This is a genomic window from Janibacter sp. CoH_79_TC_3, from assembly GCF_058197955.1.
The window spans coordinates 115,343-173,013 of record NZ_JBXWIV010000005.1 but is presented as its reverse complement, the minus strand read 5'-3'; the positions used below and the strand labels follow the sequence as shown (position 1 = coordinate 173,013).

Sequence of the window (57,671 nt, the reverse complement as noted above, 5' to 3'; positions counted from 1 at the left end):
TTATTAGCGCTAATATTTTGACTGGCAGAGGTTACCATTTCTTCATGACTATCTAAATCAGGTAGACCTAAATGACTGGCATCAATAGTCGACGTTTCCGCTAAGGTTATCGCGCGCTCAAGGACGTTACGTAACTCGCGAACATTACCGGCAAAGTCATGATGTTGCAGGCGCGCGCAAGCAGCCTCAGTCAGTAAAGGTGGCGAATCCAATTGCCATTCATCGGCGATGAGTGTCAAAAAGTGCTTGGCTAATACAGGAATATCATCACGCCGCGCGTTCAGCGTTGGTAGTTTAAGCTCAATGACATTGATGCGGTAATACAAATCTTGGCGAAAATTACCCGCTTGAACCAGCTGATTTAAATCCTTATGGGTTGCCGACAAGATGCGAATATCGACCGGTAGTTCTTTGGTATCACCGATTGCGCGTACGGTTTTCTCTTGAATAGCGCGCAGTAATTTAACCTGCATCGCCAATGGCAAGTCGGCAACCTCATCTAAGAATAGCGTGCCGCCATTGGCTTGTTGAAACAATCCTTGTTTATCAGCAACAGCACCGGTAAAGCTACCCTTTTTATGACCAAAAAACTCCGACTCCATCAGCTCAGACGGAATCGCTCCGCAGTTGACCGGCACAAAGCTGCCATCTCGGCGCGGGCTCAAATCATGAATCAAGCGCGCAACCACTTCTTTGCCTGTTCCTGATGCCCCTGATAAAAAAACTGGCGCTTGTGAGCGCGCCAATTTTAAAATGGTATTTTTTAGCGGTTGCATGACCGCTGAGTCGCCAATCAAGCGGCTATCGAGCATCTGCTGCTCAGGTGAACGCTCTGGTGTCAATTTGGCTGCATTATCTTGGTGAATAACCTTGAGGGCGCTTTCAACCAATTGACGCAAACGCGGCAGCTCAAGCGGTTTATTAACGAAATCAAAAGCGCCTAGCTTTAACGCCTCAATTGCCAAATCCATACTGCCGTGTGCCGTAATCACCGCAATGGGCGTCGTTGAGCTGGTGCTAATATGCTTAACCAACTCTAACCCTGAACCATCAGGTAATTTTAAATCGGTTAAACAAAAGTCATAGTCGTTTTCTTGCCAATAGGCTTTGGCTTGCGACAAAGTATAGGCCACATCACTTTTGATGCCCATCTTGGTCAGCGTGATTTGCATCAAGCGGCATAAATCTACTTCGTCATCAACGACTAGTGCGGTTGTGGTCATACATCATCTCATTGTCTTCAAGTAATACAAGGTATTAAAAAATAATCTTAACGAGTTTTATAAATTGTCAATATTAGCGCGTATGGCATTTATAGGTATGCGTAATTATTCAGCAAGCGCTTTGTCTCAGTTATCAATCGCTTCATTATGAATGGCGGGGGCAATCAATCGAAAGCAGGTTTTTTTATGTTCCGGAATATAAAGCAGGCGTGCGTGGTTAGCCTCACAAAATGCTTGCGATAAATACAATCCCAAACCTGTGCCAGCTTTATCAGTAGTAAAAAATGGATTAAATAAGTGGCTTAAATCCGCCGTATTAACGCCGGTACCATCATCTAATATGTCGATTATAACATCGTTGTCAGCACAATAAATCTCGATTTCCACAACAGCATGAGGGTGAGCATAGCTACTATGACGTAAGCCGTTGTTAATTAAATTAATAAGAATTTGCTCTAACTGGTGAGTGTCAAATGAGATGGTCGGCTGCGTCTTGATGTGTAAAAAAACATCGTGACCTTGAAAGTAGTTTTCTAAAAATACTGGCATCCAATCAGCAAGGACAATCATTTGCTGGTTGGCGGTCTGCTGACGAGACAGCTTTAAGACATCCTCAATAATGCGATTGACGCGTTTTGTTTGCATGAATATTATTTTATAAAGTTCATGGTTGCCAGCCATCTCCTCAGTTGCGCTTGTATCGTCATGTGTTATTTGGTTTTCTTCAATATCTTCTATTAATAACTGACTGGCTTGGGAGATTGCGGCTAAAGGATTCCTTATTTCATGGGCAATGCTGGCGGTTAGCTGTCCTAATGATGCCAATTTTAATTGCTGGGCACTGGCTTGTTCACGGCGTAAATCTTCTAATATGATAAGCTTGCTGTCATCTTTTAACGGAATGATTTCGACACGCAGCTTGCCAACGACGGAAACATTAGCAACGGCTGGTAACTCATAGATAAAAGTGCGAGACTGCCCAGTTTCTACCGATAAACAGGCATCAAATAGCTGTAGGTGCTGTTCGCGTACCTGCTGCTGAAAGTCAGATAAGGTGTGGTCATCATTTTTGCTTGAGCCATTATTTGCGATATCGCTTGGCGAGCTGTTTAACCTATCGTTTGTGTTAGTAGCCTCTGTCACGGCTTGTAGAGAAGAATTTGAAATGCTAAGCAGTTGATAGGCCGCAAGGTTGGCTAAAACCACCTGCTTAGAATCAATAACGATGACCCCATTGGCCATTTGTGCAATGACTTCTTGATTAATCACGTTAAGGCGTTCGACTTCTTTGGCGTGGCTGGCGGCTACTTTTTCAACCTGTACCAAGCGCTGCGAGATTGTCCAACTTAAACCACCCACTGCCAAAAAACTGGCAGACATGAGTAGGGCATCGCCTAAATTTGTCAAATTCATGCTATTAGCGATAGCATAAAAAAACTGCTGATAGATAACAAAGATAATGGCAAGTAGAGTAATAATAAGCGCTTGCGAGCTATGCAGGAGCATAAAGCTGGCGGCAACCACCACCATATATAGCATGGTCAACTGCAAATCAGGCGCACCAGCAGTATAAAGCAGTAAGCTTAAAATAATGACATCTACCACTAAGCCAAAAGCCAGCTGTCGCCGTAAATGCTTGGTCACCACATAAAATAAACCAAGCAGAATTAAACTTAATAATACATAAAAGCTGAGCGCGGTTTGCTGTAAAAAGCTTGGCAATGATGAGCCATCGCTAGAGCGAACCGTGATATAGACCATCAGCATAGAAAATAGGCTAACGACGAAGCGATAGCTGCTATAGATCAAACCCAACCTACGCAGTTGCGGCAAAGGTAAAGTATCATCGCGCTGTAAATAATCCGTAATGGCCGTTATAACGCTAATAGCAGATTTCTCATGTTGCTTAGATTTTGACGATGGCACAGGCTTTAGAGGTTTCATAGGCTTTAAAGTTTGATAAGCGTTAAGGTTTTTACTGGCTCTAAAGCCTTTATAAGTTGGCCGTAATGAAAGCAGAGGTACTGAATGTGCTGATTGACTTACGGTTGAATGAGACCATGGCGAATCGCCAAATGTGTCAGTTTCACATCACTATCAACATTCACTTTTTCATAAATGCGATAGCGATAGGTATTTATGGTTTTAACACTGACAAATAACTGATCCGCGATTTGCTGCGGACTTTGGCAGTTGACTACCATCATGGCGACTTGTTTTTCGCGGTCACTTAATAAGTCAAAAGGCGATTTAGCATTATCAGATAGGAGTACATCAGCCAATTGCTCGGCGACGTCTTGGCTAAAATAGCGCCCACCTTGATAGATTTTTTTCACCGCGCGCATCATCTCATCAAGCGGCGTACCTTTGGTAATATAACCATTGACGCCGGCTTTGATAAGCATAGAAGGATAAGGCTGCGCCGACATACTGCTGACGGCCAATATTTTGAAGCCCATATCTAGCTGAACCAAGCGTTTGGTGGCTTCGAGCCCGCCAATATTTGGCATATTAACGTCTAGCAATATCACATCAGGACGCAGCTGCTTGGCCAGTTTAATCGCCATATCACCGCTATCTGCTTCGCCGACCACTTCGATATCGGCACTATCTGCCAGCATACGGCTGATACCCATCCGCACCAAATCATGATCATCTACTACTAATACTCGAATCATCGTTATACTCTTTTCTATCGGTCAGAATAAAGGGTGCACTGCTAATCTTAAGTTATTTAGATAATTTTAGTTAGTTCTTATATTAGCCGTTATATTAATTATTATAAATGTATCAGCTAACTATTAGCTAACAAAAGCACTTATATTAAGCATCATATTTTAATATTAACTTTGCAATTAAGCACTTATAAGCTTAAATGTAATGCTATATTGCGCCAATGTTAATAAATATTGCTGTAATATAAAGTAAATGTAGTAAAATTTGAATGTGGCTAAAAAATGACATCTAATTGATTTAGTAGATTAAACTTAAATGCAAACCATGATACACTAAAAATACAAAAACTCTATGTGAGTATCTACAAACACATCCACAAACGCTACGTACGTGGTTGCAGTTAGTTAGTATGTAACTGATTTACTAACTAATGGCAGCGCGACAGCAGGAGGCATAATGAAGCAACTACCATTAACCAAACAGCAATTAATCGCTGCTATGATTTCTTTGAGTTTGGGCAGTGTCGCACAAGCCGCACTTACGATTAATGGTAGTTCTGGTTCAGAGTCTAGTGCTCGTGTGAGCTGGGGCGGTGCCGACAACCTGTCTGAAGCTCGCAGTATTATGTACAAAGCCAATAATAGTAATAGTGGCTCTACGATAAAGAAAGTAGATAGCGGCTTTGGTACCACTAATATCACCAATACCAATAGTTTTGGTAGTAGTAATAATAGCTTTAACAATACTACCAATAATTATAATACTAGCTATCGTGGCAGTTTTGGTAGCAGCAGTATGATTCCAATCAGCACTGATTCGCGCAGTGTCGCGGTTATCGATGCGGAAACGGGCGAATCTATCTACGAAAAAGATGCTGATATTGCTCGTCCAATGGCCAGTATCACCAAAGTCATGACGGCAATGGTAGTGCTAGATGCCGGTCTTGACATGCGTGAAGAGCTTACCCTTGAGCCAGAAGATTTCGTCGGTCCTAAACGCGCCAGCTCAAACCTAAAGTCAGGCGACCGTCTAAACCGTGCTGAGATGCTGTTAATGGCATTGATGAAATCAGAAAACCCAGCCGCCAAAAGTCTATCGCGTAATTATCCAGGCGGTTATAGCGCCTTTATACGTGCCATGAACCGTAAAGCCCAAGATTTGGGTATGAGCACTGCGTTCTTCGGTGATCCAACGGGTCTTGATAAGCGTAACGTTGCTTCGTCAAATGATTTGGTCAAAATGGTTCGTGCTGCTGGTAACTATGACGTGATTCGTCGTTTTTCGACAACCAAAAGCTATGACTTTTACGTTTCTAACGCTTCAAGCGGCAACCGTACTTACAAAGCGAATAATACTAGCAGCCTAGTGCGTGATGGCAGCTACCCAATTGGTATCTCAAAGACAGGCTTTATCAATGAAGCTGGTCGTTGCGTGGTGATGGAAACCCGCGTTAATAATCGTCCTGCGATTATTGTGATTTTAGGCGCGAACAGTTCAGCAACGCGCTGGGGTGATGCTAAGAACATTCTAAACAGCTTGGCGACTCGCCGTACAGTGTAAGCTTACTGCTTTAGTATTTATCAAAAAGGCTGTTATGCAATATAACAGCCTTTTTATTGTGTCAAATTTAGGGTGTGTCTTAGGAAAAATGATATGACTCAAGCATTGGCTGTTATTCGAGCTCCAAAACTATACTTACTCACTAATGACGATGAGTTTGCAGTTTTATATCCTAAATTAGAAGCCGCATTAGCGACAGGATTAATAGCGCTATTACAAATCCGCCGTAAAAAAACCTTACAATCGGCAAATGGCGCAGCAGAGCTCTATAATGAAGCGGCGCAAATAGTGAGCTTGGCAAAAAGCCATCATGTCCCAGTTGTCATCAATGATGACATTGAGCTTGCCGAAAAGCTTGGTGTTGGGGTGCATTTAGGTCAGCAAGATGGTGATATTGATGATGCCAAATGTCATTTAAAACCTGAACAGACTATTGGTCGCACTTGTCATGGCGATGTAGATTTAGTCACAGAAGCCAAAAAAGAGGGTGCAAGTTATGCCGCGATGGGGGCGATTTTTGCCTCAAATACCAAACCCAATGCCAATGTCATCTCACGCCAGCAGCTCATTGAGGGCTGTCAGCAAGGGATTGATATCTGTGTAATTGGCGGGTTGAGCGCAGAGAATATTACTGAATTGTCAGGCTTACCAATTGCTTATGTGGCGGTCGTTGGGGATATTATGGATTTGCCATTGCAGAAAATCGCTATGCGTTGTCAGCAATGGCAGCAGGCGCTTGATACTTGGTATGCGCCTGCTAGATAAAAGGCTATTTTAATAGTAGCGATTGAGGCTTATTCAGCATGGTCCATGCAAAGCGTGGCGTAAGGTAATGCTTTTAAGCGTTGCGCTTCAATTTTCTCGCCGCAGACTTCACATTCACCATAAGTGCCGTTTTCAATACGGCTTAGCGCGTTTTCGACATACATTAAGCTTTGACGCGCTTCGCCCATTAAATTTGTGCGCATATCGTTTTGACGATAAGAGATGGCTTGATCTTCCCAATGCTCATTGAGGTCATCTTGCGGGTTTTGAATATGGTCTTCGATTTTATTGATACGGGTTTCATATTCTTCTTTGAGCTTTAGTAGTTCTTGTTTAGCAGCTTTAAAGTCGATACTCATTGTATTCTCCTAATGGGTTATTTTTATTGTTGGCATTATTTATTATAACTGGCCGCTTGATGGTACAAATTCATTCTTATTATCATAAAAGCTGACTTAATCATAAACCGCCTTATTGCTCAGTACCACCACGAAATGTTACTGATTTTTATTGAAAGCCCGCAAGTTTCTTTAGCAATAATCTTTTAAGCAAAATTTATCGCAGGTTCGTTATGAGCAGTCGCTAGAAAACTGCTAGAATACACCGCCTCAAATTCTTGCTTGGTCACTTTTATAAAACCATGCATAAAAACAACCGATTAGACAATTTGATAAATATTTTTCAGCAATTCGTAAAAAGCCACACGGTAGATTAACCATAGATGATGCATAGGAGCAGGTAATGAATTTTTTGCGTATGAGTGAGCTGAGTTTAACGAATAAAGTGGTATTGATTCGTGAAGACTTAAATGTGCCTATTAAAGACGGTAAAGTCACCAGTGATGCTCGCCTGCAAGCCAGTTTGCCTACCATTAAAATGGCGCTAGAAAAAGGCGCGGCTGTGATTGTTTGCTCACATCTTGGTCGTCCAACTGAAGGCAATCCTGAAGCCATATATTCGCTCGCACCAGTCGCTGACTATCTGAGCGATAAATTGGCCACGCAATTATCAAAGTCAGTAAGCTTAAATACTGACTATCTAACTGAAGGCGTGGCAATCAAAGCAGGCGAAGTCGTCTTACTAGAAAACGTGCGCTTTAATAAAGGCGAAAAGAAAAACGATGCGGATTTGGCGCAGAAATATGCTGATTTATGCGATGTATTCGTGATGGATGCATTTGGCACCGCCCACCGTGCGCAGGCATCAACAGAAGGCGTTACTCAAGCCATGCATCAAGCGGGCAAAGTAGCTTGCGCTGGACCTTTATTGGCGGCTGAGCTTGATGCATTGAGTTTAGCGCTTGAAACCCCAGCACAGCCGATGTTGGCAATCGTTGGCGGCTCGAAAGTATCGACTAAGCTAGAAGTACTGCATAGCTTGGCTGAAGTATGCTCGCAAATTATCGTTGGTGGTGGTATTGCCAACACTTTCTTAGCAGCGCAAGGTCACAGCGTTGGCGCTTCTTTATATGAAGCAGACTTGGTTGAAACGGCTCATGATATTATGAGTAAAACTGAGATTTTATTGCCAGAATATGTTGTTGTCGCTGATAAAAACGATATTGATTTTGCAGACTTCACAGGCTCATTACAGCAAGCCACTTCAACTATCAAGTCTGTGGATGCAATTGGCGACAATGACATGATATTAGACATTGCCCCAAAGAGTGCTAAACAACTGGCTGATGCCATCATCAATGCAAAAACCATCTTATGGAATGGTCCAGTCGGCGTTTTTGAAGTCGATGCTTTTGGTCAAGGTACGCAAATCGTGGCAAATGCGGTTAAAGACAGCCAAGGCTTCTCGATTGCTGGCGGCGGTGATACCTTAGCAGCGATTGATAAATATCAAGTGGCTGACGGGGTCAGCTACATGTCAACGGGTGGCGGGGCGTTCTTAGAATTTGTAGAAGGTAAAGTTTTGCCTGCCGTCGCTGCTCTACAGATTAGTGAGTAACGCCTTAACGATACTTAGTAGATGAGTAACATTAGCCGTACAACCTAGCCCCAATATCTAAGGTAGGCTGTAACGATAATATTGTGGCTACTATTCTTATCTTATTGTTTTAAGTACGATAAGCAGGAATTGTTATTGATTATTATTAAGTAGTAATTATTTGTTTCTATACTGAAAATTGTTATTGCATGTCTAATTTGCACTCTATAAAATAGCGCAAATCATGTATTTGACATGCTTTATTTACGAGAGGTTTATTATGTTAAAACGCCATTTGTTACTTGCTAGCGTACTTGCTGGTACTTTTGCAATCACTGCATGTAGCCAAGAAACACAAGATAAAACGGCAGCTGCTGCTGATTCTGCTGCTGAAGACACTGCGGCCAATACCGAAGAAGCTGCTGCTAAAACTGAAGCTGCTGCTGCTGACGCAGAAGTCGCTGCACAAAACGTTGGTGCTGACATTGCAGATAATGCTGAAACAGCTGGTGCTAATGCTACGACTGCGCTAGAAAATACTGGCGAAGCAGTTGTGGTAGGCGCAAATGAAGCTGTTGCCAATACTGCTGGAGTGGTTGCCGATGGCGCATCTGCTGTTGAAGATAAAGCCAGTGAAAACGCAGTAGAAGCAGAGCAGCAGTACTAATTAATTGCTAAGCAGTTATATTACTTTAATAAATAACTTGCATTAATAGCGCTTTAATTAACAGCTATTTTATAAGCCCTCAAAATACTAAAAAAGCTTTGGTGATGACCAAGGCTTTTTGCGTTTTATAAATTCATCATTTATAGCATTCTTTTTGATTTTTTTTCTGCCCTATCGAATATTATAAAAGCTTTACTTTTTATTTTGCTAGGCAAAAAGTAAAGCAGGATGAATATGCAGTAAGCCTAAACAGTCAAATCAATCAGCTCAAGAAATAGTCGCGCAACCGCTACGAAGCATGGGCAAAATTTGCTATAATCAGCGCGTGATGAATACTAGCAAAAATCCTGCATTTTTATCGATCGTTCTATGACGTCGCAACTATCTTTAATATAGCGTGACAGCGATTATAGGGCAATTGCTACCCTCTATCATTTACAAGCATTTATTTTAAAATCTAATTAGAGAGCGTTTTATGGCCTTAATATCTTTACGTCAACTTTTGGATCATGCCGCTGAGCACAGCTATGGTGTCCCTGCTTTTAACGTCAATAACTTAGAGCAGATGCGTGCCATCATGATGGCAGCCGACGCCTGTGACTCACCTGTCATCGTTCAAGCCAGTGCTGGTGCACGTAGTTATGCAGGATCCGCGTTTTTACGTCATCTGATTATTGCCGCTATCGAAGAGTGGCCGCATATTCCAGTGGTGATGCATCAAGATCATGGTATGTCACCTGCTATCTGCCAGCGCTCAATTCAGCTTGGCTTCTCATCAGTGATGATGGACGGCTCGCTCGGCGAAGACGGTAAAACGCCTATGGACTATGACTATAATGCTAGCGTAACTCGCGAAGTGGTCAAAATGGCACACGCGTGTGGCGTCTCTGTAGAAGGCGAGATTGGTTGTTTGGGTAGTCTTGAGACCGGTATGGCAGGCGAAGAAGACGGTTCTGGCGCAGAGGGTATATTAGACCACGAGCAGCTATTGACCAGTGCTGATGAAGCTGAGCAGTTCGTTAAAGACACCAATGTTGATGCGCTAGCCATTGCTATCGGTACTAGTCATGGTGCTTATAAATTCACGCGTCCACCGACAGGTGATATCTTATCAATTGAGCGCGTAAAAGAGATTCATGCCCGTATTCCGAATACTCATCTGGTCATGCATGGCTCATCATCAGTGCCGCAAGAATGGCTCAAAGTCATCAATGAAAACGGTGGTAACATCGGTGAGACTTATGGTGTGCCCGTTGAGCAAATCGTTGAAGCGATTAAGCATGGCGTACGTAAGGTAAATATCGATACCGATTTACGTTTGGCATCGACGGGCGCAATCCGTAAATTCCTTGCCGAAAACCCCAGCGAATTTGATCCACGTAAATACTTTAAAGCTTCTATGGTAGCGATGTCAGATATCTGTACCAATCGCTTTGAGGCTTTTGGTTCTGCTTGTCAAGCACATAAAATTCGCCCTATTAGCCTTGAAGGTATGGTCGATTTTTATAAATAAGCTTGTTGGCAGGATATGCTTATTTAATAATAGTAGAGCCGCTTATTTCTATCGCAGGTTCTATAAGTAGTTTCTATATTTATGTTTTATATTTAGTTTCTATAAAAGGTGGTGGATGATGATTGGATTGATTAGCGGTCAGGTGCAGTATTTGATGGCACCGACTGCCTGTGTCATGACCACCTCTGGTGTTGGCTACGATATAGAGCTGCCGCTACCGTCATTTTGCCAGTTGCGTCTCAACGAGCAGGCGAGCATTTGGACGCACTTTCATGTGCGCGAAGATGCGCAGCTGCTCTATGGCTTTATCGATCGTAAAGAGCGTGATGTCTTTCGCCAGTTGATTAAGATTAATGGCGTTGGCGCAAAAATGGCGCTGGCTATGCTATCGGCAATGTCAGCGGCTGAGCTAAAAATGCATGTCGAGCAAGAGTCAGAAACTGCATTGACACGTATCCCAGGCATCGGCAAAAAGACAGCACAGCGTTTATTGATTGAGCTTAAAGACAAGCTAAAAAATATCGAGGTTGATAACAGTCATTTAGAATTTGCGCTTCAGCCTGCGCCCGTTTCTGCTGAAGGCAGTATCATCGCTGAGGTAGAAGGGGCGTTGATTAGCTTGGGCTATAAAGAAAGAGAAGCGCAGCAAGCGATTAAAGCGGCGAAAATTGACGGCGAAATATTTACAGATACACAAAGCTTATTAAAGGCGACGCTGCAGCAGTTTCAGAGTTTTAAATAGCGCTATTTTTTATGTATTAACTGAGAGGAAAATAAGCGACATTAGATGTCGCTTATTTTCGTTTTAGCAGGTGCTTAATAAGGTTTTGCATGACTTATGCGTAGCGTTTGGTTATGCTGTTTATTACCTAGTCTTTTGAAAATAATGATTTAAATAAAATGATAAAACCTATGATGCAAGATCGTTTGATTAATCCGTTAGAAGGAGCAGGTGACGCGCCTGATTCCAATATTCGACCAGCACTATTGGCGGAATACATCGGTCAGCCGGTGGTACGTGAGCAGATGGAAGTGTTTATTAGCGCTGCCAGAGGCCGTAACGAGCCTTTGGATCATACACTTATCTTTGGTCCACCGGGCTTAGGTAAGACAACCCTTGCCAATATTATTGCTCGTGAGATGGGTGGCAATCTGCGCTCAACATCAGGGCCAGTACTTGAGCGTCCGGGCGATTTGGCAGCGATGTTGACCAATTTAGAAGAAGGTGATGTGTTATTTATTGATGAAATTCATCGCTTGAGTTCCGTTATTGAAGAAATCCTTTATCCAGCGATGGAAGATTTTCAACTCGATATTATGATTGGTGAAGGACCCTCGGCGCGTTCTATTAAGCTTGATCTGCCACCGTTTACCTTGGTTGCGGCAACCACGCGCGCCGGACTGCTGACTTCGCCATTACGTGATCGTTTTGGTATCGTACAGCGGCTAGAGTTTTATAATATTGCTGACCTGACAACGATTGTTAGCCGTGCCGCACGCTTGATGCGTGTACCGATGAGTGAAGATGGCGCGGTGGAAATTGCTCGCCGTGCGCGTGGTACGCCAAGGATTGCCAATCGTTTATTACGCCGTGTGCGCGATTATGCTGAAGTGAGAGGTGATGGGAGTATCAATGGAGCGATTGCGGGCAGTGCGCTAGATATGTTGGCAGTGGATAGACGTGGTCTGGATCACTTGGACAGACGTTATATTGAGATATTGCATGAGCGTTTTGATGGTGGTCCTGCAGGTGTTGAAGCAGTAGCGGCAGCGATGGCTGAAGATAGAGGTACGCTTGAGGACGTGATTGAGCCGTACTTGATTCAACAAGGTTATGTGCTGCGTACTGCACGTGGTCGTGTATTGACCCAGATGGCGATTGATCAGATGTTATAGTGTTAAAAAATAACATAGCAAACATAAAAAATGCGTCTACGTTTAATTCAAAAGTTAAAGGTAGGCGCATTTTTATTGCTATAAAGCTTTCTATTGCTGAACATTGTTAATGTTTAGATACAGTCTCAGGCCATATTTTCCCTGGATTTAAAATATTTTTTGGATCAAGTGCTGATTTAATCGCTTGCATCATCACCAAAGCATTACCGTGCTCTTGCTGCATATATTTTTGCTTGCCTTGTCCAATACCATGTTCACCCGTACAAGTACCATCCATCTCAATAGCACGCATGGCAAGGCGGCTGATGATACCGTCAGCTGTGGTGACTTCTTCAGGATTGTTGGTATCGACCAATAATAAAACATGAAAATTACCATCGCCTACGTGACCGACGATAGGTCCAATCATACCAGAAGCTTCGATGTCTTTTGCTGTCTCACTGACGCATTCTGCTAAGCGTGAAATGGGCACGCAGGCATCAGTGGATAAAGCACTGGCTTCAGGTCTGAGAGCGGAGCTGGCATGATAAGCGTTATGCCGTGCTTGCCACAGACGTTTGCGCTCGGCTTCATTGGTGTCCCAAGCAAAGTCGCGACCGCCAAACTCTTCGATGATATCAGTAAAGATTTGCGCTTGTTCAGCGACGCTGGCTTCTGTGCCATGGAACTCTACAAATAGCGTAGGCGTTTCAGTTAAATCAAGATTAGCGTATTGATTACAGGCTTTGATTTGCATCGCATCGAGCAGCTCGATACGAGCAATTGGCAAGCACATTTGAATAGTTAGCATCACTGCCTGACAGGCATCTTCGATAGTCGGAAAGTGGCAGATGCCACTGCCGATACATTCGCTAATCCCAAATAATTTGAGTGTGACCTCGGTGACGATACCAAGCGTACCCTCTGAGCCTACCATTAACCGTGTCAAGTCATAACCAGCGGCAGATTTTTTGGCACGTGTACCCGTGCGGACAATGTCTCCGCTGGCGGTGACGACTTCAAGTGCGAGTACCACATCTTTCATGGTGCCATAGCGTACGGCGTTGGTACCTGATGCGCGAGTAGCGACCATACCGCCGATACTGGCATTAGCACCAGGATCTATGGGAAAAAACAATCCTGTATCGCGTAAATAGTGATTGAGCTGTTCACGCGTGACCCCAGGTTGTACGGTTACCGTCAGGTCTTCATTGTTAACCTGCAAAATGGCATCCATAGCATGCATATCAATACACAGTCCACCATAAGGCGCGTTTAATTGACCTTCTAAAGATGAACCAATACCAAAGGCAATCACTGGCATTTCATATTCATTGCAAATTTTAACGGCAGCAGCGACCTCATCTTTGTTTTGTACTGTCAAAACTGCATCTGGTGGCTGATTGGCCAACCAAGTCATCGTATGACCATGCTGCTCACGTACGGTTTGATTAAGACTGAGTTGTTTGCCGAAGCGTGTTTGCAAAGCCGCAATGGCGTCACTATGATCTGGCTTTATGGAATGATGAGGCTGAGCAGGCGACGTAGCTGATACGGTCGACATAGATGAATTCTCCATATAAAACGTGTTTTTAACTGAGTAAACACTATCAAATAAGATAAAAAATTAAGATTTAAATTTTATAACTATTAACGAGTATTCATTGCAATTAAAAAACCAGTAATCTAGGCTAGAACCCGCCAAATAACGACAATCATAGCCAATAAATAAAAAATAGGCGCAAACCAACCGACTTGTGTCGCAATGGCAATAAATACGGCAAAACCCGAAAGTGCTAGCCAATCACGGCGGCGGTCATTGAGCATGTCGGCGCGAATTTGTTGGATCTCGCGCAGTTGACTGTCTTGGCGCGATCCTTGTGAGGCAAGGCTTTGTAAACCCTGATCTAGCAGCTTAGGGATATCAGTGGTTGATAATAAAATCTCTGGCAACTGCTGGCGTAAGTGTTGCAAATTACGCATCGGATCGAGCTGCTCTTTGATCCAACTACTTAAAATGGGCTTGGCAAGCGACCAGATATCAAGGTCAGGGTATAAGTCGCGCCCCAGTCCTTCGACATGCACCAAGGTTTTCAGCAACAGCATTAATTGCGGTGGAATACTCATATGATGGCGGCGAGCGATATCTAAAATCTGCATTAAGACACCAGCAAAGTCGATATCATTAATAGATTTTTGCAGCATAGGTCCAACAGTGCGTTTCATATCGCGCATCAAGGCATGCTTATCGGTATTGGGCGGTATCCACCCAGCACGACTGACTATATCAACCATCGCCGTAAAGTTGTTATTCATCACCGCCAACAGCATGCGAGCGACGATAAGCTGGTCGTCTTTTGATAGCGTACCCATGATGGCGCAATCAAGCCCGATATAGCGTGGCTCATGACCTAGGTCAACCGCTGCCATATCTGCAGTGAGCGTTTTAACCGGTGGCGTCTCTACAAAGACATTACCCGGATGCATATCGGCATGAAAGAAATTATCGCGAAATACTTGGGTAAAAAATATCGTTAAGCCTTTTTCTGCCAGTGCCGCACGGTCATAACCAAGCTTATCAAAGACTTCAACCTGCGAGATAGGAACGCCTTGAATACGCTCCATAACCATGACGTTTTTAGCTGCATCATAGACTTCAGGGACATACATCAGTGCTGAGCCCAAGAAGTTATTGCGCATCTGCGTCGTATTGTCCGCCTCTAAGGTCAAATCTAATTCATTGAGCATCACTTGACGATAATCTTCAACAATATCAACGATATGTATAGCGCGCGCCGCTTCGATACGCGCCGATGCCCAATTGGCAAGCTCACGCAGTAGTTCAAAGTCTGCAACGATGGTGGTGCGAATATCAGGGCGAACCACCTTTACCACCACTTCACGACCATCGTGTAGAGCCGCCGTATGTACTTGAGCGATAGAGGCTGCTGCTAACGGTTTAACATCAAAACGAGCAAATAATGTGGCGATAGATTGACCAAGACCATGTTTCGGGTCTTGGATTTGGGCAATGGCAACGTCAGAGTCGAAGGGTTTGACTTTGTCTTGTAGCTGTACCAATTGCTCGATAATCTCAAGCGGTACTAAATCGCGTCGCGTCGAAAGCAGTTGTCCAAGCTTTAAGAACAGCGTACCCATGTCTTCAAGCGCATACTTAATCGCATTGGGCTGATGTTTTTTACCCCACGCTGCTGGATGCAAACGGATTAAACGCGCTAAAGGTTGCAGCTGCGGCGCTTCTTCGATAGAAAGATGGGTATCAATGCGATAAGCGGCGGCAATACGCCAAAGTTCAAGTAAACGGGCGCGATGAGATAGTAGCATGAGATATAGTTACTCTAAAAAGTCGAAAGTAGGCTGGATGCTATATTTATTGATAACTATTTTTATTTATAGTAAGCACTTAAAAAATCGTAGCATCTACTTATTATTATCTATTATTAGTTAAACGTGCTTGTTCATCTTTGATAGCCGCAAGCTTAGCTTCTTCACGCTCAATGTCAGCACGTAGTTTCAATAGTTGCTGCTTCAGGTCATTGACTTCGGCGGCTTCCATCGGGTCAGGAGCAACATTACCCGCTACATCATTGGCCCAGTCGCTGACATCGTTAAAAGCGCGTTTGGCGTTATGGCGCCAGCTGCCTTTTAGCTGTGATATAAGTAGATGTAACTGACTGGCCATCGGCTTACCAATAAATGGCTCAAGCTGTCCTGCAACATCTGGATCGAAACCTGCGACCAGCTGCTTAAGTTGCATCAGTACTTTGTAATCACCAGCGATAGGTAAATTACCCTCTGTGGCGCGCATCAGGTTCAGCAGCTGCGCTGGATTATCAACGCTAATAATGCAGTCTGGACGACTATAACCAAGACGCGACCGCTCTAGGTTGGCCTTTTGGCGCTTATTCATATTGCCGCTTGGCTCAAACACACTCTCAGTCATGACCGGCTCAAAGCGCAAACGCTCCTCGGTAAATAACACGTCCAAATTTACTTCAGGCGTGTCCATATTTAAACGCAGCACTTTGCCCGCAAGTGGTGCCAGACCAGCTTTGGTAATCTCATCGCTGGCAATGGCGATATTAATCAGCTTTTCGGCACCCGCCAAAAGTAAGACAGTCAGCATAAGGCTCTCGCATGTTTGGTTGAGCGCCATAAGCGTGGCGCATATTTACATATTGGCTGTTATTACGATGATTAAACGCCTGCCTAGTGGCAAACGTTCTTACATTATGAATAAGCTTGTTTGTATAAACAGCTTTTAAAACTACGCTCTAAAACTATTCTTTTCTAAAATTATGCTTTAAAACCACGATGGACAGCGACGATACCAGCTGTCAAGTTATGATAATCACAATTTTCAAAGCCTGCTTGTTGCATCATTTGCTTCAGCGTCTGCTGATCAGGATGCATACGAATCGATTCCGCCAAGTATTGATAGCTTTCTGCATCATTAGCAATCAGCTTGCCCATAATTGGCAAGGCAGTAAACGAATACAAATCGTAAGCTTTTGATAATGGCTCAAACACAGGTTTTGAGAATTCCAAAATCAATAAACGACCGCCTGGCTTTAGCACGCGGTACATAGATTTTAAAGCAGCATCTTTGTCCGTGACATTACGCAGACCAAAGCTGATAGTTAGCAGATCAAAGCTATTATCATCAAATGGCGCTAATGTTTCAGCGTTTGCTAAAACGAAATCGACGTTATTGCAGCCAGCATTAATTAAGCGCTCACGACCAACTTCTAACATCGCCGCATTGATATCTGATAACACGACTTTACCGTTGCGACCAACTTCGCGGCTAAAAACTTTGGCCAAATCACCCGTACCACCAGCGATATCAAGCACATGCTGACCGGCACGTACACCCGATAAGCTAATCGCATAACGCTTCCATAAGCGATGAATACCAAATGACATTAAATCATTCATAATGTCGTATTTTTTGGCGACTGAGGTAAAGACATCAGCAACGCGTGCTTGTTTTTCAGCTTTATTGACCGTCTTATAGCCAAAATGCGTTTGCTCATTGCCATCAGTATCAGGCGTATGCGGATTATTGATGTCATCACGCTGGTTAAATAGCGTTTGCTCGGCGGTTTGTGCTTGCGCAGAAGTAGGGTTGGTGCTGTTGTTTATCGTGTTTGGCATAGTCGTTTGTTGACCTTGTGGGGTTCCAGTTGGTAAGTCTTGCACTTGAGTAAAGTCATTATTGTTGTTATCGACTGCGGCGTTTGCATTAAGCGTCGCACTAGAGCCTTGGTTTTGACGCGCTTTTACTTGAGCGGTGATGTTTTGATTATTTGTGATACTGTCTTTGACCAATTTATCTTGCAGATGAGCATGAGAAGCAGCATGAGTTTCAGTATTGTTATTTGAATGATCAGTCATACGATTATCCTGTTATTGGTTTTTATGATGGCGTATTTGAGCGCTGTTTAAGCATCATTCAATCACTATACAGCGCCGTTAGCCATGGGCATTATTGACCCTATCATACACCAAACGTTGTTGGCTTACCGCCATTATCGCTATCATGAACCTCGGCATGAACTTCGTCAATAATCTCAAGCTCACGTTCACAAAACGGTTCAATAAAGCTGCTGACACTTTTTAGTGGTTTCATCGCTTTAAAGCCTGAATCGATAAAGTCGTAAAGCGGTTGGAAGTTATGGCGATAAGCCGTGCCTTTCGCGAGACCAAAGGCTTTTTTGAGCATAAACGAGTTCAAATCTTTATCGGTACGATAGCAGACCTCTTTTAGATTGTTAATCTGCACACGGCGCTCATTGGCCTCATCGACAGCGCGGTAAGCGGCGAGCATATTCTCTTCATTAACCGCTAAATCTTGAGCAACTAACCACTCGGCTAGATGTAAATCAAGCTCAATTGCCAAGATAGACGCTTGAATGCCCATGCTGCCTGCTTCTAAAGAAGCTTCTTTGGCAAGGCGCTCTAATTTTTTAGCTTTAGGAAGGATGCGTCCTAGTTGCTCTGCCAATACTTTGAATTCATCCCCACCATATAGCTGCGTTAAAAAATAATCTGCCATCGGTTTGTTTTTTGGTTGTTCAAATAACGCGCTATGGGTACGTTTTATACGCGCTTGTTGCCATGCTTGCACTTCTTTTAATTTGGTATTTAAGGCAGCATCTTCATGGTGTGGCAGCGCCCAAAAACTGTTTAAGTGCTGTTGTAAATTGGCTAACGCAGACATGGCAGGTAATCCTATAAAAAGTAAAAATGGCAATCAAATTGATGATAAAAGGGTTGAAATGATACTAAATGCTTGTGCTTGTGGGCAGCTATTAAAGCATGCGCGCAAGATTTTGTTCACCTTAAAAGAAAATACTGAAGAATACAAATGCCAAACTGTTACATAGCAGGGTTATTTACTATATTTACTCAATGCTATGATTAACTGATATGGTGATTTTAAGTGCGGTAATCAGTGTTGTAATCAATATTATAAAAATCAAGCATTTATAAAATAGCTATGTAAATATGAAGTTTTTATGCAAAGAAAATAGCGTATAAAAATCATAAACGAGAAATGTATAACACCGCATAAAAAACTATAAAACATTATCTAATAATAAAGCGAGTATGGACATGAGCAAAAAAAATAATACCACTAAAGACCAAGCGTCAGAAGCGGTAAGTGACCAATTTAGTGAGCAAGTCGTCGAGCAGCGTTTAACACCCAATCCGTTAAATATCTTTTCTATGGACAAAGATGCATTGCGATTGGCATTAGTCACTGCCCAATTTGCCTTGCGAGCCACGCGGCAGCAAACACCGCCGACCACCAATAGACCAACCGGGCTATTGGTACTGGTCAACGGAATGGAGCAGGCAGGCAAGGGCACAGCGGTCACCCAACTGCGGCAATGGGTAGACCCGCGCTTACTCAAAGTTGAAGCAACGGTTGGTGATTGTCCTTTAGAGCATCAGCCGATTTGGCAAGCGCATACTAAGGCGCTGCCACGTCATGGCGATGTGATGGTATATTTTGGCAACTGGTATGCTGATTTGCTTTATAACGTCATGCGTATGGCAACGCTAGATGATGAAAATAGTGAACCTAAGGAAAGTGGGGATAAGAATAATAAGAAGCTGAAAAATAAAGCGTTGCCTATTGCCCAATGGCAAGATTACTTGCAGAAAGAACTGACTAAGCTACAAGCCTTTGAGCATGACCTTGCTGCTAATCAAACCAAGCTGCTCAAATGCTGGTTTCATGTCGATATCGAAACCTTACAGGCGCGTCTCAACGATGATAAATCTGATCCAGAGTTTTTATATCAAATTGATTGGAAAAGTAAAAAGGTCGTCGACACTTTTAATAAGGTGGCAACAGTTTTATTACGCCAACAGGATGACTGGATTATTATCAACGGTGAGGATAAATCACAGGCCGCCACCCATTTCTGTCATGAAGTATTGCAGGCCATGCAAACAGCACTAGCAAGCAGTAAAGCAAAAATTAAGAATATAAAAAATGCAGCAAAATTTGAGCCTGTAAAAATACCTAAAACTTTGATAAATATTGACGATACCGAGATACATAAGTCTGACTATCATGAAGCGCTTGCGGAAAAACAAGCACGTCTTGCTGAATTGCTGCGTGCGCGCAAAGGTCGGCATGTAGTCTTTGCCTTTGAAGGGATGGATGCAGCAGGCAAAGGCGGGGCTATCAAAAGACTGGTTGCGCCACTCGATCCACGCGAGTATCAGATTTATAATATTGGCGCACCCATGCTGTATGAATTACAGCATCCATATTTATGGCGCTTTTGGACCAAACTGCCCAATGAGCAAACCGATCGTATCAGCCGTATCGCTATCTTTGACCGTACTTGGTATGGGCGTGTATTGGTCGAACGTATCGAGGGCTTTGCGACTGATGGAGAATGGCAGCGCGCTTATGCTGAAATCAATCGTTTTGAGGCAGATTTGGTAGCCGCTGGCACGATAGTCATCAAATATTGGCTCGCTATTGATAAAAAAGAGCAGCTCAAACGCTTTGAAGCACGTGAAGAGACGCCGCATAAACAGTTTAAGCTGACCGATGATGATTGGCGCAATCGTGATAAATGGTTAGATTATGTGCAATCGGCGGCTGATATGCTGGCACGCACTCATACAGACGATGCCCCTTGGTGCGTCATTGCCACCAATGAAAAGCGCCAAGCGCGCTTAGATGTATTAGACCATGCGATTGAGCAGCTATCTTCAGCACTTTCTCATACTAAATAGGTGACCGATAAGTGATTGGTAATAGTGATGAAAGCGTTAGGTAGGCTTGATAGTTAATGGTATTTTTGCTTAGTTATTTAATAGAAATTAAAAACAATTTTCTATTAAATGTCTAGCTTTTCTAAGCCATAAATTTACAGTTACAAATCTCGCAATATCATCATGCATTCTGTGTCTATATTTAATATAATAGGCGCGTAATAACTTCTGCTTTCTAGCAAAATGGCTGAGCAGTCGGATACTATATTTATCATATAAATGCTCTAATCATTATCAATATATCTTTTATAACCAACGCTATCACTATAAAACCTAAGCCGCAAGCTGCTGTAATCGGACGATTTGGCAAGACTACTTGCGGCTTTATGGCATTTTGTATGATAGGTTTTTACCTGATGTGTGGGCAAGCTAAAGCAAATATTAATAAGCGCCCAAAACTATCGGGACAATATAGATAGCAATAGAGCAATTTTTTACAACCATATTTTCGAATCAGTAAATTCAAAACAGTATTTCGAGAAAGAAATTCGGAACAGTATTTCAAAAATATGTTGCGTATACGCTATCATCATGTTGGATGGTGAAAAAAATACCATCAACGACATCATCAATAGCGCCGCAATGTCATCAATCACCTATAATTTCAATCAGCTTACGCAGGACGTATTAACGTATGGGTATTAGCAGCAGTTCTACAGGACCAACCAAAGCAGTCGGTTCTATGAGAATCAATCTATTTTTTGCCATTTTACTGATTGCGATGACCGCTTACTTTTTATGGTGGGGTCTGGATTACACCATGCATCAGCAGACGACGCTATTTATTGTAGCGACGGCTTTTGGTGTGTTTATGGCATTCAATATCGGTGGTAATGATGTCGCCAACTCATTTGGCACCTCGGTGGGTGCAGGGACGTTGACGATTCCGCAAGCCTTGGGTATTGCGGCGATATTTGAAGTGTCGGGCGCGGTGTTGGCAGGCGGTGAAGTTACTGACACCATTCGTAGCGGCATTGTCGATTTAGATGGTCTATCGGTATCGCCCAACCAATTTATTTATGTCATGCTTTCAGCGCTTATCGCTGCTGCATTTTGGTTATTGTTTGCAACCAAAAAAGGTCTGCCAGTTTCGACCACTCACGCCATTATCGGCGGTGTCGTTGGTAGCTCTGTAGTATTGGGTATCACCTTAGGTGGTACTGAAATGGCGCTATCGACGGTAAATTGGGGTACGATTGGCACGATTGCTATCTCTTGGGTTATATCACCGCTACTCGGTGGCTTATTTTCCTACCTTTTATATGGTCAGATTAAGAAAAATATCATTGAATATAACGATAGAACCGAGGCACACATTGCGACCCTAAAAGGTGATAAAAAAACGCTAAAGCAAAATCACAAAGATTATCTGGATAGTCTGACCGAATCAGAACAACTGGCTTATACCTCAGCGATGTTACGTGATCAAGAAATTTATAAAGATGATGATTGTGACGTTGAAGATTTAGAAACCGACTATTACAAACAGCTTTATGAAATTGAAAACGAGCGCAGCAACCTCGATACCTTAAAGGCATTGAAGCAATGGGTACCTATTATTGCGGCTGCAGGCGGCGCGGTCATGGCTTCTTTGGTCATCTTTAAAGGTCTAAAGAATGTCAATAATGGTATGACGACGCTGCAAGGTTTTTTAATCATGGGTATGATCGCGGCGCTGGTTTGGCTTGCGACCTATATCTATACCAAGAGTATCCGCGGTAAGCATAAAGAAGATTTGACCAAAGCCACTTTTATTATGTTTAGCTGGATGCAAGTCTTTACCGCCTCTGCTTTTGCTTTTAGTCATGGCTCAAACGATATCGCCAACGCCGTCGGTCCTTTTGCGGCGATTATGGACGTTATTCGTACCAATAGCATTGCTACCGAAGCGGCAGTACCGCCCGCGGTGATGCTGACCTTTGGTGTGGCGTTGATCGTTGGTTTATGGTTTATCGGTAAAGAAGTCATTCAAACCGTCGGTACCAATTTGGCAAAAATGCATCCGGCTTCTGGCTTCTCAGCGGAATTGGCTGCTGCTGCTGTAGTAATGGGCGCTTCAACCATGGGGCTGCCAGTATCGAGTACGCATACCTTGGTCGGCGCAGTACTTGGCATCGGTATTGTCAATAGAGATACCAATTGGGCACTGATGAAACCTATCGGTTTAGCATGGATAATTACTCTTCCTGCAGCAGCGGCAATGTCTGCAATCAGTTATATTATTTTGGTCAATATCTTTTAAAACGTACGCTTATTAAGGTTTTTGCTTAAGTCTTATTTAAAGTTATTTATAAGCACGTTTCAAATAAAAAACGCTTATCAGCCTGATGCCGATAAGCGTTTTTTTATGATTTTTGAATTTTTATTCAGTACCAAACTGCTTACGTTTTTTGGCAAAAAAGCGGTCCAATCTATCCATGGCATCTTCTAAATCGTGCAGATTGGGTAAAAACACTAAGCGGAAATGGTCGGGTGCATCCCAGTTAAAACCAGTACCTTGCACCAGTAAAACGTTTTCTTCGACCAATAAATCCATCATAAACGCCATATCATCTTCGATAGGATAGACCGCAGGATCCATCTTTGGGAAACAATAAAACGCCCCTTGTGGCATGGTGCAAGAAATACCTTTAATGGCATTGAGGCGTGAGACCGCCATTTCGCGCTGCTTATAAAGACGGCCTTTTTTAGAGGTTAAATCCTTCATGCTTTGATAACCGCCCATCGCCGTCTGAATCGCATATTGCCCTTGGACGTTTGAACATAGGCGCATAGATGCCAACATATCTAAGCCTTCGATAAAGTCAGATGCATGGTGTTTTTTACCAGAAACCATCATCCAGCCAGCACGGAAACCGGCGATACGGTGCGACTTTGATAAACCATTGTAAGAAAGCACAAGTACATCATCAGTCAAGGTGCTCATCGGCGTATGCTGCATATCATCATAGAGAATACGGTCGTAAATCTCATCGGCCATGATGATTAAATCGTGCTCTTTTGCCACTTCGATAATCTGCAGCAGCAATTCATCACTATACAGCGCACCAGTTGGATTATTAGGGTTAATAACCACGATGCCTTTGGTTTTAGGGGTAATTTTAGATTTGATGTCTTCGATATCAGGATGCCAATTGTCGTCTTCATTACAGCGATAATGTACGGCGGTACCGCCTGCTAAGTTGGCCGCTGCCGTCCAAAGCGGGTAATCAGGCATTGGCACAAGGACTTCGTCACCATCATTCATGAGCGCTTGCATGGTCATGACAATCAGCTCAGAAACGCCATTACCCAAATACACATCACGCACATCAACAGCAGATAGTAGGCCTTTTGATTGATAATATTGCAAAACGGCTTTACGAGCCGCAAAGATCCCTTGTGAGTCTGAATAACCAGTCGCTTCTGGCAGGTTCATCGCCACATCACGCAAAATCTCATGCGGTGCTTCAAGACCGAAAGGGGCAGGGTTACCAATATTAAGTTTTAAAATGCGCTTACCTTCGGCTTCCATTTTATTTGCCGTTTGCAGCAGAGGACCACGAATATCGTAGCAAACGTTTTGTAATTTATCGGATTTTTTTATTGTGTTCATAGAGTGACCACTCATAGGATTGTTTTGTGAATGTGGCGCTGCTTGATTTTTTATTGGTTGAGCGGCGTTAACTTGCTTGCTAGATGCTGCATTTTTATTATTAGCATTTATGCTTTGATTTGAATCTGCATCGCTAGCAGTATCACTATTAATGTAATTATTACTCTTACTATTAATCTCACTATTCATTTCATGTTGCAGCTCACCACGCAGTAGATAGCCTTCGCTACAACCTAAGAGTCGTGCAAGAGTAGGTAGCTTCGATGATACGATACCATTGGTGCCGCGCTCCCAGTTAGAAATAGCCCCGCGACTGACTTTTGCCCCTGCTGCGGTCATCGCTTGTGCCAATTGCTCGGCAGTCATGCCCTTATCTCGGCGCAGTTGTACTAACCGTTCGGCTTGCGTGCCTTTACTAGCTTGTATCTCTTTGCTATCAGCCATCATCATTTATACCTTTTATTAACCAATCAATGCGTTTGTAATAGCAGATGACCAATAGAATACTTAGCCATAAACCAGTACCAATGCAAGATATTATTGCAAATAAACTTCTAATGCAAGTACTAGGATGGATATCAACAAATTATTTTTCAATTTATAAAAAATGCAAGTATAACTTGCAAACAAAACTCTAATCAGTCTCCTAGCTATCTTTCTTGATGATTAATTCAACAAGTATAGTAAGAAAACACACGACTACTGACCCAATAAAATTACAACTTTACTTATTTAAGCAGTAAGATAATTTGTTATATTTTACTTCTCTATCTCTTATTTAATTTCTTAAAACCTTAGGCTTTCAGCTGGTAGATTGAGCAGCTTTATAATAATGACCTTGAATAGTCAGCCGATAAGCAGCAGATAAAGGTCATCGTTTTTATAAAAACGAACGATAAATTTTTGCTATTAGATGACGTAAAGCAAATGAGATAACCAATCATTTCATCTAAACATTCCATAAGGATATACGATGCAAGACAACCAATTAAGCAAAGAAGAAATCAGCCAGTTGACCGAAGCGGACTGGAAAGAGCGCTTGAGTGCCGATGAGTATCATGTGATGCGTGAGAAGGGCACAGAGCGTCCATTTACTGGCGTCTATAATGACGTCAATGATAAAGGTATCTATCGCTGTAAAGGCTGCGGTGCCAGCTTGTTTGAGTCGGACAGTAAGTTTGATGCAGGTTGTGGCTGGCCAAGCTTTGATCAAGGTATCGATAATAGCGCCATCGATGAGCACGTTGATGATTCGTTGGGCATGCGCCGTACGGAAGTAACGTGCAGCAATTGCGGCGCGCACTTGGGTCACGTATTCCCTGATGGACCACGAGAGACCACTGGCATGCGCTACTGCATCAACTCGTTATCTATAGATTTGGATAAAACTGAAGAATAAATGACAATATAGTCAGTGGTTTGGCTAAAATCAGTATTTTAGTTAAAGTTAGACTGGTAAGAAGGAAGTACGTGGTGCTTCCTTCTTTCTTCTAAACATGCAAATTTCTTATAAGCCTGTAAATAATAAAACAATTAATTTAAGGATGAATGATGAGCACTGTTTATGATTTTACCGCTGAGCGTATGGACGGCACCTCGCAAGCCTTTGCTGATTATAAAGGTAAAGTATTATTAATCGTCAATACCGCTAGCAAATGTGGCTTTACGCCGCAGTTTGAAGGTCTAGAGGCGTTGTATCAACAATATAAAGATCAAGGACTGGTGGTGATTGGTTTTCCTTGTAACCAGTTCGGCGCTCAAGACCCTGGCAGTAATGAAGAGATTGGCGCATTTTGTCAAAAGAATTATGGCGTCAGCTTTCCAATGATGGCGAAGGTTGATGTCAATGGTAAAGATGCGCATCCTATTTTTGAGTGGTTAAAGGAAGAGAAGGGCGGTATGCTGAGCATGCTGACAGACGGCATCAAATGGAACTTTACTAAGTTTTTAATTGGTTCAGATGGGCAAGTCATTGACCGTTATGCGCCAACCACCAAGCTTGAAGCGCTTAAATCCGATATTGAGCAAGCGCTAGCAGGGAAATAGAGGATAAGCTGCAAAAATCATTGGTTTTGTATAAAATATAAAGCCAATGAAAACAGAGGCTTGCCCATAGAATTGATAAATTCAGGAAAAATTCGTAAGAAAATGGCAAATAGGGTTTGACAGCCATGTGTAAATCTATATAATACACACCCACAGAGCGAGGCTTTAGTTAGTTCTCTTCTGTTGAAAGTTATTCGAAGGGTGACAACTTTGAATGTTAAAACTTTCAGGAAATCCTATTTAAAGGATTTCAGTAATACCTAGTTTGGATGCGTAGTTTCCTAGAATTTATGATAATGTAAATTCTCTTGCGCTCGAACGAAGCAGTGCTTCGTTTTATCCTCGCTCAGGGTGATTAGCTCAGTTGGTAGAGCGTCTGCCTTACACGCAGAATGTCGGCGGTTCGAATCCGTCATCACCCACCACTATTTAGTATAGTTTTACTCTTAAGTAGTAAGCTAAGTGGCTAAATAAACTAAAACGACCTCAGCAGCGGTAGTTCAGTTGGTTAGAATACCGGCCTGTCACGCCGGGGGTCGCGGGTTCGAGTCCCGTCCGCTGCGCCATATTTAAAACGAATTTAAACTGTAAAGTTTAAGCAAGTTTCGCCTCAAGTATTCGTTTACTTGAGGTTTTTTTGTGTCTGTAAAATACTATTAATCTATCTGGTGTTAAATCAACCAAATGGTGAGATAAGTCATCTATCCTTTAAATGCGAGATGGTTTTTTCGTATTAGGCATCCAACTACTGACTCGACTCTCATTATACTAAGAGGGGAAATTGATAAAATAGCGCATAGATAAATGAGCCAATGATGACACATACAACACTGAGCCAGACCAGACGAAGATGAGCAACTGACCATTCTGCTTGCCAATCAATTCTATCACTCGCTCTTAGCCACTCTGTCACACTAATCGCTACCGTGAGCCATAATGTGCCGACCAAATAACCTCCTAGCACATCACTCAAATAGTGCTCATTGAGTACAATTCTACTTAAGCCTACCAGTATAGAAAAAAAGACAGTCATTACCACTATACGGACTTGCTGACTAAAGTTGCGGCTAAAACGAATGGCCGTATAAGCAAGAAATCCATATAGCGCAACCGTAACTGTTGCATGTCCACTCGGAAAGGAATCTGTCGGCTCGAACAGAAGAATATGCACTGGTCGATCGCGTTGAAATAATAGTTTACTAAGAAAGGTAAATATCGTGCTCCCTAAAGTGGCTACCAGTAACCCTATCAATATATAGCGCTGGCGAATTACCCAACATAAAATACAGGTTAAAAATACAACTAAGCAGGTCGTTGCAGTAGAGGCGAAGCTAGTAATTAGGATGAAAAACGTTACTAGAGGTGACTCACTTAGCATACTCATCTGCTGTGACACAAAGTGATCCATCGCCACAATAGTATCTGAAGTAACGACATCTTCAACCAAGCCGAGAAACAAAAATAGAATATAACCCATGACTAGCACTAAAAGTGTCAGAGGTAAGCCATAAAAATGCTGTATATGAAGCCTTTGCGATAAAACATGATACAACTTTGGATAATTATTTCTTAATCGAATAAGTCGTTTGCTTTGACTACAATACTGTTTAATCGCCGCCCAATATCGCAGCGCGTAATTCAGTATTTTCTTACCATAACGAATCAATCCATATTGCAAAACCCATAACACAACCATCACTAATAGAATTAAGCTTCCTAATATGAGCAACGGCTGATTTTCTTGAATAAGGTTGGTCATGGGCAAGAGTTCTCTTCTGGAAACAGTGGTTGTAGGTGTTTTATAAATTTCTAAAACATTAAATACTTTATAAATTTTATTATCTAGCACTCTTAACACCTTCTTAACACAGTACATGCTATTTTAGCGAATAAAGTCCTCTTTCATTCTATTAAGAAGTCCGTGTATGTCAAAACACTTAGTCACTGATGCCAGTGTTGCAGAAGACAATAGTATAGATTCTGTCACAGCCAATACTGCAACTAGCGAGAAAAGAAGGTTCTATAATCGTGAGGTCAACCTCAATTACTTGATTGTAGTCGTTGTACTATATCTCGTTGCTACGGCAAATATTGGCTTTTTTAAGCAAGTACTCGCTATATATCCGTTTGCTGACAATGTTGGCTTTATTATATCTCTTACAGGCTTACTGTTTGGGCTGATGTGGTTATTGTTTCAGCTATTATGCTACCGCCCGATAGCAAAACCTGTACTTAGTATAATGCTCATTATTGCGGCCATATGTGGTTATTTTACCGATGGCTACGGAACAATATTTGATAGCGGTATGTTGATTAATAGTTTACAGACGGACCAAGCAGAAGCGATGGGACTGATGGCGCCAAGCTTTGTTATTCGACTGCTATTATTAGGGGTGTTACCTGCTTTTATTATCAGTAAGATTCGTATAAAGCGTTTTTCTATAGGTCGCTCAATCGTACAAAAGGCAATTACCTTGATTTTGTCTATTGTGTTGATAGCGGTTTGCCTATTGCCGTTTGGTGACCAGTATGCCAGCTTCTTTCGTCAACATAAAATGGTGCGTAGTTATACCAATCCCATTACGCCCATTTATTCAGTCATAAAACTCGGTACCGACTATTTCGATGAATTGCGTCGCCCTGATACGATGACTGCTCATGCTGTAGATGCTAAGCGGACAACTACGGTTGGCAAGGTAAAACCTAAGCTCATGGTATTTGTAGTCGGTGAGACCGTTCGCGCTGACCATATTGGCTTAAATGGTTATAAGCGCGATACGATGCCGCTACTTGCCAAGCAAGCGGATATCTATAGCTTCAAAGATGCTGCTTCCTGTGGAACCTCTACAGCGTATTCAGTACCTTGTATGTTCAGTTATGCCAATCGAGAAGACTACGACATAGACACTGCTGAGTATCATGAAAACGTTCTCGATACCCTTAACAAACAGGGCGTCAATGTTATCTGGCGAGACAATAACTCTAGCTCTAAAGGCGTGGCAGACCGAGTCACTTTTGAGGACTATAGAACATCCGATAAAAACCCCGATTGTGATGTTGAGTGCCGTGATATTGGTATGCTTAACGGTTTTGATAAGTTGGTCAAGCCAGAGGCTAAGCCACAAGACACGCTTATTTTACTACATCAAATGGGCAATCATGGTCCTGCCTATTACAAGCGCTATCCCAAAGAATTTGAAGAATATAAGCCAGCCTGTATGACTAATGAACTCTCTAAATGTGACAGAGAATCCGTCATTAACGGTTATGACAATGCGATTCGCTACACGGATTACTTTTTAAATACTATTATCGATAAGCTGAAACCCTATGAGCAAGAATACGACGTGGTGATGGTCTATATTAGTGATCATGGCGAGAGTTTGGGTGAAAACAACTTGTATTTACATGGTTTACCGTATGGTATTGCACCGAATGCTCAAAAGCAGGTGCCAGTGATTATTTGGTCGCCGAATGGTAATAGCATCGACAATAACAGTCTCTCTAGTATGATCAAACAGCCGGTATCGCATGATTTCATTACGCCAACCCTGCTAAGCTTTTTTAATATTACGACTAAAGAAGTTCAGTCAGAACCAACCTTTTTTAAGACTACCCATTAAACTGTTTTTATCCAATTCACACTTTTTGTAGATAGCAGCCATTATGTATAAGATACTTATTATTGAAGACAATCCTGATATCGTAGCAAATATCTATGCTTTTTTTGAGCCAAAAGGCTTTGAGCTAGATAATGCACATAATGGTCTGAGTGGCTTGGCACTGGCAACGAGCAACCGTTACGACGTGATACTGCTAGACGTCATGCTACCCGGTATGGACGGTACCAAGCTGTGCAAAACGCTTAGAGAAGAATTGCATGATAAAACGCCCGTATTGATGCTAACCGCGCGTGATACTGTTTTGGATAAGGTAGCAGGGTTCGATAGTGGTGCGGATGATTATTTGGTCAAACCTTTCTCATTGGTTGAATTAGAAGCACGTATCAAAGCACTGATACGCCGTAATCAAGATGAACATTTTCAGCATACTATTGAAGTCGGCAAGCTGTCTCTAAATACTGAGCAACACAGTATCAAACGAGAAGATAAACTGCTAAAACTAACGCCAACAGGCTTTAAAATCCTACATGCCTTAATGAGTGCCTCGCCTCGGGTAGTTAGTAAAACTGAGCTTGAGGAAAAGGTATGGGGACAGGATATACCAAGTAGTGATGCGCTTCGAACACATTTGCACAGTGTGCGTGCACAAGTTGATAAGCCGTTCGCTAAGCCCATGATAATAACCATAGCAGGCGTTGGCTATCAAATTATTGACCCAGACAAAGTCTAAGATTTCATAATGCCATTTACAGATTAGAGTCTATTATAAGCAGTCGTATCTATATTTTTTCTTACGCCATCTACTGACTTACACTAAATAAGCACACGCCATGTTTACTATAGACTCAATCGCTAATAAGTTTCGAATCTCATATTTTTTATTCGCCTTACTGCTTTGTACCACGTTCGTCAGTATTTTTATGTATGCTGAGATGCGAATTGAACAGGACTTAGTGAAAGGGCGTCTACTGCAACAGCTGCAACTCAGTCAAGAAAAATATGGTGAGCAGGCTATTTATACAGCAGATCCCGGTATTAAAATTTATCATTATGATAGCGCGCCAGAGAATTTAAAAGCGCTAGCCAATGGAACGGTTCAAGAGATGCGGGTGAGCGTGAATAGTAAAGCGAGCAACACCGAGGCCAATCTGCACTTTTTTGCCTATCAACAAAATGAGCAAAAGTATGTTTTGACCTACTTAGAAGGGTCTGAAATGGTGATGGAACACTATCCTGTTTTGGCCATCTTCGAAGAATTAGAGGGTATATTTGCCGACGCATTGAAAATGGCGGTTATCCTAAGTTTGCTCATTGCTGCGCTATTCTCGCATTTATCGTCTAAGCAAATCATCAAGCCTTTACTAGATTTAAAAAAGGCCGTAGAAACCGATCATCAAAATTTAACCGAATTAACCCATCTACCCTCAGAGGTTGGAGTATTAGCACGAGCTATCGATGAAAAAAACCATAAGCTAGAGCAGTATCTAAAACGTGAGCAGCTGTTTACCGGCGATGTCAGTCATGAGTTGCGTACCCCATTGACCATCATCATGGGTGCATCTGAAGTACTAGCCTCACAGCTTGAAGACAACGGTTACTTGGGCGAATTCGCCAACCGTATTAGCACGACTGCCCAAGAAACCTCTGAAATCATCAGTGCTTTATTACTGTTATCGCGCGCGCCTGAACAACTGGATACACCGCCAACCTCTATCAACACCATCGCTATGAGCGAAGTATCACGCCTACAATATTTGCTCCGCCATAAACCGGTAACTTGTAAAGTAGTCGCTGAGCAAGATTACATAGCAAATGTGCGACCTGAGCTGCTAAAAATGGCGTTGGGTAATTTAATAAAAAATGCCTTTCAATACACTGATGATGGTGAAGTCATTGTCACTATCGATGCTGAAAAGATTACAGTGACTGATACCGGTCTTGGTATTCCAGAGGTCATGATGCCGTTACTCTATGAGAGATTTGAGCGTCTGAATGACATAAGTACAAGCGATCAGGTAGAAGGTAGCGGTTTGGGTCTTAGCATTGTGCAACGTATCATGACTCATATGGATTGGAAGCTTATCCATCAAGCCAATGCTACAGGCGGTAGTACGTTTAGCATTTATTATCAGTAGGATTGTCCAAATCTCAAATCAATTATATATAGCTGGCTATAATATTAATTAATAAAGAGATAATAACCAAATTAAATACGAAGGCGATGATGCTGTGTAGGGTAGCAAGCTTTCTACCTGCCTTTGAAGTAAAAGCAATATCAGCAGTTTGGCCTGAAGTACCAATGGCAACTGCACAATAAAAGAAATCTTCAAACTTAGCGTTTACTATGGTTGCTGACTCAGCGCTGCTACCTTTATCCTCAAACATTGCCTCAGGAAACATAAAAGGTGGATTTGATTCGCTACGTTGTTTAGAGAAATACAAATAAGCGTATTGCATAGCAAAAATGACTTGTATCATCAGCCAAGTAATAAAAATAGTAACGACCGTAAGTGCAATAATTAAAATGCGTGCCGTACCTTGATAGTCTTTGCCAATCTGAGTTTGCCTAAAGATCGCTAATAAACAGATTAAACTTGCAGTACTGATGAGGCTCAAGATGATTACTTTGCCTTCATGATCTTCGTTTAGGTGACCATGAATGGTATTAGTACGCATCATCATGATGATACTGACGATATAGATCAAAATGGCACTGTCCCAACCAATAATAAAGCTGGTACTAAAAGAGAGTGGCCATATTGCCGCTACTATTAAACCAATAACTGCCCCACCTAGTAGACTGCCTAATAAGCGCCAATGGCTAAGAAACGTATTTGATATTCTTATCATAGTGTCAATCAAACTGTATTGATTATAGTTCAGATTATAGTATCTATTGAGCGCTAGTTTTAACCAAGCTTCCAAATACATCGCAGATAAGTTATTTGGTACCTGTTAGTCCTTTAATACGCCTCATGCCAGCTCCAGGTCCAGTCTCGATCCCCATATAACGAGCTTCCCAATGAGGGTTGTATTTTTTTCGATGTTAATAAGGGCAATGAAGCATTTCCAGTTGATTTTTATTTTCATCATAATTTATTATCTATAGCATAGGCTGCTAGCAGAGATGAGATTAACTTCATATACAGCCTTCAATTTCACAATCTTTTTTTATAGGTCTCATAGCCTACCAAGCCCACAATCATCAATAAAAATACAATACTGATACTGGTCACGCCTAGAGCCAAACCTCCACTTTTTATCGGTTGTGATAACCAATCACCAAGCGCTGCGCCCAAAGGACGGGTCAAAATATAAGCCAACCAAAAGCATAAAACGCTGTTTAACTTAAGCACATAAAACGCTGCTGTAATAAGAGCGATTCCTGCCGCAAATATCAATGTAGAGTTTTGATAGCCGATATTAAGCCCTTCAGCAAACCAATCGCCTGCAGCAGTACCCAGCGCAAAAGTAGCTAAGATAGCTGTCCAATAGAATAATTCACGAGGAAAAGTATCAATGTGATGAATAGATAAAGTCTTCTCTCTGGCATACCAAATCGCAAAGACTACTGCAAGTAGTATGCTAAATCCTATCGTTGAGTACGCTAGTGGTATGCCAAGGTTATCTGTCATATTATCGGTAATCAGCGTACCAAGAATACTGACGAATACGACGGTTAGCCAGTATTTCCACGGTATATATTCTTTAGCTTTTAGTTGTACTACTAATACGATTACAAATAGCACGGTCATAATAAGAGACGTCGTCGGCAGACCTAGCTTGAAATTAAAAATCATAAAATCGGCGGCAGTTTCACCGACTGTGGTTGACATCATTTTGATCAGCCAAAACACGATCGTAATTTCAGGCACTTTATTAAGCATATGACCAAGCTTTGACGGTTTAGATAGGCTATTTTCTGATGCAAGTATTTGACGGGAGGTAGACATGAGTGCTTTCCTTTTTTAGGATGGTTAAGACATAGCACTATATTTGCTACGCTCTCGACTTATAGTAGCCACCCAGCTATTAAGAAAGTGTTAAGACGTCATAATTTACCTTTTAATATAAACAGGTTCTGCTAATCAAATTATTAACCTCGACTACTCTTTAAGAGTTTTTCCTTTATTTGTAATCTGTGTCAAGGGTTTGTACCAATACTATCGACAAATGCTATGCTAAAGTCTATAAAAATCGCTGTTATCAACCATATTTCACCCTAGTATCAAGTTTAAGAAAAAGGACTTTTGGAGGCTTAATATGCGACACGATTATGTAATGCAAACCACCTATCTTGCTTTCTACATTGCCAAACATGGAGGATTTTTAGATCGAGCTATTAGTATGATTGATGGCTCTCCTTTTAGTCACTGTGAGCTTGTCATTAAGGATCTTGGTAATCAGTATTACGATTGTATTAGCTCAAGCTATCATGATGGTGGACTGAGACGTAAGAAGATTGATATGTCAGACAATCATTGGGTTCTGATACCGGTGATGTGCGATATGGCTCATGTTCTGCGTTGGTTCAACAAACGCCAACACTTCAAATATAACTATCTTGGTATCATTAGAACCGTCATTCCCGGCTTTTACGAACCTGCTCATTTTCAATTTTGTTCTGAGGCTTGTGCAGATATGCTAGAGTTAGTGGACCCTGGAAGCTACGGAATCAAAAAACTCTATGAGTGGGCAACTCAGACGAATATAGCTAAAGATATAAGCAAACTCTCTAACAAACTATGATTATTAAAGGAGGTTTTTGATGCAACCTACCTATTTGGCTTTTTATACGGCGACGCATGGAACGCTGTTAGACCGAGCTATTAGTCTGATTGACGGCTCACCTTATAGTCACTGCGAGCTGGTAGTCGAGGATCTTGGTAATCGATGCTATGATTGTATTGGCTCAAGCCACCGTGATGGCGGACTGAGACGCAAGAGCATTGATATGTCACGCAGTCACTGGGTTTTGATACCAGTGATGTGCGATATGGGTTACGTTCTGCGCTGGTTTCAAAAACGCCAACACTTTAAATATGACTATCTCGCTCTATTTAGACCAAAGACGCCTGGCTTTTACAATCCTGTATACCGAGTATCGTGTGCTGAAGCTTGTGCAGATATGCTTGAACTCGTTGACCCCGGAAGCTATGGACTCAAAAAACTCTATGAGTGGGCTTTAAACCACCCAAACGATAATTAAATATAGTCAAATCCTATATAAATCAGAAATAGCATCAGGCTCGCTTAGTCTACTATTCGTAGTACTTTCACTCACCTTTTTTGTCTCCAAACCATACTTAACCAACCCCGGCTAATCAAACTCTTAATCCTCGCTAAGTTTCTCCTATGTCATCTCTCGTATTATAGATTCATACCAACAAGGTAGCTGATGACACCACGAAAGGTCTGTCAGAAATCGACTTACTATCTATGATATCGAAGTGGTCAAAAACAATCAGATATACGATGTGAGCATAGATGCTAATACTAGCAAGGTTTTAAGCAGTCAGGTTGATATGGAGCATAAAGATTAAAGAATAAATGAAAAGTATTTAACCTTAACATTTTCTTAACAACCCCAAGCTCATACTCATAGCCAAGTACTAACCTGTGACTTCCTACACTGGGATACTGACTACAATCATATTACTGATTGCACTTTTTATTTTAAATAACCTGCCACGTACTTTGATGCTATTGACTATCAAGCAATATATTTAGAATGAGCATGAAACAACTATTGAATACTCTTAGAAATCTACTGCATCTATGAAAAATCGCTATATTAAGTTGTTTCTGAAAAATCCAATAATAACAAAAATATATTTATATATGAGGTGATATATGGAAAAGGTAATACAAGTACAAAAATGGCCAGTTAGCAGCCGAATATTTCACTGGATAAGTGCGATTTTATTGCTGATAACTTGGATACTAATAGTTGTATACCAAAATACTGATCAGAACTTATATATTAATTTACACAAAGCCTTTGGTCTCAGTGTGTTGTTTTGGATGATTGCACGTGTATTCAATCGCTTATTGATTAAAGTACCAGCAGCTGTTGTCATGCCGCCTTGGCAAAAAAAAATATCGCAGTTGACTCATTTAGCTCTTTATATGATTTTGATTGCAATGCCTGTGGCTGGTCTATTAACGTCAGTCTATGGTGGTCATCCAGTTGATATGTTTGGACTGTTTGAAATCCCTGTTTTTGTAACCCCTAATCGTAGTACAGCACGCTTTTATGAAAATATACATACGGGTGTTATTTGGCCGATGATTATAGGCTTTACTTTATTGCACATTGGCGCAGCACTCTATCATCAGTTTATTTTAAAAGATAAGCTCATCAATCGTATGAAATAATTGTTTCAATGACTAGTCTAGTAAAGGTGCCTCTATTATTTTTACTTACTAATTAAACGCTAAATTCCCGTTAAGCTTCTCTTAAGTTTCAGGTCGTATTATAGATTCATACCAACGAGGTAGCTGACAAAACCACTGAATGGAATGTCAGAAATCGAATGAATACAAAGGATGAAGCTTATGAAAAACTTATCAATGTTAACCAAATCAATGATTGTCGCTCTAACGGTTGCTGGTATCGGCGCAACTGCTATTGCAGCGCCTGTTGCCAATACCAAAGCTGTGGCAAGCTCAAGTGGAGCGCTCAGTGCTATGCAAAGTAAAATTAGCCTAACGCAGGCAATCAATATCGCCAAAAAAAATGCTAAAGGCGATCTGGTCAGTGCAGAGTTTGATTATGACGACGATGGCAAAAATAAAGGTACCGGTAAATATGAAGTCGAATTTGTATCTAACGGTACGTCATATGAAGTGAAGATTGATGCCAATACCGGTAAAGTTATTAAGACTAAGCAAGAGAAACTAGATAAAAAGGAATTGGCTGAGTATAACGCCATGAAGCAAGCCAAAGTGTCGCTGACCAGTGCTATGCAAAAAGCAGCACAAAGTTTGAATGGAAAAGTCATCAGTGCTGAGTTTGAGCTGGAAAAAGGGCAGTCTGTTTATGACATTGAAGTTGTCAAAGGTAATCAAATATATGATGTGAGCATAGATGCCAATACTGGCAAAGTGTTAAGAAGTCAAGTTGACGTAGAAGATGACGATTAAACCAAACGCTTAAATTGTCACTGTTAACTGTTAACTGTTAATTTATAACCCAAATAGCAGGCAATAGCCGATACTGTGATAGACATGGTATCGGCTATTGCTCGTTTAGTGTTTAGATTTTAAGTAATCAGTGATAACACTATCATAATATCTCTAGAGTAATTATTTTGTTGTGTTTTCCGCCTCTATAAGTCAATACTCCCTTAACGCTTTCTTAATCTCTACTATCTTATACTACTTAAAATTTACCATATACCTTGATAATAATGACTATTGAGCACTCAATATGAGCAATGACAACCCTATCAATCTTGACGACGAAAAGATGAATTATGATACTTCGAGCCAAGAAACCTCTAATCAGCTGCTTGCACCCGATAGTTATGCGAGTATTGCTAAAGGCAACAAAGGTCTTTCTCGTATTATAAAAGCCACCGGTTATTCTTTAGATGGTTTTAAAGCCGCTTATAAATATGAGGCCGCGTTTAGACAAGTGTTTTGGCTCAATCTTGTGTTATTTATTGCAATCATATCTATACCTTTTGATATCAGCATAAAAATGATGCTGATAATTACCTCTTTTTTATCCCTTATCGTTGAGCTGTTTAATACCGGTATTGAGGCCAGTGTTGATCATGCCTCAACAGAACAGCATCCACTCGCTAAAATAGCCAAAGATGTGGGATCTGCAGCGCAATTTTTGGCGTTAGCACTGTTGTTTATCTTATGGGTAATGGCGTTATGGCACCTTTTATATTAAGTAATACTTGGATGTTTTTGGCTTAATATATTTTAAAGGTGATTCAATGACTCTAGCAAAAAATTCAACTGATTGGATGTGGCTCAAATTATTGTGCTTAACGATTATCGCCACACTGACGTTTGAGCATAGCCAATTTGATGTTCGTATTAGTGAGCTTTTCTATACAAATGGACATTGGTTACTTGAAAAAGACGCGCAGCCTTATGTGTTTATTTTTTATGACTTGCCTAAATTATTATTAATATTATTCGGCGTCTATTTAATAACCGTTTTAATTGGGCGCTATTGGCAAAGTCGATACTCTACTAACGTGAATGCTCAACCATACTTTGTTAGACCAATCGCAGCATTGTCTAGCCGAGAGATAGGGTATCTATTGATCACTATAATTATGGTGCCCACAATTATCGCAACGCTCAAAAGCTTCACCCATGTCAGTTGCCCCAATCATTTATCTCTATTCAATGGTGACTTACCTTATCTTAATCTTTGGCAAAGCATAGTAGCCATGACACCAGCAAAGTGCTTCCCAGCGGCTCATGCCAGCGCAGGGTTCTCTTTATATGGGTTAGCATTTTTACCGACACTACAAAAACACCGCTATAAAATTTTTATGATAGTTACGGGCCTAGGGTGGACGATGGGGCTATATAAAATGTCTTTTGGCGACCATTTTTTTAGTCATACCTTAGTATCGATGCTGCTGGCATGGACGATAGCTTGTGGGCTGGCGATGGTTTTCTTTGGTAGAATCAATATGAACAAAGGATGAATTTCTCACTTTAACCGTATTATAAGATGATGACTATAGTCACACATCAAACCAGCATATTCACTTAAGCCGTATCTCTAACTAATACCATATTATTCTCGCTGAATACTATGACCGCTTAACCACTACCTAAATATTCCTGTTTTTTCATTTCCTAAGCTCATCTTAAGATTTGTTTGTTGTAATAGCGATAAGACAGACGATGCTAACGCTAGTCTGCTTACGATATCTCGCTTAGCTTTTGTTTTTAGCAGCAGGATATCGTCAATCAATAAACGATTTATTAAGGGAGTGACAACCATGCGCCAACAAGACATGCTTGATGTGGTCGACGATTCTGTCATAAAATTACTTAGAAATCCTAAAACTAGGCAAGTCAAAGTTTGGGATATTCTAGTAAGATTTACCCACTGGACAGTCGCGGCTGGTATTATTGCCAATCTACTCTTTACTGAAGACGGCAGCGATCTGCACATCTATGTAGGCTATACCGTGGTAGGGTTAGTGGTTCTACGCTTACTTTGGGGGCTGATAGGGACACGCTATGCGCGCTTTACCAATTTCCTCCCTACGCCCACACGACTTAAACATCACCTATCAGCTTTAAGTGTTCGCCAGGTTGATGAACAACACCTCGGTCATAACCCATTGGCAGCTATTATGATGCTATCGTTATGGGCAGTGATTATAGGGTTAGGAATAACTGGTTATCTGATGGAAACAGATTTTTTTAGTCATATACAGCTGCTTGGTAATAAAGATGTGCTTGAAGAAATACATGAGTTATTAGCCAACAGTTTATATTTACTCGTTCCTTTACATATCTTCGCTGCGATTGCCATGAGTTATTGGCAACGCCAAAACCTGATTAAATCAATGATAACGGGCAAGAAAACGGTGACGGATAAGCCGTCCGATGTGAAATAAACGAAGCGGTGGAATAAACATGGCACGCATATTATTGATAGAAGACGATAGTAGCATTGCTGAAGGTATTATCCTCGGCTTAAAAAGTCACGGTATGATGGTCGATTGGTTTAGTGATGCCAAGCAAGGTGAAATGGCACTGCAAGAGGGCATGTTTGATGCGGTGCTGCTTGATTTGACCTTGCCAAAAGGGGACGGTATGACCGTGCTGCAAAACTGGCGAGCCAAACGGATAGATACGCCGGTATTGATTATCACCGCACGCGATGCGATTGCCAATCGGGTGGCTGGACTCAATGCTGGTGCTGATGATTATTTGGTCAAGCCGTTTGCTTTAGATGAGGTTGTTGCCCGTCTGCAAGCGTTAATGCGGCGCAGTCAGGGGCGCAGTCAGCCTGAAATCCGTTATGGTGAGGTGTCGTATCAGCCGCATAATCAACAAGTCTCTTATCAAGGTCAAATCATTGAATTGACCATCAAGGAATTGGCCATATTAGAGCAAATGCTGACCCATCCTAAGCAAATACACAGCCGAGCAAGTTTAGAAGATAAGCTGTACGGTTGGCAACAAGACATCGAAAGCAATGCCATTGAAGTACATATCCATCATTTACGTAAAAAACTGGGCAATGATTTTATCTTGACCAAACGTGGTATTGGCTACTATCTTAATCCCGCTTATAGCCGTGGTTAGCAGTCACTAACAGGACTTACGTCTACGTTTAGCTTATCCACCTTACCCTCTAACACTTTACCTCCTAACTTTGCATCCTAATAGGTATGCCTATGAAAAGTATCCAGCAACGGCTATTAACATCTCTACTAATTGGTCTACCTTTGCTATGGGTACTTACCTCCAGCTTTATTGCATGGCGGCTTTGGCACGAAATCAATGAAATGAACGACACCCAGATTACCCAAGTTGCTCGTTACTTAATAGGGGTTACTCCTAAAAACGATGATGATAGAGACGACCACCATGATAGGGAAGATTATGAGCAAGAGGATAGTAAAAATAAAAAGAAGCGTCCCGCCAAAATATACAACCTAGAAAGTAAGCAGCTATCAGGTGACCTCGGCGAAGCTGAAGACGACTATATGGGCTTTGCCATTTGGGATAAAAAAGGACGCCTATTGATGGCTGATGAAAATGGTCAGTCATTTGCTTTTTTGCCGGACCAACGTGGATTTTTAGAAGAACAGGATTCTGCCTATCAGCGCCTTAACCCTTTTAGTAAGCGCTGGCGTTTATTTTATGTGCATGATAACCATGACGATAAGCACGAAGGTCGGGTGATTGCTGTCGGTCAGAACCTTGAATCTCGCCAAGGGATGATTGTTGATGCTATGTCTGTACAAGTGCTGCCGATGTTAATTGGTCTATTTGCCTTTATGGCTTTGGTGGTCTTATTGATTCGACGCGGCTTTATGCCATTAACTCAGATTAGTGCCGAGCTTGAACAGCGTCAACCGCAAGATGATAGTCCCATCACAGCAGACGTACCCAAAGAGATTCAGCCTTTGGTTATAGCGTTGAATGCCTTATTTGTGAAAGTTGCGGATACCTTAGCCCGTGAGCAACGTTTTACCGCGGATGCTTCACATGAGCTAAGAAGCCCACTGGCAGCATTAAAACTACAAGCTGATTTATTGCAGCAGCAGATATTGCAGTTGTCTGGCTTAGAATCTGGCGTGGAAGATAATAATCAGCTGTTTTATCATGCCCAAAAAATCAGCGACGGTATAGAGCGTGCCACGCATTTAGTCGACCAACTGCTGATCTTAGCCAAGATAGAACCGCAACAACAATTGCCCCCTGAACAATTAGAAAGTCCGGATTGGCTACTGCTGACAGATATTATACTTAGTGATGTCAACCGCCTCGCTCGCGAAAAGCACATTCAGTTAAAACGTACCGTGAACTGTGATAATCCTGCTGATATTCTCCCCATTCTTATCAATCCTATCTTATTTAAACTGTTAATCCGCAACCTGTTAGACAATGCCATTCGTTATTGTCCTGAAGGCTCATTGATTGAACTTCAACTTGATAGCAGTGTAATTAGAGTGGTCGATAACGGCTTAGGTGTAGAGCCAGAACAACTGGATCGGTTAAGCGAGCGCTTTTATCGTCCAGCCGGTCAAAGCCAATTAGGTAGCGGTCTTGGACTATCAATTGCCAATCGAATAGCACAGCTTCACGGTCTCACGTTAGAGTTTGCTAACCGCTCCGAGCCAGAAACGGGCTTTATCGTAACAGTCAGCAATAAAGATGAACTATAAGCATTTAAAATAAGCTGTCTTAAGCTTGAGTTAATATTCACCCCGTATGCTGTTTGTATTCCCTAATAACATATACGGAGTACATGCTATGAGCCTACCTCTATTAAAACCCTTAGTATTGACTGTCGCTGCGACCTCATTGATATTCTTTGGTGGCGTTATCGCCTTATCTAACCAATCACCGAATGCTGATAGCAGTCTGTCAATGCTAAATCCTATCAGTCAAACTGACATTGACCCTGTCACTCAACCCTTATCTACTCAACCCTCAGCCCTCGCTGCCCTCAGCGCTGCGCAAGCAACCGAGCTTGCCAAACAAGAATCTCCTAATTCGATATTGCAGGCTACCCCAGAGCTTATCAACTATAACGGCACAGCTGCCTATGAAGTGCTATTAGACAGTGGCGCTACTTATATTGATGCCAATCTTGGTTCCATTCTCAATCCAGTCGCGACCAATAATGATTACGTTGAGAGCTATGATTACGACGATGATGATGACCATAAGGATAAGCATCATGATGATAAACACGACAAAAAAAAGCATCACGATAAGTATGACAAAAAAAATAGTCGCCTAATCGCTACGAGCTATCAGCAATATGATGAGGATGGCTTTGATGGGGGTAGCTACGATGACTAATACCAAACCACATCAGGCTAAAACCGTGAATAAGACGGCTAAAAAAGTAGATCCTTTTGCCTCTCTTAAAAGTAGCATTATGCTGGTCTCAATTGCAGGCACGATTGCAGGATGGCTAGTATTACTCAATCAAGAGACAGATACGCCAGCTATAGATACCGCTGTGTTGAGTAGTACCGTCTCTCAGAATAGCGAGACAACAACTGAGCCAATGCCAATTGTTGATATCAGCCAGTTGAGAAAAGTTAATGAAGTAGCGCCTATTGAGACAATAAAGGTGGTCGCTCGCACACGTTCTTCTCAATAAGTGAAAAGAATAACGTTGATTGAATTTAAGTTTGTGGTAAGGGAGACAGCAAATGCAAACCAATATGCCCGATAAAAACATACCTGAACTGGTAACGATTAAACTATTCGCCATGGGTTGTCATATTCAAATCAGCTTGAATATGACAAGGCTTAACCCGCGTTATTCACAGATAGCAATAGATCAGCAAATTGCTTTGCTAACAAGTGATATTCGAAAACGCATAGCGCAATGGGAACACATTTTCAGTCGTTTTTATGAGACCAGTGAGCTGATGCAACTGAATAACCAAACCAACCAATGGATTAAGGTGAGCCCAGAATTATTCGAGGTTTTACAGCGCGCGATTCACTTTACCTCAAAGACTCAAGGTTTGGTAACTCCGACTTTACTGAAAGAACTTTGGGATACTGGCTACAAATATTCATTTGAGACTTTACCCAAAATGTCTATGCCATCCGCGCCCATGACTGGCTCGAAGATTAGCTCAAATACATCCTCAAATATGACCTTAAACACCAGTGCAAGCTTGCAAGATACACCTAGGGCGAGCAATGACAGTCAGCAGATAGGACGTATTCAGCTGCGCCAGTTAGCTAATGGAAAGCATCAAGTATACCTGCCAGCGGGAATGGCGCTGGATTTGAATGGTTACGTCAAAGGCTGGTGCGCCATGCAACTGGCTAAGCATATTAGCCATCTTCATGACTGGCAACCTCCCTGTTTAGTAGATATGGGCGGAGATATAGCAATCGGCGTTCCAACAGACCAAATAGATAAACCAATTACCTGGGGAGTTGCTATTGCTAAACCTTATATTGCTGATGGTCAGAACGTTCAAGACGATGAAGATGTCGCCATTCTTGCCATTAGCTCCGGTGCCGTCGCCACTTCTGGGCAAGACTATCGGCGCTGGTGGCACGACGGTCGTTGGCAACATCATTTAATCCACCCTCATTACGCTTGTCCAGTAAGCAGTGACGTCCTAACCGCCACCGTACTTGCCACAGACACGCTAACAGCCGAGGTCTATGCAAAATACTGTGTGCTTCTTGGCGTAACTGAAGCGATGGCATGGCTTAATAAACATGATATTGCTGCACTGTTAATCGATACGAATAACAAAGTGTTGGTGACAGCTGCTATGCGCCCAAGCTTAGTAAAGCCAAATTTAGTACAGCCACAATTGATTGATGTTTAACTGATCATACTACAGGCGCTAGAGATAAATACATTAACATTCATAGGAGCATAGCCATGCACACCGATACCCCTGCTAGCCGTCATACTGCTTCTAATACAACGCTTCTTACTAAGGCGCTATGCATTGGCTTAATCTTAACAATTGCTATTGGTGTCGGCAGCTATGCGTTGTTAACTTGGGGAGAGACAGTTTCTCAGATACTGACAGCCACGGATAAACATTTCTGGTATTTATCACGGGCAAGTGGTGTTATCGCTTATACGTTATTTTGGTTGGCAGTCGTTTTTGGTTTATTGCTAAGTACGCGTTTAGGCAAGCATTTTAATGCAGCACGAGTATTTGCCTTACATCAGTATTTAAGTCTGATTGCAGTAGGCTTTGCCGCGTTTCATGCGGGTATCTTATTAGCGGATAACTTCTTAAATCTTAATCTATGGCAAATTTTACTGCCTTTTGGTTTTCAGACTGAGCGTGTAGGGGTTGCACTGGGACAATTGGGGTTTTGGCTATTATTCATTTGCGCCTTTAGCTTCTATATTAAAAAGTATATTGGGCAATCAGCATGGCGCTGGCTACACTTTTTAACTTTTATGGCTTACATGTTTATTAGTATTCATGTGTTTATGGTCGGCTCAGACAGTAGAGCGCTGCCTTTATTAGTATTTTACGCTGGTAGTCAGACGTTGGTATTTTTACTAATGACCTATCGATTGGTGGCGCTAAAACAAGCCAAATAATTATGCATGAAGAGTTGTGAAGTTGTAAGCAGTTATAAGCTACACTGACATATTCTAATTCATGTCAACACCGTTTGAGGTTTGAAGATATTTATGCACCATTCTATTCATGATGAAGTACATTTAAGCAATCGTAATCATTGGTTAAGAGCGGCAGTACTGGGGGCGAATGATGGCTTGATTTCTACCGCTAGTTTACTGGTTGGTGTCGCTGCAGCAAGTACAAGCAGCCAAACATTGCTACTAACAGGAATGGCAGCGTTGACAGCAGGCGCTTTATCAATGGCTGCTGGCGAGTATATTTCAGTATCATCACAAGCAGATACCGAAAAGGCAGATTTGGATAAAGAGTTACATGAGCTGACTCATAACGCTGAGCGCGAACTGTTTGAGCTGACAAAAATTTATGAAACCCGTGGACTGGATCACGTATTGGCGCATCAAGTTGCTGTGGCTTTGACCGAGCATGATGCACTTGAAGCTCACGCCCGAGATGAGATTGGTTTGACAGATCTTAGTCAAGCAAAACCGATTCATGCCTCAGTAGCTTCTGGATTATCTTTCATTGCTGGGGCGATATTACCGATTATTGGTATTCTGCTGTTGCCAGCACAAACACTGGTTTGGTCATTATCATCTTTGACCATAATAGGCTTAGCGCTACTTGGAGTAATATCGGCGCGTTTGGGTGGCGCACCTGTTATTCCTGCTACTGCTCGAGTAGTCATTTGGGGCGTGCTAGCGATGGTTGCAACCTCATTGATTGGAGGGTTATTTGGCGTGGCTGTCTAGCGTTCACTACATCTCTAAAAACAAGCCATCACTTCAAACTATTCCTAATATTAGCCATCACCTTAACGCTATCTTAACGCCAAGCTAAGTTATGATGATAGAGGTAGAAATAGAAGTGCATGATATATTGGCTCATGGCTCATGGCTCATGGCTCATGGCTCATGGCTCATAGTGCAAAAATCACATCGGTTACTTAACAAGGTATTTTAATGAGTCAGGTAAGCGCGTGGGTACTAATTATCATGGCAAAATTTGGCTATCTCGGTATTATCTTTGCTATGTTTGCCGAAAATGTTTTTCCGCCCATACCTTCTGAGCTTATCATGCCTGCCGCTGGTTTTGCGGTAGCTAGAGGTGATTTAAACCTAATACTGGTCATCCTAGCAGGTACGCTTGGCTCGGTAATTGGAGCACTGCCGTTATATTATCTAGGGCGCTTACTGAATGAAGATCGCTTAATGGTATTTACTGAAAAATACGGCAAATACGTATTCGTTAAGCCTAGTGATATACGTTCCTCTAGTGTTTGGTTTGATAAACATGGCAGCAAAGCGGTCTTCTTTGGACGTATGGTGCCGGGTATTCGCTCATTTATATCCATCCCTGCGGGAATGAGTAAAATGCCGATGCTTCCTTTTTTGGTATTTACTGCTTTGGGCTCAAGCATTTGGACAAGCTTATTAACCATTGCTGGCTATTATTTTGGTGAGAATTACGAAGTGATTGAAACTATGCTAGCACCATACTCTAAGGGTTTCTTATTACTCGCTGTGGTTATTATTATTGCTTGGTTTATCAAACGTCGTTTAATGGCTCGACGTAATATCAATAATATTTAATTGAAAACATAGTTGTTTATCTGCTGTAGTGAACGACCCTTGTATTCAGTTTAATAAGATAGGGCTAGTAAAATTTTACGAAGCGTGTCATAAGTAAGATTACACAACAAAGGAATGTTGTCATGAGCCAGCTTGTATTTGACAAAGTCGTATTACGTTACTGCAAGCGATTAGGGACACTATTATTGCTGGCAGGTTGTACGGTTGGCAGCCATGCTGCTACCTATAAAATCGAGCCTGACCATTCCAACGTACGCTTCGCTATTGACCACCTCAAAACCTCTGCTACCACTGGTGGCTTCTATAATGTGACTGGAATACTCCAGTATGATCCGAGCGCAAAAACCGGCGACATCTCCCTTATTATTCCCATAAAGTCCTTAAACACCGGTAGCAAGATTTTTAATCTTAAACTGATGGGACCTGATTTTTTTAATATGGATCAATTTCCATTGGCTCGTTTTGAATCTAGCAAATGGCATTTCAGCTCTGACAAAGACAATCCAAAGGTCACACGAGTGGATGGCAAGCTAACCTTAAATGGTCAGACCCATCCTATTAGCTTACTGGCGACCAAATTTAATTGTTACCTGAGCTCTCCACTTAATAGAACGGTCTGTGGCGGCAATTTTACCGCCACGATTGACCGTACTCAGTGGAATATCAAAAAATATGTTTTATTCGGTATGACTAAAAATCTGACGTTAAATATTCAAGTCGAAGCGGCTAAACAGTAGCTTCTTAAGTTCAGTAAATAATCAGCGTGTCATAGCGTCATAGCCAACGTTATTAAAAATGAGTTTTTGCCAGCCTAGCGAGGATACTATGAAGCCAATTTCTATAATGTTATCAGCACTTGTACTAAATATGGCTTCCAGCGCTGTCATGGCTGATAGCGCAGGCTTACCTCATGCGATAAGTATGCTTAATATTAGTCCCGCTACTAGCTTACCTAATGTCAGCCCTGCAAATAGTAATCTTGCCAATCGCGGTGCCTATATCGCCCGTACTGCTGACTGTATGGCTTGTCATCGCGAGGACTATAGCGGTGGCGTCGCAATTGAAACACCGATTGGCAATATTTACTCGACCAATATCACGCCCTCTCAACGTTATGGTATCGGTAATTATACTGAAAATGACTTTAAAAAAGCCCTGCAAAAAGGTCGGGCGCCCACGCATCAGCTTTATCCTGCGATGCCATATCCGTCTTATCATGGTATAGCTGATGCGGATATTAGTGCGTTATTTGCCTACTTTCAGACCGTGCCTGCAGTAGAGGAGGCACCTGAAAAAATAACTAAGCTACCATTTCCATTAAATATCAGAACCTTAATGCTCGCTTGGAATGTGATTAATGTCCCTTCTACCGAAAGCCGTGCAGGGCTTACCCAAACCCAGCAACGCGGTGAATACCTCGTTAATAACTTAGAACATTGCGGCACTTGTCATACCCCGCGCAACCTCACGCAAGGTCTTGATAAGAAAAAATATTTATCTGGTGCGCCTCTTGGTAAATGGTATGCACCCAACATCACCCCAGATAATGACAGTGGTATCGGGCGTTGGAGCGAGAATGATATCGTCACTTACCTACGTACCGGTTTGCTCGATAAACGCGCTTATGCCGGTGGACCTATGGCTGAAGCGGTCGCCCATAGTACCCGCTATCTAAGCGACGATGAATTAAGCGCAATGGCTGCTTATCTAAAAGTCGTCCCTATCATCAAGACGGACGATTATGTGATACCCGTGGATACGTCACGACTGGCAAACCCGGTAAGTCGCTCTATTACCTACAATTTAATCGAGCAAAAAGACTATTTAGCGCAGGCAAAATCTACGACTAATACTGGTTCTAATCATGACCAAAACTCGCAAAAAGCGCTATATCTTGCTGCCTGTGGCAGCTGTCACGGAGTAGATGGTTACGCGCAGCCCGATGCTCGTTACGCCTCTATTGTAGGACTGAGTAGTATTCGTCGCGTTAAGCCAGACGCACTGGTTAACGTTATTGCTTATGGCGCAAAAGGGGCGTTAAACACCGCACCCAAAATGCCCGGCTTTGAGAAACAATTAACTCATGCGCAGATTGCCAGTATTACCAATTACGTGCGGATAAATTTCGGTGGTCTACCAAATAGTGATGTGAGTGCTGCTGACGTCAAACGCATCTTAAAGTAGTGCTATTAACTGCACTATTAATCCAGCTATAAAAACACCTATTACTACCTGATGTCATGGATGACGGTTCTATAATAAGGATAATAAAATGAATGATATGCTTCAATCGCCCACACGTCGGCAACTGCTGTCAATGATTGGTAAGACCGCAGGAGCGACAGCAATGTATCAGGCGATGACCACATTGGGCTTTGCTTCTGAATCTAGCTTTAAACAAGAGATGAATTTAAAGGGTGCGCCTGCTGGCGCTAGCATTGTGATTCTTGGCGCAGGATTGGGCGGGCTTACTGCTGCTTATGAGCTACGTAAAGCCGGCTATAAAGTGACGGTTCTGGAATTTCAAAATCGTGGTGGTGGGCGCAGTTGGACACTAAACGCTGGTGATAAATATACTGAGCTTGGTGGTGGCGAGGTGACTTGCGACTTTAAAAAAGGCAACTACTTTAACGGCGGACCATGGCGGCTGCCGGTTCACCATTATGCCGTATTTCATTATTGTAAAAAATTTGGTGTAGCATTGCAGCCCTTTATACAAACTAATGACCGCGCCTATTTGCACCGTACCAGCCATTTTAATGGCGCACCGCAGCGCTTAGGCGAGGTACAAAGCGATATCCGCGGTTATGTCTCAGAGCTATTGTCTAAAGCGGTTAATACCGGTAGCCTCGATAAGACGGTCAATAAAGAGGACAAAGAAAAGCTATTAGAAGGCTTAAAAGGGTGGGGCGTCCTTGATAATAATTATCGCTATGTTAAAAGCCATGAAACCAGTAAGCACCGTGGTTATAGCGTTTATCCGGGTGGCGGGCTCATGCCTGATGCTAAGCCCTCGACACCGATACCGATGAACAAACTATTAAATTCAGGCATGTGGTCAGATATTTATAGCAACTATACGATATATGACCATCAACCAGCGATGTTCCAGCCTGTCGGCGGGATGGGAAAAATCGGTGATGCCTTCACTCGCGAATGCCGAGACCTGATTACGTTCAACGCTAAAGTCACTAAGATTTATCAAGATGAGAGTGGCGTCACTGTTGATTACGTCGATAGTAGCAGCAATAGTAACAATCCTGATGGTGCCACTAAAACCGTGCGTGCTGACTGGTGTATTTGCAATATTCCATTGTCGGTATTGACCCAGATTGACATTAACGTCTCAGCACCAATGAAGCAAGCGATGGCAGCGGTCCCTTATGACACCTCTTATAAAGTAGGTTTAGAGTTCAAACGCCGATTTTGGGAAGAAGACGAATGGATTTATGGCGGTATCACCTATACCGACATGCCCATCTCACAAATATCCTATCCTTCACACGATATGTTTACCACCGGCTCAGGGGTACTACTTGGCGCCTATGGATTTGGCGAAGCCTCTTATCGATTTAATACCCTGAATCCAAAAGAGCGCATCGATGCGGCACTACAGTATGGCAAACATATTCATCCACAATATACCAAAGAGTTCCGCTCTGGAACCTCGGTCGCTTGGCATCGTATTCCATGGTCGCTCGGTTGCTATGGTATCTGGAGTGAATCAAGCCGCGATCAGTACTACAATACGCTATGCGCGATTGATCACCGTATCGTACTGGCAGGTGAACACTGCTCACATATCCCAGCATGGCAAGAAGGTGCAATTTTATCTGGCATGGATGCCGCTCAGCGACTACATCAAAAGGCAAAAAAGCTCGGTTAGTCGGAGTGGTTGTTGATTAACGGCATTGATTAGTAAAAATGCTTAATAGTGATAACAATAATAAATTCAGAGGTCATCATGGATATGAGCAAATTAAACCTACTTGCTGTGGTAATGATATTAACTATTGGAGGCACAGTCGCGTTATCTGGCTGTAGTCAATATAAAAAAGACCAAACCGCTCATACAACATCTACCCTTGCCAGTCAGCAACAAGCGACGCAAATGGTCTTTGACAATCAAGCCAGTCGCAATAATGGCGCGTGGGGTGCCGTCTATATGACCAAAGAAGCGCTTAGGTCGCCAAAAGCTAATATCGTCGATGTCAGCTCAATACCAACAATCACAGAAGATGCTAGCCTGAAAAAATGGCTTACAAAATTTGAAGGCAGCTCTGAAGGTAAAAAGGGCTTTATAACGACCAACGGCAAAAAGCTCTATGACGATTCTTGTGCGGGCTGTCATATGCAAGATGGCAAGGGTGCACAAGGCGCTGGTTACTATCCGCCGCTTGCTGATAATAGTAAGATGCAATCAAAATATTATATTATTAGTGTTGTGGTGAATGGTCTACGCGGTATGCCTTCCTTTCACAGCATGATGAACGATGAACAAATAGCAGCGGTCACTCAATATGTGCATAGTGATCTGAATAAATTTACCGATAAAGTCACTGCTGCGAACGTCGCTCAGCTCCGTCATGATTTTCCACCGGGTTCTGATCCTAGTGAGTAGTTTGATTTTATGAGAAACCAAACTAAATGTATAAAAAGAGCGCCTGTTATTAAGCGCTTCCTATCAAATGCCTTTATAAAACGTTAGGCAGTAACTTCAGCGTTAAATGTAGTATTCATACTCTTAAGCATTATATTATTAACAAATACTGATATTAACTATGACGGCATTACCTAACTATTTTGTAATGATAACGGGTGAGCCGATGCCTGTTTCCAAGGAAAAAGGCGACACCGTGACTGGCGGTACAGTAAATGGTACTGGCACGTTATTAGTCGAAGCGGTCAATGTCGGAGCAGATTCGGTATTGTCCAAAATCGTACAAATGGTTGCCGATGCCCAGCGTAGCCGCGCGCCTATACAGCGCTTGGTTGACCAAGTGGCAGGTTGGTTTGTGCCCATTGTCATCGTCAGCTCTATCGTCACCTTTATCGTCTGGGCGCTATTCGGGCCTGACCCTGCGATGGCCTATGCCATGGTCAATGCGATTGCTGTATTGATTATCGCTTGTCCTTGTGCGCTTGGTTTAGCAACGCCAATGTCAATCATGGTGGGTACAGGCATGGGCGCGCAAAATGGCGTCCTTATCAAAAATGCCGAAGCACTAGAGACGATGGAAAAGGTCGATACCATCGTCGTCGATAAAACTGGAACGCTGACCGCTGGTAAACCTGAGCTTACCGCAATTGACGCGCTGGCAGGGCAAGATGAAGATGAGTTTTTGGCACTCGTAGCCGCAGTAGAAAGCGCGAGCGAGCACCCTTTAGCAGAGGCTATCGTGAAAGCTGCTCAAGATAAATCCTTCACTATTCCTAAAGCTCATGACTTTAATTCAACTACTGGTGAGGGAGTACAAGCCATAGTTGATGGCAAGCAAGTTGCTATTGGCAATTCAAAGTTGATGCAGCGCTTAAACAGTTTTGATAAGGAGCTATCTACTAAGGCTGACGTGCGCCGAAAAGACGGTGAAACGGTGATGTTTGTCGCTATAGATGGTAAAGCGGCTGGTTTGGTTGCGGTTGCTGATCCGATTAAGCCAAGTATTGCCGATGCTATAAAGCTGCTACACGAGGCTGGGCTAAAAGTTGTCATGCTAACAGGCGATAACGAAAAAACCGCGCAAGCCGTCGCCAATAAATTAGGCATCGATGAAGTCCATGCCGATGTCTCACCAGAGGACAAAAACCGCATTGTTAAAGAGATGCAAGATAATGGTAAATTGGTAGCGATGGCAGGCGATGGTATCAACGACGCGCCTGCACTGGCACAGGCTAATGTCGGCATTGCCATAGGTACAGGTACGGATGTTGCAATGGAGAGCGCAGGAATTACCTTGCTAAAAGGGGATTTAATGGGTATTGCCAAAGCCTATAAGCTTAGCCACGCGACCATGCGTAATATCAGACAAAATCTATTTTTTGCTTTCGTCTATGACGCGATTGCGTACCGATTGCCGCAGGCGTGCTTTATCCAGCGTTTGGTCTGCTGCCTAGCCCGATGATAGCCGCGGCAGCGATGAGCCTATAGTCAGTGTCGGTGATTGGTAATGCGCTTAGATTACGTCGATTAGATTTATAGTTCTAATAACGGCTGACCTAACGTTTTTAATTAAACGGAGTTAATTTTTATAAATTGCAGCAAGGGGCAATTAGCAATTAACAGGCAGAAAGTAACAGAAAGTTATATTATCCAGCTAAAATGGAAGCTAGCATTGCTTATCGTGCTTCTACATGCGGTGCTAACAGGTAAATTTAGATAAATAATATCATAGGGATAAAAATACACCATGGACTATAACCACCTACTTAGAGAGCCGTTAGGTTTTTTTCCAACCCCATTAATTGAGCTGAAACGATTGAGTAAAGCCTTGGGCGGTCCCAAAGTTTATATGAAAAGAGATGACAATACGGGACTGGCATTGGGTGGCAACAAAACTCGCAAGCTTGAATTTATCCTCGGTGACGCGCTTGCCAAAGGCGCTGATACCATCATCACCGCAGGCGCGATACAGTCAAACCATTGTCGTCAGACGGCTGCTGCTGCGGCGAGCTTAGGGCTGGAGTGTCATTTAGTCTTGGGCGGCGAAGAGCCGGAGCTGGCAAGTGGCAATCTGTTGCTAGATAAGCTATTCGGTTGTCATATTCACTGGGCAGGCACCAATCGCAAAGGCGAAGACATTCCTCGCATCGTTGAGCAATTAACCAACCAAGGTAAGAATGTCTATGTAGTGCCGTACGGTGGCTCAAGTGAGCAAGGTGCGTTAGCCTTTGTAGAAGCGTTTAAAGAGCTAGAATCGCAGCGTCAAAGCATGGGTATCTCCTTTACCCATATCGTGTTTGCGTCAAGTTCTGGCGGCACGCAAGCAGGCCTAATGCTTGGCAATAAAATATTTAACTCACCTTATCAAATCGTGGGCATCAATATTGATAAAGGTGAAACCGATAAAGTTTCTTTCGATCAATATACACTGGCGCTTGCTAATAAAACGGCAAAACTAATCGGTGCAGATTGCGAGTTTTCCGCCTCAGATTTGATTCTTAACTCTGATTATGTTGGCGAAGGTTATGGCGTAGTGGGCTCATTAGAAAATGAGGCTATTGCTTTGACTGCTCAAACAGAAGGGATATTGGTAGATCCTGTTTATACCGGTCGTGCGATGGGCGGGCTCATAGATATGATTCGTACAGGGAAAATCAACAAAACTGACAGCGTTTTATTTTGGCATACTGGCGGTGCACCGGCTTTATTTGCTTATGCCAACGAGTTGGATTTGGCGAAAAAAACCCAGTAATATAGAAATTTAATTTCTTAAATAAGAAGTTTAAATTGTTATTAATTGATTAATTGATTAATTGATTAATTGATTAATTAAATGGCTATGGGCGTTGATTAAGCCGGCTAACACTGGCAATCAGCGCTACCATAATAATACCCATAATGATAAGAATCCCCGACATCATGTGCGCTGCTTCATAATTTAGCGCTTCTACTTGCTCATATATCGCAATCGACACAACCTTGGTTTCACCTGAAATGCTACCACCTATCATAAGCACCACGCCAAACTCGCCAATGGTATGGGCAAAGCTGATTAAACTGCCCAAAATAATACCAATGCGCGCTTGTGGTAGAGCAACCCTTATAAAGCGTCTAAGACGGCTGGGCTCTAGTAAGCTTGCGACCTCCATCACGCTTGGTGGAATGCGTAAAAACTGCGCGTAGACGGGCTGAATATAGAAGGGGAGGGAGTAGATGATAGAGCCAATAACCAGTCCTTCAAAGGTAAAAACCAAGGGGCTGAAATTATGCTCGATAAGCCATTTTCCAATACCGACGCTGGGGCTAAGTAGCAATAATAAATAAAAACCAATCACGGTAGGCGGCAGAACCAGTGGCATGGCAATGATGCCGATCAGCAAAACCTTAAGACGAGATACCGCTTGTCCACGGCTGGGTTTGGCAAGCCAATATGCCACAGGCGTAGCGAACAGCAGCAAACATAAAGTGGTGATAGCAGCAAGCTTGATACTTACCCAAACAGGGCTTAGCATGTCTGCTATTAGAGATTGAGCAATCATAGCGTTACTTATCAACTGGCTTAGTCCATGCTAACCGTTTCATTTATCCTAACCGTCTACTCGTTGAGTTTATCTGCAAGTTTATCAATAAATGAATATATTTAATTTATCAATCAATTAAAGCTATATCAATTAAAGAAATCAATTAACCGCAAGGTAGCCGGCTTTAGAAAAATACTGCTGTCCAGCAGGTGAGCGCAAATAGTTCGAAAAATCTGTCGCGGCAGTATTATTATTAAGCACTATCCCATCTTGCAAAATAGCTGGATAAGACTCTGGCGCTAACGTATAAAACTGTTCAGGTTTGGCTTTAATCGCCGTCAGCTGTGATTGGGCAACAAAGCCATAATCGACATTGCCAGTATGAGCATATTGAAACGCTTGCCCAATATTTTCAGCTTGTATAATACGATTTTGCTCAGTGAGAGCGCCATAGATATTTTGCGTCTGTAAATACACTTGTGCTGACTTACCATAAGGGGCGAGTTCTGGATTGGCAATAGTGATTTTACTGTCAGCCCCATTCATTAGTAATTCGTTTAATCTAGCAGCGTTAAGGCCGTCAAGAGACTTTTTAACACTATAGAGTGCCAGTTGACCTTGGGTATAAGTAAAGGGCTGATGAGTTGCTTCATCAGCAGAATTGGCGTTATTTAACTTTTCTTTGGCAAGCTTGGCGGGAAATTCTTGATTGGCGGACAAAAATATATCATAAGGTGCGCCAGAGGTAATTTGTGCATATAGCTTACCTGAAGAAGCATAACTCACCTCAATCTCTTGCGCAGGCAAGTTTTTATCCATTTTATAACCCGCAATAATCTCAGGCAATACGTCAGATAAATTAGCAGCAGCAGCGATGCGCAGCGTTTGACTCTGCTTAGTAGTGTTGTCGGTGTCCGCTTGAATAGGCTGAGTGGTTTGCTCTTTGCTACAAGCAGTTAGCATTAACGCTAAGCAAACTGAGGTTATGGTTACTATTTTATTCATTATTATGGAACCTTCCTATTATTGCTCGTTATTGCTCACTGTTATTGCTAAATGCTAGCTAGCGCTTTGAGCAGTTATTTGAATTACATTTTTAACCGTTATTACTAAGCCACTTGGAGGAATCATCTTGGTAATATTCTTGCTTCCAAACCGGAATGTCTGCTTTGATAGTATCTAATATCCAGCGGCAAGCGTCAAAAGCAGGATAGCGATGGGCGGAGACGACGCCAACCCAAACCGCCACATCGCCAATCTCTAACGCACCGATACGATGAATGGCAATGGCATGAGTAATCTCAAAGCGCTTTTTGGCCTCTTCGATAATGACGCGACCTTGATTGATGGCGAGGTCTTCATAACCATAATAGGTCAAACGATTGACGCTACTGGCATTATTATGATTGCGTACCCGTCCCTCAAAGCACACAAATGCGCCGCAGCCGTCATCATCGAGCGTTTTTTTAAGTCGATTTTCATCGATATCGATATCTAAAAGTGCAAAACCATCACGTTCAGCGATTAGATAAGCCTCATCGATGCTGCGCTTAATGCTCATCGATTGGCCATGTACCGTGTCTGTCATAACTATTTTCTCTATTTATTATTTTAAGATTATTAGCTATATAAATAAATATTTGGAGGGTTTTAACCGCCAGCAACCGGCGTGATAAAAACCACACTATCGCCCTCATAAATCTCATCTGTCCACTTAGCGAAATAGTCGTTTACTGCCACACGTAACTCCGACTGCGGACGACTAAAACGATGCTTTTGGCGCAGCTGCTCATACAGTTCGGTCAATGAAGTTGACTGTGGCACCGTGATTTTTTCTTCATGACAATTTGCTTCATCGGCTAAGCTAGCGAAATATAAGACGTTAATATTCATCGTGGTGTCTAACTTAGAATGTGTATTGCTTTCTATTAAAGTGCTCATAGCAATCTCCCTTATTTATGAACTGCTTAACTTTATAGTTTTCAAATTAATTTCAGGCATGTTGATAGTCGGACTTACCGCCGGTTTTTTTCATGAGATGGATATTATCAATCACAATGTCATGCGAGATTGCCTTAGTCATATCATAAATGGTTAAGCAGGCGACACTAACGGCGGTTAACGCTTCCATTTCTACGCCAGTTTTATGAGTAACTTTGACAGTGGCAGTCACAGTGATACTGTTTTGGTTATCATCGTATTCAAAGCTTAAGCTGATTTTATCTAATGGTAGAGGATGACAAAGCGGAATCAGGTCATGGGTGCGTTTGGCTGCCATGATACCGGCAATATGAGCGGTCTGGGTGATGCTGCCTTTTTTGGTCATGCCGTCGGCGGCTTTGATTTGCGTATAAATATCCGCAGGGAAAACCACTTGCCCAAGTGCACTGGCTTCTCTGGTGGTGGGCGTTTTGCCACTCACATCAACCATGGTGATATCACCGTCGCTATCTAAATGTGATAAGCCCGACTGCTTGCTTGACTGCTTGGTTAGTTGGTTACTGTTGTTTTGACTGTCGCTATTCATTCTTTATTTCTCTTAAATGGCTAATTTTTCTTAAATACAGTGCTTCTTAAATGGCGGATTTTTATTAAAGCCTGTTTCTCTCAACCAAAGTTTTCATAAGTCGACCAAAGCTAAACAAGCACGTACAAAATCTTTAGGCGTATTAAAATTGGTTAAATCTTGCCATGCTTTTACAAAAGGGACAGGCTGCACAATCGGCTTAATAAACTTCATTACTTGCCGCTGTCCAGCGTCAATATAATGCTTTAACTCAGGCTCAATACTTAAACGATATAAACCTAACAATGGATATAAATGCTCGTTATCGGTCAGGCAAATAACGGACTTATCTGCAGGTTGCGTGATATAAGGTTTTAGTTTTTGCCATAAATCGCTGATAGGAATCAAACTATCGCAGCTAATAACCAGCAGCCAAGAGGATTGCTTGCCTGATATTTCAGTTAGCTCAACCGTATTTGTCGATTTCGTCAATTTGGTTAGGTATTGCAGCGCTGATTCAATCGCTACCAACGCGCCGCCGGTTTCGATCTGCTCGTCATCATCACCATAAAGAGTATTGCTAGACAGATAATCAGCGATATGAATGATTGGCGACTGCGGTTTTTTCTTAGTCAAATCTGCATTGACGCTAAAACCACGTCCGTTATCGGCAATCATGATAGGTAGATTGCTCATCATCGCGGCACTTAATTCAAGCGCCTGCCTAACATGATAATCAAGCAAACGCTCACCTGTGGGCAGTATAA

At 42.3% G+C, this 57,671-nt stretch carries 55 protein-coding genes, 2 tRNA genes and 1 pseudogene (2 of these 58 running past the window's edge); 38 read left to right on the top strand and 20 right to left on the bottom strand.

What is annotated here, in order from left to right; genetic code table 11:
• The 3 genes from AC2FA3_RS07135 to AC2FA3_RS07125 all read right to left on the bottom strand — a co-directional run.
• A protein-coding gene (locus tag AC2FA3_RS07135) for a sigma 54-interacting transcriptional regulator (RefSeq protein WP_490508986.1) crosses the window boundary here: on the bottom strand, positions 1-1,223 show its 5' portion. Its footprint begins 505 nt before the window's first position; only the first 1,223 of its 1,728 coding nucleotides appear in the window; the start codon lies at positions 1,221-1,223; its stop codon lies beyond the left edge, outside the window.
• A gap of 126 nt (positions 1,224-1,349) precedes the next feature.
• A complete protein-coding gene (locus AC2FA3_RS07130) occupies positions 1,350-3,167 on the bottom strand; it encodes a sensor histidine kinase (protein ID WP_490508985.1) in 1,818 nt (605 codons plus the stop codon).
• A gap of 98 nt (positions 3,168-3,265) precedes the next feature.
• Positions 3,266-3,901, bottom strand: a complete 636-nt coding sequence (locus AC2FA3_RS07125; RefSeq protein ID WP_490508984.1) for a response regulator — start codon at positions 3,899-3,901, stop codon at positions 3,266-3,268.
• A 454-nt stretch (positions 3,902-4,355) separates the two neighbouring features.
• Between AC2FA3_RS07125 and AC2FA3_RS07120 the strand changes: the two genes are divergently transcribed.
• Entirely contained in the window at positions 4,356-5,459 is a 1,104-nt protein-coding gene (locus AC2FA3_RS07120) for a serine hydrolase (protein WP_490508983.1), read from the top strand.
• Positions 5,460-5,552: 93 nt separating this feature from the next.
• On the top strand, positions 5,553-6,224 hold the full coding sequence (locus AC2FA3_RS07115; RefSeq protein ID WP_490508982.1) for a thiamine phosphate synthase: 672 nt from the start codon (positions 5,553-5,555) through the stop codon (positions 6,222-6,224).
• A 29-nt stretch (positions 6,225-6,253) separates the two neighbouring features.
• Here AC2FA3_RS07115 and AC2FA3_RS07110 read toward each other — a convergent pair whose 3' ends face one another.
• Entirely contained in the window at positions 6,254-6,583 is a 330-nt protein-coding gene (locus AC2FA3_RS07110; protein ID WP_201547053.1) for a TraR/DksA family transcriptional regulator, read from the bottom strand.
• 382 nt (positions 6,584-6,965) lie between these two features.
• Here AC2FA3_RS07110 and AC2FA3_RS07105 point away from each other — a divergent pair, with 382 nt between their 5' ends.
• From AC2FA3_RS07105 to ruvB, 5 genes are all read left to right on the top strand, one after another.
• Complete coding sequence (locus AC2FA3_RS07105; RefSeq protein ID WP_490508981.1) at positions 6,966-8,180, top strand: phosphoglycerate kinase; 1,215 nt, start codon at positions 6,966-6,968, stop codon at positions 8,178-8,180.
• A gap of 259 nt (positions 8,181-8,439) precedes the next feature.
• Positions 8,440-8,826 carry a hypothetical protein gene (locus AC2FA3_RS07100; RefSeq protein ID WP_149488976.1) on the top strand — a complete coding sequence of 129 codons (387 nt, stop codon included), beginning with the start codon at positions 8,440-8,442 and terminating at the stop codon, positions 8,824-8,826.
• A gap of 475 nt (positions 8,827-9,301) precedes the next feature.
• Complete coding sequence (fba, locus tag AC2FA3_RS07095; RefSeq protein WP_490508980.1) at positions 9,302-10,339, top strand: class II fructose-bisphosphate aldolase; 1,038 nt, start codon at positions 9,302-9,304, stop codon at positions 10,337-10,339.
• Positions 10,340-10,454: 115 nt separating this feature from the next.
• Positions 10,455-11,081 (top strand): Holliday junction branch migration protein RuvA, encoded by a 627-nt coding sequence (ruvA, locus tag AC2FA3_RS07090; protein ID WP_490508979.1) that lies wholly within the window; start codon positions 10,455-10,457, stop codon positions 11,079-11,081.
• A 170-nt stretch (positions 11,082-11,251) separates the two neighbouring features.
• Positions 11,252-12,235: a Holliday junction branch migration DNA helicase RuvB gene (gene ruvB / locus AC2FA3_RS07085; RefSeq protein WP_490508978.1), complete on the top strand. Its 984-nt coding sequence runs from the start codon at positions 11,252-11,254 to the stop codon at positions 12,233-12,235.
• A 106-nt stretch (positions 12,236-12,341) separates the two neighbouring features.
• Here ruvB and AC2FA3_RS07080 read toward each other — a convergent pair whose 3' ends face one another.
• The 5 genes from AC2FA3_RS07080 to AC2FA3_RS07060 form a co-directional block, all read right to left on the bottom strand.
• Positions 12,342-13,778: an FAD-binding oxidoreductase gene (locus AC2FA3_RS07080; RefSeq protein WP_490508977.1), complete on the bottom strand. Its 1,437-nt coding sequence runs from the start codon at positions 13,776-13,778 to the stop codon at positions 12,342-12,344.
• 122 nt (positions 13,779-13,900) lie between these two features.
• Positions 13,901-15,559 (bottom strand): ABC1 kinase family protein, encoded by a 1,659-nt coding sequence (locus AC2FA3_RS07075; RefSeq protein WP_490508976.1) that lies wholly within the window; start codon positions 15,557-15,559, stop codon positions 13,901-13,903.
• 106 nt (positions 15,560-15,665) lie between these two features.
• Positions 15,666-16,361 carry a ubiquinone biosynthesis accessory factor UbiJ gene (locus AC2FA3_RS07070; RefSeq protein WP_490508975.1) on the bottom strand — a complete coding sequence of 232 codons (696 nt, stop codon included), beginning with the start codon at positions 16,359-16,361 and terminating at the stop codon, positions 15,666-15,668.
• A gap of 170 nt (positions 16,362-16,531) precedes the next feature.
• Positions 16,532-17,632, bottom strand: coding sequence for a bifunctional demethylmenaquinone methyltransferase/2-methoxy-6-polyprenyl-1,4-benzoquinol methylase UbiE (ubiE, locus tag AC2FA3_RS07065; protein ID WP_490508974.1), 1,101 nt, complete (start codon positions 17,630-17,632; stop codon positions 16,532-16,534).
• A gap of 103 nt (positions 17,633-17,735) precedes the next feature.
• Positions 17,736-18,458, bottom strand: coding sequence for an FFLEELY motif protein (locus AC2FA3_RS07060; protein ID WP_490508973.1), 723 nt, complete (start codon positions 18,456-18,458; stop codon positions 17,736-17,738).
• Between AC2FA3_RS07060 and AC2FA3_RS07055 the strand changes: the two genes are divergently transcribed.
• The 3 genes from AC2FA3_RS07055 (at position 18,457) to AC2FA3_RS07045 (ending at position 22,781) form a co-directional block, all read left to right on the top strand.
• Positions 18,457-18,624, top strand: a complete 168-nt coding sequence (locus AC2FA3_RS07055; RefSeq protein WP_490508972.1) for a hypothetical protein — start codon at positions 18,457-18,459, stop codon at positions 18,622-18,624. The two genes, AC2FA3_RS07060 and AC2FA3_RS07055, sit on opposite strands and share 2 nt — an antisense overlap.
• A 229-nt stretch (positions 18,625-18,853) precedes the next feature.
• Entirely contained in the window at positions 18,854-20,500 is a 1,647-nt protein-coding gene (locus AC2FA3_RS07050) for a hypothetical protein (RefSeq protein ID WP_490508971.1), read from the top strand.
• Between the two features lie 673 nt (positions 20,501-21,173).
• Positions 21,174-22,781 (top strand): inorganic phosphate transporter, encoded by a 1,608-nt coding sequence (locus AC2FA3_RS07045; RefSeq protein ID WP_201547068.1) that lies wholly within the window; start codon positions 21,174-21,176, stop codon positions 22,779-22,781.
• Between the two features lie 120 nt (positions 22,782-22,901).
• Here the strand turns inward: AC2FA3_RS07045 and AC2FA3_RS07040 are convergent, their stop codons facing one another.
• Both AC2FA3_RS07040 and AC2FA3_RS07035 read right to left on the bottom strand, forming a co-directional pair.
• Entirely contained in the window at positions 22,902-24,134 is a 1,233-nt protein-coding gene (locus AC2FA3_RS07040; protein ID WP_490509012.1) for an aminotransferase class I/II-fold pyridoxal phosphate-dependent enzyme, read from the bottom strand.
• Between the two features lie 225 nt (positions 24,135-24,359).
• Positions 24,360-24,578, bottom strand: a pseudogene (locus tag AC2FA3_RS07035) (helix-turn-helix domain-containing protein); the annotation flags it as partial.
• A 529-nt stretch (positions 24,579-25,107) separates the two neighbouring features.
• Between AC2FA3_RS07035 and msrB the strand changes: the two are divergent.
• The 4 genes from msrB (at position 25,108) to AC2FA3_RS07015 (ending at position 26,746) form a co-directional block, all read left to right on the top strand.
• The gene (gene msrB, locus AC2FA3_RS07030) at positions 25,108-25,533 is read left to right on the top strand and encodes a peptide-methionine (R)-S-oxide reductase MsrB (RefSeq protein ID WP_443578869.1); all 426 of its coding nucleotides are present in this window, start codon (positions 25,108-25,110) and stop codon (positions 25,531-25,533) included.
• Positions 25,534-25,685: 152 nt separating this feature from the next.
• Positions 25,686-26,180, top strand: a complete 495-nt coding sequence (locus AC2FA3_RS07025) for a glutathione peroxidase (RefSeq protein WP_490508970.1) — start codon at positions 25,686-25,688, stop codon at positions 26,178-26,180.
• A 349-nt stretch (positions 26,181-26,529) separates the two neighbouring features.
• Positions 26,530-26,605, top strand: a tRNA-Val gene (locus AC2FA3_RS07020).
• A gap of 64 nt (positions 26,606-26,669) precedes the next feature.
• A tRNA-Asp gene (locus tag AC2FA3_RS07015) sits at positions 26,670-26,746 on the top strand.
• 197 nt (positions 26,747-26,943) lie between these two features.
• Here the strand turns inward: AC2FA3_RS07015 and AC2FA3_RS07010 are convergent.
• On the bottom strand, positions 26,944-28,029 hold the full coding sequence (locus tag AC2FA3_RS07010; RefSeq protein ID WP_490508969.1) for a phosphatase PAP2 family protein: 1,086 nt from the start codon (positions 28,027-28,029) through the stop codon (positions 26,944-26,946).
• A gap of 76 nt (positions 28,030-28,105) precedes the next feature.
• Between AC2FA3_RS07010 and AC2FA3_RS07005 the strand changes: the two genes are divergently transcribed.
• From AC2FA3_RS07005 to AC2FA3_RS06995, 3 genes are all read left to right on the top strand, one after another.
• The gene (locus AC2FA3_RS07005; RefSeq protein ID WP_490508968.1) at positions 28,106-29,803 is read left to right on the top strand and encodes a phosphoethanolamine transferase; all 1,698 of its coding nucleotides are present in this window, start codon (positions 28,106-28,108) and stop codon (positions 29,801-29,803) included.
• Between the two features lie 43 nt (positions 29,804-29,846).
• Positions 29,847-30,533 carry a response regulator transcription factor gene (locus AC2FA3_RS07000; RefSeq protein WP_201608943.1) on the top strand — a complete coding sequence of 229 codons (687 nt, stop codon included), beginning with the start codon at positions 29,847-29,849 and terminating at the stop codon, positions 30,531-30,533.
• Between the two features lie 100 nt (positions 30,534-30,633).
• Positions 30,634-31,938: a sensor histidine kinase gene (locus AC2FA3_RS06995; RefSeq protein WP_490508967.1), complete on the top strand. Its 1,305-nt coding sequence runs from the start codon at positions 30,634-30,636 to the stop codon at positions 31,936-31,938.
• A gap of 22 nt (positions 31,939-31,960) precedes the next feature.
• Here AC2FA3_RS06995 and AC2FA3_RS06990 read toward each other — a convergent pair whose 3' ends face one another.
• A complete protein-coding gene (locus tag AC2FA3_RS06990) occupies positions 31,961-32,653 on the bottom strand; it encodes a DUF1345 domain-containing protein (protein WP_490508966.1) in 693 nt (230 codons plus the stop codon).
• A 308-nt stretch (positions 32,654-32,961) separates the two neighbouring features.
• On the bottom strand, positions 32,962-33,756 hold the full coding sequence (locus AC2FA3_RS06985; RefSeq protein ID WP_490508965.1) for a COG4705 family protein: 795 nt from the start codon (positions 33,754-33,756) through the stop codon (positions 32,962-32,964).
• 310 nt (positions 33,757-34,066) lie between these two features.
• On the opposite strand from AC2FA3_RS06985, the gene AC2FA3_RS06980 reads away from it, so the two are divergent.
• The 21 genes from AC2FA3_RS06980 to AC2FA3_RS06880 all read left to right on the top strand — a co-directional run bounded on the left by AC2FA3_RS06980 (position 34,067) and on the right by AC2FA3_RS06880 (position 53,629).
• Entirely contained in the window at positions 34,067-34,552 is a 486-nt protein-coding gene (locus AC2FA3_RS06980; protein ID WP_490508964.1) for a hypothetical protein, read from the top strand.
• Between the two features lie 19 nt (positions 34,553-34,571).
• Positions 34,572-35,012, top strand: a complete 441-nt coding sequence (locus AC2FA3_RS06975) for a hypothetical protein (RefSeq protein ID WP_490508963.1) — start codon at positions 34,572-34,574, stop codon at positions 35,010-35,012.
• Positions 35,013-35,656: 644 nt separating this feature from the next.
• A complete protein-coding gene (locus AC2FA3_RS06970; protein WP_490508962.1) occupies positions 35,657-36,181 on the top strand; it encodes a cytochrome b in 525 nt (174 codons plus the stop codon).
• Between the two features lie 180 nt (positions 36,182-36,361).
• Positions 36,362-36,949, top strand: coding sequence for a PepSY domain-containing protein (locus AC2FA3_RS06965; RefSeq protein WP_490508961.1), 588 nt, complete (start codon positions 36,362-36,364; stop codon positions 36,947-36,949).
• Between the two features lie 286 nt (positions 36,950-37,235).
• Entirely contained in the window at positions 37,236-37,709 is a 474-nt protein-coding gene (locus AC2FA3_RS06960; protein WP_490508960.1) for a diacylglycerol kinase, read from the top strand.
• 46 nt (positions 37,710-37,755) lie between these two features.
• Positions 37,756-38,484: a PAP2 family lipid A phosphatase gene (locus tag AC2FA3_RS06955; protein ID WP_490508959.1), complete on the top strand. Its 729-nt coding sequence runs from the start codon at positions 37,756-37,758 to the stop codon at positions 38,482-38,484.
• A gap of 300 nt (positions 38,485-38,784) precedes the next feature.
• Entirely contained in the window at positions 38,785-39,411 is a 627-nt protein-coding gene (locus AC2FA3_RS06950; RefSeq protein ID WP_490508958.1) for a cytochrome b/b6 domain-containing protein, read from the top strand.
• 19 nt (positions 39,412-39,430) lie between these two features.
• Positions 39,431-40,105 carry a response regulator gene (locus AC2FA3_RS06945; protein WP_490508957.1) on the top strand — a complete coding sequence of 225 codons (675 nt, stop codon included), beginning with the start codon at positions 39,431-39,433 and terminating at the stop codon, positions 40,103-40,105.
• Between the two features lie 92 nt (positions 40,106-40,197).
• Positions 40,198-41,694 (top strand): ATP-binding protein, encoded by a 1,497-nt coding sequence (locus AC2FA3_RS06940; protein WP_490508956.1) that lies wholly within the window; start codon positions 40,198-40,200, stop codon positions 41,692-41,694.
• Positions 41,695-41,782: 88 nt separating this feature from the next.
• The gene (locus AC2FA3_RS06935; protein WP_490508955.1) at positions 41,783-42,337 is read left to right on the top strand and encodes a hypothetical protein; all 555 of its coding nucleotides are present in this window, start codon (positions 41,783-41,785) and stop codon (positions 42,335-42,337) included.
• Positions 42,330-42,644, top strand: a complete 315-nt coding sequence (locus AC2FA3_RS06930; protein ID WP_490508954.1) for a hypothetical protein — start codon at positions 42,330-42,332, stop codon at positions 42,642-42,644. Before AC2FA3_RS06935 ends, AC2FA3_RS06930 begins: the two co-directional genes overlap by 8 nt.
• Before the next feature lie 52 nt (positions 42,645-42,696).
• On the top strand, positions 42,697-43,845 hold the full coding sequence (locus AC2FA3_RS06925) for an FAD:protein FMN transferase (RefSeq protein WP_490508953.1): 1,149 nt from the start codon (positions 42,697-42,699) through the stop codon (positions 43,843-43,845).
• 56 nt (positions 43,846-43,901) lie between these two features.
• Positions 43,902-44,585 (top strand): DUF8596 domain-containing protein, encoded by a 684-nt coding sequence (locus tag AC2FA3_RS06920; protein ID WP_490508952.1) that lies wholly within the window; start codon positions 43,902-43,904, stop codon positions 44,583-44,585.
• Positions 44,586-44,678: 93 nt separating this feature from the next.
• On the top strand, positions 44,679-45,377 hold the full coding sequence (locus tag AC2FA3_RS06915) for a VIT1/CCC1 transporter family protein (protein ID WP_490508951.1): 699 nt from the start codon (positions 44,679-44,681) through the stop codon (positions 45,375-45,377).
• 210 nt (positions 45,378-45,587) lie between these two features.
• On the top strand, positions 45,588-46,217 hold the full coding sequence (locus tag AC2FA3_RS06910) for a DedA family protein (protein WP_490508950.1): 630 nt from the start codon (positions 45,588-45,590) through the stop codon (positions 46,215-46,217).
• A gap of 122 nt (positions 46,218-46,339) precedes the next feature.
• The gene (locus AC2FA3_RS06905) at positions 46,340-46,954 is read left to right on the top strand and encodes a YceI family protein (RefSeq protein WP_490508949.1); all 615 of its coding nucleotides are present in this window, start codon (positions 46,340-46,342) and stop codon (positions 46,952-46,954) included.
• Between the two features lie 88 nt (positions 46,955-47,042).
• The gene (locus tag AC2FA3_RS06900; protein ID WP_490508948.1) at positions 47,043-48,401 is read left to right on the top strand and encodes a c-type cytochrome; all 1,359 of its coding nucleotides are present in this window, start codon (positions 47,043-47,045) and stop codon (positions 48,399-48,401) included.
• An 88-nt stretch (positions 48,402-48,489) separates the two neighbouring features.
• Positions 48,490-50,103, top strand: coding sequence for a flavin monoamine oxidase family protein (locus AC2FA3_RS06895; protein WP_490508947.1), 1,614 nt, complete (start codon positions 48,490-48,492; stop codon positions 50,101-50,103).
• An 84-nt stretch (positions 50,104-50,187) separates the two neighbouring features.
• Complete coding sequence (locus AC2FA3_RS06890; protein ID WP_490508946.1) at positions 50,188-50,838, top strand: c-type cytochrome; 651 nt, start codon at positions 50,188-50,190, stop codon at positions 50,836-50,838.
• Between the two features lie 160 nt (positions 50,839-50,998).
• Positions 50,999-52,339 carry a heavy metal translocating P-type ATPase gene (locus AC2FA3_RS06885; RefSeq protein WP_490508945.1) on the top strand — a complete coding sequence of 447 codons (1,341 nt, stop codon included), beginning with the start codon at positions 50,999-51,001 and terminating at the stop codon, positions 52,337-52,339.
• A 285-nt stretch (positions 52,340-52,624) separates the two neighbouring features.
• Positions 52,625-53,629: a D-cysteine desulfhydrase family protein gene (locus AC2FA3_RS06880; protein ID WP_490508944.1), complete on the top strand. Its 1,005-nt coding sequence runs from the start codon at positions 52,625-52,627 to the stop codon at positions 53,627-53,629.
• A gap of 85 nt (positions 53,630-53,714) precedes the next feature.
• On the opposite strand, the gene modB is transcribed toward AC2FA3_RS06880, so the two are convergent.
• The 6 genes from modB to mobA all read right to left on the bottom strand — a co-directional run.
• Positions 53,715-54,416, bottom strand: coding sequence for a molybdate ABC transporter permease subunit (gene modB / locus AC2FA3_RS06875; RefSeq protein WP_490508943.1), 702 nt, complete (start codon positions 54,414-54,416; stop codon positions 53,715-53,717).
• Positions 54,417-54,557: 141 nt separating this feature from the next.
• A complete protein-coding gene (gene modA, locus AC2FA3_RS06870; protein ID WP_490508942.1) occupies positions 54,558-55,403 on the bottom strand; it encodes a molybdate ABC transporter substrate-binding protein in 846 nt (281 codons plus the stop codon).
• 91 nt (positions 55,404-55,494) lie between these two features.
• Entirely contained in the window at positions 55,495-55,986 is a 492-nt protein-coding gene (locus tag AC2FA3_RS06865; protein WP_490508941.1) for a molybdenum cofactor biosynthesis protein MoaE, read from the bottom strand.
• Positions 55,987-56,048: 62 nt separating this feature from the next.
• Complete coding sequence (locus tag AC2FA3_RS06860) at positions 56,049-56,339, bottom strand: MoaD/ThiS family protein (RefSeq protein WP_490508940.1); 291 nt, start codon at positions 56,337-56,339, stop codon at positions 56,049-56,051.
• Positions 56,340-56,391: 52 nt separating this feature from the next.
• Entirely contained in the window at positions 56,392-56,925 is a 534-nt protein-coding gene (gene moaC / locus AC2FA3_RS06855; protein WP_490508939.1) for a cyclic pyranopterin monophosphate synthase MoaC, read from the bottom strand.
• 93 nt (positions 56,926-57,018) lie between these two features.
• Positions 57,019-57,671, bottom strand: partial view of a molybdenum cofactor guanylyltransferase gene (mobA, locus tag AC2FA3_RS06850; protein WP_490508938.1) — the 3' portion only. 112 nt of this gene lie beyond the right edge of the window; the window shows 653 of its 765 coding nt (coding positions 113-765); the start codon falls outside the window, past its right edge; its stop codon occupies positions 57,019-57,021.

Excerpts from the sequence above, each read along its gene's own strand:
- AC2FA3_RS07125 (WP_490508984.1), bottom strand. The coding sequence starts at position 3,901 with ATGATTCGAGTATTAGTAGTAGATGATCATGATTTGGTGCGGATGGGT.
- AC2FA3_RS06925 (WP_490508953.1), top strand. The coding sequence starts at position 42,697 with ATGCAAACCAATATGCCCGATAAAAACATACCTGAACTGGTAACGATT.
- AC2FA3_RS06920 (WP_490508952.1), top strand. The coding sequence starts at position 43,902 with ATGCACACCGATACCCCTGCTAGCCGTCATACTGCTTCTAATACAACG.
- AC2FA3_RS06965 (WP_490508961.1), top strand. The coding sequence starts at position 36,362 with ATGAAAAACTTATCAATGTTAACCAAATCAATGATTGTCGCTCTAACG.
- moaC (WP_490508939.1), bottom strand. The coding sequence starts at position 56,925 with ATGAATAGCGACAGTCAAAACAACAGTAACCAACTAACCAAGCAGTCA.
- AC2FA3_RS06960 (WP_490508960.1), top strand. The coding sequence starts at position 37,236 with ATGAGCAATGACAACCCTATCAATCTTGACGACGAAAAGATGAATTAT.
- fba (WP_490508980.1), top strand. The coding sequence starts at position 9,302 with ATGGCCTTAATATCTTTACGTCAACTTTTGGATCATGCCGCTGAGCAC.
- AC2FA3_RS07105 (WP_490508981.1), top strand. The coding sequence starts at position 6,966 with ATGAATTTTTTGCGTATGAGTGAGCTGAGTTTAACGAATAAAGTGGTA.
- msrB (WP_443578869.1), top strand. The coding sequence starts at position 25,108 with ATGCAAGACAACCAATTAAGCAAAGAAGAAATCAGCCAGTTGACCGAA.
- AC2FA3_RS06950 (WP_490508958.1), top strand. The coding sequence starts at position 38,785 with ATGCGCCAACAAGACATGCTTGATGTGGTCGACGATTCTGTCATAAAA.
- ruvB (WP_490508978.1), top strand. The coding sequence starts at position 11,252 with ATGATGCAAGATCGTTTGATTAATCCGTTAGAAGGAGCAGGTGACGCG.
- AC2FA3_RS06985 (WP_490508965.1), bottom strand. The coding sequence starts at position 33,756 with ATGTCTACCTCCCGTCAAATACTTGCATCAGAAAATAGCCTATCTAAA.
- AC2FA3_RS06880 (WP_490508944.1), top strand. The coding sequence starts at position 52,625 with ATGGACTATAACCACCTACTTAGAGAGCCGTTAGGTTTTTTTCCAACC.
- AC2FA3_RS07080 (WP_490508977.1), bottom strand. The coding sequence starts at position 13,778 with ATGTCGACCGTATCAGCTACGTCGCCTGCTCAGCCTCATCATTCCATA.
- AC2FA3_RS06915 (WP_490508951.1), top strand. The coding sequence starts at position 44,679 with ATGCACCATTCTATTCATGATGAAGTACATTTAAGCAATCGTAATCAT.
- AC2FA3_RS07110 (WP_201547053.1), bottom strand. The coding sequence starts at position 6,583 with ATGAGTATCGACTTTAAAGCTGCTAAACAAGAACTACTAAAGCTCAAA.
- AC2FA3_RS06935 (WP_490508955.1), top strand. The coding sequence starts at position 41,783 with ATGAGCCTACCTCTATTAAAACCCTTAGTATTGACTGTCGCTGCGACC.
- ruvA (WP_490508979.1), top strand. The coding sequence starts at position 10,455 with ATGATGATTGGATTGATTAGCGGTCAGGTGCAGTATTTGATGGCACCG.
- AC2FA3_RS06910 (WP_490508950.1), top strand. The coding sequence starts at position 45,588 with ATGAGTCAGGTAAGCGCGTGGGTACTAATTATCATGGCAAAATTTGGC.
- AC2FA3_RS07005 (WP_490508968.1), top strand. The coding sequence starts at position 28,106 with ATGTCAAAACACTTAGTCACTGATGCCAGTGTTGCAGAAGACAATAGT.
- AC2FA3_RS07100 (WP_149488976.1), top strand. The coding sequence starts at position 8,440 with ATGTTAAAACGCCATTTGTTACTTGCTAGCGTACTTGCTGGTACTTTT.
- AC2FA3_RS06995 (WP_490508967.1), top strand. The coding sequence starts at position 30,634 with ATGTTTACTATAGACTCAATCGCTAATAAGTTTCGAATCTCATATTTT.
- AC2FA3_RS07130 (WP_490508985.1), bottom strand. The coding sequence starts at position 3,167 with ATGAAACCTCTAAAGCCTGTGCCATCGTCAAAATCTAAGCAACATGAG.
- AC2FA3_RS06945 (WP_490508957.1), top strand. The coding sequence starts at position 39,431 with ATGGCACGCATATTATTGATAGAAGACGATAGTAGCATTGCTGAAGGT.
- AC2FA3_RS06990 (WP_490508966.1), bottom strand. The coding sequence starts at position 32,653 with ATGATAAGAATATCAAATACGTTTCTTAGCCATTGGCGCTTATTAGGC.
- AC2FA3_RS07040 (WP_490509012.1), bottom strand. The coding sequence starts at position 24,134 with ATGAACACAATAAAAAAATCCGATAAATTACAAAACGTTTGCTACGAT.
- AC2FA3_RS06860 (WP_490508940.1), bottom strand. The coding sequence starts at position 56,339 with ATGAGCACTTTAATAGAAAGCAATACACATTCTAAGTTAGACACCACG.
- AC2FA3_RS06955 (WP_490508959.1), top strand. The coding sequence starts at position 37,756 with ATGACTCTAGCAAAAAATTCAACTGATTGGATGTGGCTCAAATTATTG.
- AC2FA3_RS07000 (WP_201608943.1), top strand. The coding sequence starts at position 29,847 with ATGTATAAGATACTTATTATTGAAGACAATCCTGATATCGTAGCAAAT.
- AC2FA3_RS07120 (WP_490508983.1), top strand. The coding sequence starts at position 4,356 with ATGAAGCAACTACCATTAACCAAACAGCAATTAATCGCTGCTATGATT.
- AC2FA3_RS06900 (WP_490508948.1), top strand. The coding sequence starts at position 47,043 with ATGAAGCCAATTTCTATAATGTTATCAGCACTTGTACTAAATATGGCT.
- AC2FA3_RS07070 (WP_490508975.1), bottom strand. The coding sequence starts at position 16,361 with ATGCTGACTGTCTTACTTTTGGCGGGTGCCGAAAAGCTGATTAATATC.
- AC2FA3_RS06975 (WP_490508963.1), top strand. The coding sequence starts at position 34,572 with ATGCAACCTACCTATTTGGCTTTTTATACGGCGACGCATGGAACGCTG.
- ubiE (WP_490508974.1), bottom strand. The coding sequence starts at position 17,632 with ATGACTGATCATTCAAATAACAATACTGAAACTCATGCTGCTTCTCAT.
- AC2FA3_RS07075 (WP_490508976.1), bottom strand. The coding sequence starts at position 15,559 with ATGCTACTATCTCATCGCGCCCGTTTACTTGAACTTTGGCGTATTGCC.
- AC2FA3_RS06930 (WP_490508954.1), top strand. The coding sequence starts at position 42,330 with ATGACTAATACCAAACCACATCAGGCTAAAACCGTGAATAAGACGGCT.
- AC2FA3_RS07050 (WP_490508971.1), top strand. The coding sequence starts at position 18,854 with ATGAGCAAAAAAAATAATACCACTAAAGACCAAGCGTCAGAAGCGGTA.
- AC2FA3_RS07055 (WP_490508972.1), top strand. The coding sequence starts at position 18,457 with ATGGCAGGTAATCCTATAAAAAGTAAAAATGGCAATCAAATTGATGAT.
- modB (WP_490508943.1), bottom strand. The coding sequence starts at position 54,416 with ATGATTGCTCAATCTCTAATAGCAGACATGCTAAGCCCTGTTTGGGTA.
- AC2FA3_RS07045 (WP_201547068.1), top strand. The coding sequence starts at position 21,174 with ATGGGTATTAGCAGCAGTTCTACAGGACCAACCAAAGCAGTCGGTTCT.
- modA (WP_490508942.1), bottom strand. The coding sequence starts at position 55,403 with ATGAATAAAATAGTAACCATAACCTCAGTTTGCTTAGCGTTAATGCTA.
- AC2FA3_RS07060 (WP_490508973.1), bottom strand. The coding sequence starts at position 18,458 with ATGTCTGCGTTAGCCAATTTACAACAGCACTTAAACAGTTTTTGGGCG.
- AC2FA3_RS06970 (WP_490508962.1), top strand. The coding sequence starts at position 35,657 with ATGGAAAAGGTAATACAAGTACAAAAATGGCCAGTTAGCAGCCGAATA.
- AC2FA3_RS06980 (WP_490508964.1), top strand. The coding sequence starts at position 34,067 with ATGCGACACGATTATGTAATGCAAACCACCTATCTTGCTTTCTACATT.
- AC2FA3_RS06865 (WP_490508941.1), bottom strand. The coding sequence starts at position 55,986 with ATGACAGACACGGTACATGGCCAATCGATGAGCATTAAGCGCAGCATC.
- AC2FA3_RS06895 (WP_490508947.1), top strand. The coding sequence starts at position 48,490 with ATGAATGATATGCTTCAATCGCCCACACGTCGGCAACTGCTGTCAATG.
- AC2FA3_RS06890 (WP_490508946.1), top strand. The coding sequence starts at position 50,188 with ATGAGCAAATTAAACCTACTTGCTGTGGTAATGATATTAACTATTGGA.
- AC2FA3_RS07025 (WP_490508970.1), top strand. The coding sequence starts at position 25,686 with ATGAGCACTGTTTATGATTTTACCGCTGAGCGTATGGACGGCACCTCG.
- AC2FA3_RS06885 (WP_490508945.1), top strand. The coding sequence starts at position 50,999 with ATGACGGCATTACCTAACTATTTTGTAATGATAACGGGTGAGCCGATG.
- AC2FA3_RS06905 (WP_490508949.1), top strand. The coding sequence starts at position 46,340 with ATGAGCCAGCTTGTATTTGACAAAGTCGTATTACGTTACTGCAAGCGA.
- AC2FA3_RS06940 (WP_490508956.1), top strand. The coding sequence starts at position 40,198 with ATGAAAAGTATCCAGCAACGGCTATTAACATCTCTACTAATTGGTCTA.
- AC2FA3_RS07115 (WP_490508982.1), top strand. The coding sequence starts at position 5,553 with ATGACTCAAGCATTGGCTGTTATTCGAGCTCCAAAACTATACTTACTC.